55 protein-coding genes and 1 pseudogene (2 of these 56 running past the window's edge) are annotated in these 57671 nt (G+C 55.3%); 18 read left to right on the top strand and 38 right to left on the bottom strand.

Going from position 1 to position 57671, the window contains the following annotated elements; all coding sequences use genetic code 11:
- The 3 genes in view from glpA to glpC are tightly spaced (each overlapping or abutting the next) and all read left to right on the top strand, a layout consistent with a single transcriptional unit that may run on beyond the window.
- Window positions 1-1564, top strand: the 3' portion of a protein-coding gene (gene glpA, locus O1723_RS06850; RefSeq protein WP_014884614.1) for an anaerobic glycerol-3-phosphate dehydrogenase subunit A. The gene continues 65 nt to the left of window position 1, outside the view; 1564 of the gene's 1629 nt are visible here — the last part of the coding sequence; its start codon lies beyond the left edge, outside the window; the stop codon is at window positions 1562-1564.
- Window positions 1554-2771, top strand: coding sequence for a glycerol-3-phosphate dehydrogenase subunit GlpB (gene glpB, locus O1723_RS06845; RefSeq protein ID WP_014884615.1), 1218 nt, complete (start codon window positions 1554-1556; stop codon window positions 2769-2771). Before glpA ends, glpB begins: the two co-directional genes overlap by 11 nt.
- Window positions 2768-3958 carry an anaerobic glycerol-3-phosphate dehydrogenase subunit GlpC gene (gene glpC / locus O1723_RS06840; protein WP_023337559.1) on the top strand — a complete coding sequence of 397 codons (1191 nt, stop codon included), beginning with the start codon at window positions 2768-2770 and terminating at the stop codon, window positions 3956-3958. Before glpB ends, glpC begins: the two co-directional genes overlap by 4 nt.
- A 32-nt stretch (window positions 3959-3990) precedes the next feature.
- Here glpC and O1723_RS06835 read toward each other — a convergent pair whose 3' ends face one another.
- The 4 genes from O1723_RS06835 to tctD all read right to left on the bottom strand — a co-directional run bounded on the left by O1723_RS06835 (window position 3991) and on the right by tctD (window position 8023).
- Window positions 3991-5190: a nicotinamide mononucleotide deamidase-related protein YfaY gene (locus O1723_RS06835; RefSeq protein ID WP_023337560.1), complete on the bottom strand. Its 1200-nt coding sequence runs from the start codon at window positions 5188-5190 to the stop codon at window positions 3991-3993.
- A 93-nt stretch (window positions 5191-5283) separates the two neighbouring features.
- Window positions 5284-5823 carry a YfaZ family outer membrane protein gene (locus O1723_RS06830; RefSeq protein WP_023330955.1) on the bottom strand — a complete coding sequence of 180 codons (540 nt, stop codon included), beginning with the start codon at window positions 5821-5823 and terminating at the stop codon, window positions 5284-5286.
- 129 nt (window positions 5824-5952) lie between these two features.
- Window positions 5953-7362 carry a sensor histidine kinase gene (locus tag O1723_RS06825; RefSeq protein ID WP_014884619.1) on the bottom strand — a complete coding sequence of 470 codons (1410 nt, stop codon included), beginning with the start codon at window positions 7360-7362 and terminating at the stop codon, window positions 5953-5955.
- Window positions 7349-8023 (bottom strand): transcriptional regulator TctD, encoded by a 675-nt coding sequence (gene tctD, locus O1723_RS06820; RefSeq protein WP_014884620.1) that lies wholly within the window; start codon window positions 8021-8023, stop codon window positions 7349-7351. The genes O1723_RS06825 and tctD overlap by 14 nt, the downstream gene beginning before the upstream one ends.
- Before the next feature lie 142 nt (window positions 8024-8165).
- On the opposite strand from tctD, the gene O1723_RS06815 reads away from it, so the two are divergent.
- Genes O1723_RS06815 through O1723_RS06805 form a run of 3 tightly spaced genes read left to right on the top strand, consistent with a single transcriptional unit; the run spans window position 8166 to window position 11115 of the window.
- On the top strand, window positions 8166-9146 hold the full coding sequence (locus tag O1723_RS06815) for a Bug family tripartite tricarboxylate transporter substrate binding protein (RefSeq protein ID WP_014884621.1): 981 nt from the start codon (window positions 8166-8168) through the stop codon (window positions 9144-9146).
- Window positions 9147-9157: 11 nt separating this feature from the next.
- Window positions 9158-9589 carry a tripartite tricarboxylate transporter TctB family protein gene (locus tag O1723_RS06810; protein WP_014884622.1) on the top strand — a complete coding sequence of 144 codons (432 nt, stop codon included), beginning with the start codon at window positions 9158-9160 and terminating at the stop codon, window positions 9587-9589.
- A gap of 11 nt (window positions 9590-9600) precedes the next feature.
- A complete protein-coding gene (locus O1723_RS06805; RefSeq protein ID WP_014884623.1) occupies window positions 9601-11115 on the top strand; it encodes a tripartite tricarboxylate transporter permease in 1515 nt (504 codons plus the stop codon).
- Here the strand turns inward: O1723_RS06805 and menE are convergent, their stop codons facing one another.
- The 8 genes from menE to O1723_RS06765 all read right to left on the bottom strand — a co-directional run bounded on the left by menE (window position 11116) and on the right by O1723_RS06765 (window position 19027).
- On the bottom strand, window positions 11116-12477 hold the full coding sequence (menE, locus tag O1723_RS06800) for an o-succinylbenzoate--CoA ligase (protein WP_014884624.1): 1362 nt from the start codon (window positions 12475-12477) through the stop codon (window positions 11116-11118). It abuts the gene before it with no gap.
- Complete coding sequence (menC, locus tag O1723_RS06795; RefSeq protein WP_014884625.1) at window positions 12474-13439, bottom strand: o-succinylbenzoate synthase; 966 nt, start codon at window positions 13437-13439, stop codon at window positions 12474-12476. Before menC ends, menE begins: the two co-directional genes overlap by 4 nt.
- Window positions 13439-14296: a 1,4-dihydroxy-2-naphthoyl-CoA synthase gene (gene menB, locus O1723_RS06790; RefSeq protein ID WP_013098093.1), complete on the bottom strand. Its 858-nt coding sequence runs from the start codon at window positions 14294-14296 to the stop codon at window positions 13439-13441. The genes menC and menB overlap by 1 nt, the downstream gene beginning before the upstream one ends.
- Window positions 14293-15069: a 2-succinyl-6-hydroxy-2,4-cyclohexadiene-1-carboxylate synthase gene (menH, locus tag O1723_RS06785; protein ID WP_248190594.1), complete on the bottom strand. Its 777-nt coding sequence runs from the start codon at window positions 15067-15069 to the stop codon at window positions 14293-14295. Before menH ends, menB begins: the two co-directional genes overlap by 4 nt.
- Window positions 15066-16736 carry a 2-succinyl-5-enolpyruvyl-6-hydroxy-3-cyclohexene-1-carboxylic-acid synthase gene (menD, locus tag O1723_RS06780; protein ID WP_014884627.1) on the bottom strand — a complete coding sequence of 557 codons (1671 nt, stop codon included), beginning with the start codon at window positions 16734-16736 and terminating at the stop codon, window positions 15066-15068. The genes menH and menD overlap by 4 nt, the downstream gene beginning before the upstream one ends.
- Window positions 16737-16824: 88 nt before the next feature.
- Window positions 16825-18120 carry an isochorismate synthase MenF gene (menF, locus tag O1723_RS06775; RefSeq protein WP_014884628.1) on the bottom strand — a complete coding sequence of 432 codons (1296 nt, stop codon included), beginning with the start codon at window positions 18118-18120 and terminating at the stop codon, window positions 16825-16827.
- An 86-nt stretch (window positions 18121-18206) separates the two neighbouring features.
- On the bottom strand, window positions 18207-18512 hold the full coding sequence (elaB, locus tag O1723_RS06770; protein WP_008500219.1) for a stress response protein ElaB: 306 nt from the start codon (window positions 18510-18512) through the stop codon (window positions 18207-18209).
- A 53-nt stretch (window positions 18513-18565) separates the two neighbouring features.
- Entirely contained in the window at window positions 18566-19027 is a 462-nt protein-coding gene (locus tag O1723_RS06765; RefSeq protein WP_014884629.1) for a GNAT family N-acetyltransferase, read from the bottom strand.
- Between the two features lie 71 nt (window positions 19028-19098).
- Here O1723_RS06765 and rbn point away from each other — a divergent pair, with 71 nt between their 5' ends.
- A complete protein-coding gene (gene rbn, locus O1723_RS06760; protein ID WP_014884630.1) occupies window positions 19099-20016 on the top strand; it encodes a ribonuclease BN in 918 nt (305 codons plus the stop codon).
- Window positions 20017-20080: 64 nt separating this feature from the next.
- Window positions 20081-21085: a chemotaxis protein gene (locus O1723_RS06755; protein ID WP_014884631.1), complete on the top strand. Its 1005-nt coding sequence runs from the start codon at window positions 20081-20083 to the stop codon at window positions 21083-21085.
- A 93-nt stretch (window positions 21086-21178) separates the two neighbouring features.
- Here O1723_RS06755 and nuoN read toward each other — a convergent pair.
- From nuoN to lrhA, 12 genes and pseudogenes are all read right to left on the bottom strand, one after another.
- Window positions 21179-22465: pseudogene (nuoN, locus tag O1723_RS06750) on the bottom strand (NADH-quinone oxidoreductase subunit NuoN); the annotation flags it as partial.
- A 203-nt stretch (window positions 22466-22668) separates the two neighbouring features.
- Window positions 22669-22971, bottom strand: a complete 303-nt coding sequence (gene nuoK / locus O1723_RS06745) for an NADH-quinone oxidoreductase subunit NuoK (RefSeq protein ID WP_003861496.1) — start codon at window positions 22969-22971, stop codon at window positions 22669-22671.
- Window positions 22968-23522, bottom strand: coding sequence for an NADH-quinone oxidoreductase subunit J (gene nuoJ, locus O1723_RS06740; protein WP_008500212.1), 555 nt, complete (start codon window positions 23520-23522; stop codon window positions 22968-22970). The genes nuoK and nuoJ overlap by 4 nt, the downstream gene beginning before the upstream one ends.
- Window positions 23523-23532: 10 nt before the next feature.
- Entirely contained in the window at window positions 23533-24075 is a 543-nt protein-coding gene (gene nuoI, locus O1723_RS06735; RefSeq protein ID WP_003861491.1) for an NADH-quinone oxidoreductase subunit NuoI, read from the bottom strand.
- Between the two features lie 13 nt (window positions 24076-24088).
- Complete coding sequence (nuoH, locus tag O1723_RS06730) at window positions 24089-25066, bottom strand: NADH-quinone oxidoreductase subunit NuoH (RefSeq protein ID WP_248190596.1); 978 nt, start codon at window positions 25064-25066, stop codon at window positions 24089-24091.
- A complete protein-coding gene (gene nuoG, locus O1723_RS06725) occupies window positions 25063-27786 on the bottom strand; it encodes an NADH-quinone oxidoreductase subunit NuoG (RefSeq protein ID WP_248190599.1) in 2724 nt (907 codons plus the stop codon). Before nuoG ends, nuoH begins: the two co-directional genes overlap by 4 nt.
- 54 nt (window positions 27787-27840) lie before the next feature.
- The gene (gene nuoF / locus O1723_RS06720) at window positions 27841-29178 is read right to left on the bottom strand and encodes an NADH-quinone oxidoreductase subunit NuoF (RefSeq protein ID WP_003861487.1); all 1338 of its coding nucleotides are present in this window, start codon (window positions 29176-29178) and stop codon (window positions 27841-27843) included.
- Window positions 29175-29675, bottom strand: coding sequence for an NADH-quinone oxidoreductase subunit NuoE (gene nuoE / locus O1723_RS06715; protein WP_014884636.1), 501 nt, complete (start codon window positions 29673-29675; stop codon window positions 29175-29177). The genes nuoF and nuoE overlap by 4 nt, the downstream gene beginning before the upstream one ends.
- Before the next feature lie 2 nt (window positions 29676-29677).
- Window positions 29678-31480, bottom strand: a complete 1803-nt coding sequence (gene nuoC, locus O1723_RS06710; protein WP_014884637.1) for an NADH-quinone oxidoreductase subunit C/D — start codon at window positions 31478-31480, stop codon at window positions 29678-29680.
- A gap of 89 nt (window positions 31481-31569) precedes the next feature.
- Entirely contained in the window at window positions 31570-32244 is a 675-nt protein-coding gene (nuoB, locus tag O1723_RS06705) for an NADH-quinone oxidoreductase subunit NuoB (RefSeq protein WP_003861482.1), read from the bottom strand.
- 15 nt (window positions 32245-32259) lie between these two features.
- On the bottom strand, window positions 32260-32700 hold the full coding sequence (gene nuoA, locus O1723_RS06700; RefSeq protein ID WP_014071109.1) for an NADH-quinone oxidoreductase subunit NuoA: 441 nt from the start codon (window positions 32698-32700) through the stop codon (window positions 32260-32262).
- A 630-nt stretch (window positions 32701-33330) separates the two neighbouring features.
- Window positions 33331-34269 carry a transcriptional regulator LrhA gene (gene lrhA, locus O1723_RS06695; protein WP_014884638.1) on the bottom strand — a complete coding sequence of 313 codons (939 nt, stop codon included), beginning with the start codon at window positions 34267-34269 and terminating at the stop codon, window positions 33331-33333.
- A gap of 940 nt (window positions 34270-35209) precedes the next feature.
- Between lrhA and alaA the strand changes: the two genes are divergently transcribed.
- Both alaA and yfbR read left to right on the top strand, forming a co-directional pair.
- Window positions 35210-36424: an alanine transaminase AlaA gene (gene alaA / locus O1723_RS06690; protein WP_003861471.1), complete on the top strand. Its 1215-nt coding sequence runs from the start codon at window positions 35210-35212 to the stop codon at window positions 36422-36424.
- A 118-nt stretch (window positions 36425-36542) separates the two neighbouring features.
- Window positions 36543-37142, top strand: a complete 600-nt coding sequence (gene yfbR / locus O1723_RS06685; RefSeq protein WP_014884639.1) for a 5'-deoxynucleotidase — start codon at window positions 36543-36545, stop codon at window positions 37140-37142.
- Window positions 37143-37194: 52 nt separating this feature from the next.
- On the opposite strand, the gene O1723_RS06680 is transcribed toward yfbR, so the two are convergent.
- From O1723_RS06680 to yfbV, 4 genes are all read right to left on the bottom strand, one after another.
- Window positions 37195-39027 carry an SLC13 family permease gene (locus O1723_RS06680; RefSeq protein ID WP_023337563.1) on the bottom strand — a complete coding sequence of 611 codons (1833 nt, stop codon included), beginning with the start codon at window positions 39025-39027 and terminating at the stop codon, window positions 37195-37197.
- A 75-nt stretch (window positions 39028-39102) separates the two neighbouring features.
- On the bottom strand, window positions 39103-39762 hold the full coding sequence (locus tag O1723_RS06675; RefSeq protein ID WP_014884641.1) for a sugar phosphatase: 660 nt from the start codon (window positions 39760-39762) through the stop codon (window positions 39103-39105).
- A gap of 11 nt (window positions 39763-39773) precedes the next feature.
- Window positions 39774-40268, bottom strand: a complete 495-nt coding sequence (locus O1723_RS06670) for a YfbU family protein (protein WP_008502874.1) — start codon at window positions 40266-40268, stop codon at window positions 39774-39776.
- 92 nt (window positions 40269-40360) lie between these two features.
- Window positions 40361-40816 (bottom strand): terminus macrodomain insulation protein YfbV, encoded by a 456-nt coding sequence (gene yfbV / locus O1723_RS06665; RefSeq protein ID WP_014884642.1) that lies wholly within the window; start codon window positions 40814-40816, stop codon window positions 40361-40363.
- A 337-nt stretch (window positions 40817-41153) separates the two neighbouring features.
- Between yfbV and ackA the strand changes: the two genes are divergently transcribed.
- Window positions 41154-42356 carry an acetate kinase gene (ackA, locus tag O1723_RS06660; RefSeq protein WP_014884643.1) on the top strand — a complete coding sequence of 401 codons (1203 nt, stop codon included), beginning with the start codon at window positions 41154-41156 and terminating at the stop codon, window positions 42354-42356.
- 76 nt (window positions 42357-42432) lie between these two features.
- Window positions 42433-44574: a phosphate acetyltransferase gene (gene pta / locus O1723_RS06655; RefSeq protein ID WP_023330971.1), complete on the top strand. Its 2142-nt coding sequence runs from the start codon at window positions 42433-42435 to the stop codon at window positions 44572-44574.
- 114 nt (window positions 44575-44688) lie between these two features.
- Here pta and O1723_RS06650 read toward each other — a convergent pair whose 3' ends face one another.
- The 5 genes from O1723_RS06650 to O1723_RS06630 form a co-directional block, all read right to left on the bottom strand.
- The gene (locus tag O1723_RS06650) at window positions 44689-45642 is read right to left on the bottom strand and encodes a transketolase family protein (RefSeq protein ID WP_248190601.1); all 954 of its coding nucleotides are present in this window, start codon (window positions 45640-45642) and stop codon (window positions 44689-44691) included.
- Window positions 45635-46465, bottom strand: a complete 831-nt coding sequence (locus O1723_RS06645; RefSeq protein ID WP_014884646.1) for a transketolase — start codon at window positions 46463-46465, stop codon at window positions 45635-45637. Before O1723_RS06645 ends, O1723_RS06650 begins: the two co-directional genes overlap by 8 nt.
- On the bottom strand, window positions 46462-47853 hold the full coding sequence (locus tag O1723_RS06640) for a PTS ascorbate transporter subunit IIC (RefSeq protein ID WP_248190604.1): 1392 nt from the start codon (window positions 47851-47853) through the stop codon (window positions 46462-46464). Before O1723_RS06640 ends, O1723_RS06645 begins: the two co-directional genes overlap by 4 nt.
- Window positions 47854-47874: 21 nt before the next feature.
- Window positions 47875-48147: a PTS sugar transporter subunit IIB gene (locus tag O1723_RS06635; RefSeq protein WP_014884648.1), complete on the bottom strand. Its 273-nt coding sequence runs from the start codon at window positions 48145-48147 to the stop codon at window positions 47875-47877.
- Window positions 48148-48226: 79 nt separating this feature from the next.
- On the bottom strand, window positions 48227-48670 hold the full coding sequence (locus tag O1723_RS06630; protein WP_014884649.1) for a PTS sugar transporter subunit IIA: 444 nt from the start codon (window positions 48668-48670) through the stop codon (window positions 48227-48229).
- Between the two features lie 232 nt (window positions 48671-48902).
- On the opposite strand from O1723_RS06630, the gene O1723_RS06625 reads away from it, so the two are divergent.
- Window positions 48903-49922, top strand: a complete 1020-nt coding sequence (locus O1723_RS06625) for a LacI family DNA-binding transcriptional regulator (RefSeq protein ID WP_014884650.1) — start codon at window positions 48903-48905, stop codon at window positions 49920-49922.
- Between the two features lie 3 nt (window positions 49923-49925).
- On the opposite strand, the gene yfcD is transcribed toward O1723_RS06625, so the two are convergent.
- The 3 genes from yfcD to yfcF are packed head-to-tail and all read right to left on the bottom strand — an operon-like array spanning window position 49926 to window position 51800.
- Complete coding sequence (gene yfcD, locus O1723_RS06620) at window positions 49926-50492, bottom strand: NUDIX hydrolase YfcD (protein WP_006811396.1); 567 nt, start codon at window positions 50490-50492, stop codon at window positions 49926-49928.
- 55 nt (window positions 50493-50547) lie between these two features.
- Window positions 50548-51099, bottom strand: coding sequence for a phosphodiesterase (gene yfcE / locus O1723_RS06615; protein ID WP_014884651.1), 552 nt, complete (start codon window positions 51097-51099; stop codon window positions 50548-50550).
- Window positions 51100-51155: 56 nt separating this feature from the next.
- A complete protein-coding gene (yfcF, locus tag O1723_RS06610; protein WP_014884652.1) occupies window positions 51156-51800 on the bottom strand; it encodes a glutathione transferase in 645 nt (214 codons plus the stop codon).
- A 141-nt stretch (window positions 51801-51941) separates the two neighbouring features.
- Here yfcF and yfcG point away from each other — a divergent pair, with 141 nt between their 5' ends.
- From yfcG to O1723_RS06595, 3 genes are all read left to right on the top strand, one after another.
- Entirely contained in the window at window positions 51942-52571 is a 630-nt protein-coding gene (gene yfcG, locus O1723_RS06605) for a GSH-dependent disulfide bond oxidoreductase (protein WP_014884653.1), read from the top strand.
- Between the two features lie 75 nt (window positions 52572-52646).
- A complete protein-coding gene (folX, locus tag O1723_RS06600) occupies window positions 52647-53015 on the top strand; it encodes a dihydroneopterin triphosphate 2'-epimerase (protein ID WP_014884654.1) in 369 nt (122 codons plus the stop codon).
- A gap of 13 nt (window positions 53016-53028) precedes the next feature.
- A complete protein-coding gene (locus O1723_RS06595) occupies window positions 53029-53919 on the top strand; it encodes a TIGR01777 family oxidoreductase (protein WP_014884655.1) in 891 nt (296 codons plus the stop codon).
- A 76-nt stretch (window positions 53920-53995) separates the two neighbouring features.
- Here O1723_RS06595 and O1723_RS06590 read toward each other — a convergent pair whose 3' ends face one another.
- A complete protein-coding gene (locus O1723_RS06590) occupies window positions 53996-56776 on the bottom strand; it encodes an HD domain-containing protein (protein WP_325825038.1) in 2781 nt (926 codons plus the stop codon).
- 22 nt (window positions 56777-56798) lie between these two features.
- Complete coding sequence (locus tag O1723_RS06585; protein WP_014884657.1) at window positions 56799-57044, bottom strand: helix-turn-helix transcriptional regulator; 246 nt, start codon at window positions 57042-57044, stop codon at window positions 56799-56801.
- Between the two features lie 122 nt (window positions 57045-57166).
- Between O1723_RS06585 and O1723_RS06580 the strand changes: the two genes are divergently transcribed.
- Window positions 57167-57427: a helix-turn-helix domain-containing protein gene (locus O1723_RS06580; RefSeq protein WP_014884658.1), complete on the top strand. Its 261-nt coding sequence runs from the start codon at window positions 57167-57169 to the stop codon at window positions 57425-57427.
- Window positions 57428-57510: 83 nt separating this feature from the next.
- Window positions 57511-57671: the 5' portion of a GNAT family N-acetyltransferase gene (locus tag O1723_RS06575; protein ID WP_014884659.1), read on the top strand. It continues 349 nt past the right edge of the window; 161 of the gene's 510 nt are visible here — the first part of the coding sequence; its start codon is at window positions 57511-57513; its stop codon lies beyond the right edge, outside the window.

Here is a 57671-nt window from a genome sequence, read left to right as displayed (position 1 = left end):
TATCGCTCGCGATTGCGCCCTTCGCGGATTAAGCGTCACGCTTCTGGAACGCCACGATATTGCCACGGGCGCGACCGGGCGTAACCACGGCCTGCTTCACAGCGGCGCACGATACGCCGTCACTGACGGTGAGTCGGCACGGGAATGTATTGCGGAAAACCAGATCCTCAAGCGTATCGCCCGCCACTGCATTGAACCGACCGATGGCCTCTTTATCACCCTTCCCGAAGATGACCTCGCCTTTCAGGAAACCTTTATCACCGCCTGTAACGCAGCAGGTATTCAGGCGGAGGCCATGGATCCGGCGCGGGCACGGCAGCTGGAACCGTCGGTCAACCCGGCGCTTATTGGCGCAGTGAAAGTCCCGGATGGCACCGTCGATCCGTTCCGCCTGACCGCCGCCAATATGCTGGATGCCCGGGAACATGGGGCGCGCATTCTGACCGGACATGAAGTGACCGGACTTATCCGCGAAGGCCATCGCGTCTGCGGCGTGCGGGTGTTTGATACGCAATACCACGAACACAGCGAGCTGTTTGCCTCCGTCGTCATTAATGCCGCGGGGATCTGGGGGCAGCGCATTGCAGAATACGCTGACCTGTCGGTGCGCATGTTCCCGGCGAAAGGCTCGCTGCTGATCCTCGACCATCGCATCAATAACCATGTGATCAACCGCTGCCGCAAACCGTCTGATGCCGATATCCTCGTGCCGGGCGATACCATTTCGCTGATTGGTACGACCTCAACCCACGTCGACTACAGCGACATTGACTACAACCGCGTGACCGCCGAAGAGGTGGATATCCTGCTGCGTGAAGGCGAGAAACTGGCCCCGGTGATGGCCCAGACGCGTATTCTGCGTGCCTACGCGGGCGTGCGTCCTCTTGTCGCCAGCGATAACGATCCGAGCGGACGTAACGTTAGCCGGGGCATCGTGCTGCTCGACCACGCCGAACGCGACGGCATGGACGGATTTATCACCATTACAGGCGGCAAATTAATGACCTACCGCCTGATGGCCGAATGGGCCACCGATGCAGTCTGCCGCAAGCTGGGGAATACCAAGCCGTGCGTGACGGCAGAACAACCGCTGCCAGGATCGCGTCAGTCCACCGAAAAAACGTTGCAAAAAATCATCTCCCTGCCCGCCCCGCTGCGCGGTTCCGCGATTTACCGCCACGGGGACAGAACGCCGGTCTGGCTCGGCGAAGGTCGGCTGAGCCGCAGCCTGGTGTGCGAGTGCGAAGCCGTCACCGCGGGCGAGGTGCAATACGCGGTGGAGAACCTGACGGTCAAGAGCCTGCTCGATCTCCGCCGTCGCACCCGCGTCGGCATGGGAACCTGCCAGGGTGAACTGTGCGCCTGCCGTGTGGCGGGTCTGCTGCAGCGTTTTCATACCACGACTGCCACCCAGTCGCTCGATCAGCTCAGCGCCTTTTTAAACGAGCGCTGGAAAGGCATTCAGCCTGTCGCCTGGGGCGATGCCCTGCGTGAGAGCGAGTTTACCCGCTGGGTCTACCAGGGGCTTTGCGGTCTTGAGAAGGAGCAACACGATGAAATTTGATACCGTGATTGTCGGCGGCGGGCTGGCGGGCTTGCTCTGTGGCATCAAGCTCACGAAGCAGGGGCTGCGCTGCGCCATTATCACCCGGGGGCAGAGTGCCCTGCACTTCTCGTCGGGATCGCTGGATCTGGTGGACGACACGTACCGCGACAAACTGCCGCCGGAGCACCCGTATCATCGGGTTGGCGCGCAGCATATTGACCGCTTTGCGCTGGAAACCGAAGCGCTGCTGGCTGACTGCGGTGCGCGTCTGAAGGGGAGCGCCAGGCAAAATCATCAACGCATCACGCCGCTTGGCACCCTGCGTTCCGCATGGCTCAGCCCGGAGGAGGTCCCCGTTGCCCCTGTGAGCACAGGACGGGTACGGGTCGTGGGTATTAGCGGCTTTCTGGATTTTCAGCCCCATCTTGCGGCGGCGTCACTGTGTCGCCAGGGCGTGAACGCCGAGACGGCAGAGATAGAACTGCCTGAACTGGATGTCCTGCGCGAAAACCCGAGCGAGTTTCGCGCGGTGAATATCGCCCGCTTTCTGGATAACGAAGACAGATGGCCGCTGCTGTATGAGGCGCTCAGACCGCTCGGTGAAACCTGCGATACGCTGTTGATGCCTGCCTGCTTTGGACTCAGCGATAACCGCCTGTGGCGCTGGCTGTCGGACCGTCTGCCCTGCTCGCTCGGCCTGCTGCCAACGCTTCCCCCTTCCGTGCCCGGCATTCGCCTGCATACCCAGATCCAGCGCCAGTTTGTGGCGCAGGGCGGCGTGTGGATGGCGGGTGACGAGGTGAAAAAAATCACCCTGACGGACGGCGCGGTGAGTGAAATCTGGACCCGCAACCACGGTGATATTCCGCTTCGCGCCCGCTATACGGTGCTGGCAAGCGGCAGTTTCTTCAGCAACGGGCTGCTGAGCAGCCGGGAGGGCATCCGGGAAGCCATTATGGGGCTTGATGTCCGGCAAGGCGCGTCCCGCGCGGACTGGTATCAGAGTGATTTCTTCTCGCCGCAGCCCTGGCAACAGTTCGGCGTGATGGTTGATAACCAACTGCACCCGCAACTGTCCGGTAAGCCCGTCAGGAATCTCTTTGCCATTGGCTCGCTGTTGGGCGGGTACGATCCCATAACTCAGGGGTGCGGTGGCGGGGTCTGCGCCGTCACGGCGCTGTATGTGGCAGAGCAGATTAGCCAGCGCGCGGAGGCGGAACAATGAACGATACCCGTTTTGAAAGCTGCATTAAATGCACGGTCTGCACAACCGTCTGCCCGGTCAGCGGCGTGAACCCGCGCTATCCCGGACCGAAACAGGCCGGGCCTGACGGCGAGCGTCTGCGCCTGAAGGACGGTAAGCTGTACGACGAGGCGCTGAAATACTGTATCAACTGCAAACGCTGCGAAGTTGCCTGCCCGTCGGATGTGAAAATCGGCGATATCATCCAGCGCGCCAGGGCGCGCTACAGCACGCAAAAGCCGTCCCTGCGCGATGCCATGCTCAGCCATACCGACCTGATGGGCAGCGTCTCAACGCCGTTTGCCCCGCTGGTCAATGCCGCGACCGCCCTCAAACCGGTGCGCCAGCTGCTGGATGCCACGCTGAAGATAGACCATCACCGCAGCCTGCCGAAATATTCTCACGGCACCTTCCGCCGCTGGTACAAATCCGTCGCGGCGGAGCAGGCGCAGTACGCCGACCAGGTGGCCTTTTTCCACGGCTGCTATGTGAATTACAACCACCCGCAGCTGGGCAAAGATCTGCTGAAGGTGCTAAACGCCATGGGAACGGGCGTTCAGCTACTGAACAAAGAGAAGTGCTGCGGCGTACCGCTGATCGCCAACGGGTTTACCGATAAAGCGCGCAGGCAGGCTCAGAGCAATGTCACGTCACTGCGCGAAGCGATTGTCGATAAAGGTATTCCGGTGCTGGCGACCTCGTCCACCTGTACCTTCACCCTGCGCGATGAGTACCCGCATCTGCTGGACGTGGATAATACCGGCCTGCGCGAGCACATCGAGCTGGCGACACGCTTCCTGTGGCGCAAGCTCGATAGCGGGCAGACGTTGCCGCTGGGGAAATTGCCCCTGAAAGTGGTGTATCACACCCCGTGTCATATGGAGAAAATGGGCTGGTCGCTCTATACGCTTGAGCTGCTGCGGTTAATTCCCGGACTTGAGCTGACGGTGCTGGATTCGCGCTGCTGCGGGATTGCGGGAACCTACGGCTTTAAGCGCGAAAACTACGCAACCTCCCAGGCGATTGGCGCCCCGCTGTTCCGACAGATCGAAGAGAGCGGCGCGGATATCGTGGTGACCGACTGCGAAACCTGTAAATGGCAGATCGAGATGTCCACCAGCAAGCGCTGTGAGCATCCGATTACCCTGTTGGCGAACGCGCTGGGCTGAACATGGCCGGGGCGAACGCCCCGGCACAAACATTACTCGACGAACAGCGACTCAACAACGTTAATCCAGCCGTGCTCGCTGGCGACCTCTTTGCCATTGAGCCAGCGGCGCAGCATATTCAGCGCCATCATGGCGCAGACTTCCTGACGCACCGCCAGACTGTGGCGAGTGATGCTCATTTTGACCCTCAGAGCCCAGGTCCCCTCCGGCGTCGCCAGCGCGACGTTAAGGTGTTCCTCATCCAGCCCACCCACGAACAGCGCCAGACCGGCAAAATGTTTAACCCGTCGCTCCGAGGCCCAGCGGGCGGTTTGCGCCAGGGTCTCCTGCTGGAACGGCACCACTTCGCTGGCCAGCAGCGGCGCGCTGACGCGCGACAATTGCAGCGCCAGCAGGCCACCGGTGAACTGCTCGCTTAAGGTCACGCTCAGCTGACGATCCTGCAGGTGCTTCGCAATCTGCGCAGGCAACCCCTCCGTCCCTTCAAAGATCAGGCTTTCGCCCGCCACGCGCTGCACTTCGGGCCACAGGGCCAGCATCGCCGCTTTCTGCGTCGCCGGTCCTGTCAGCTTGAGCTCAATGATCGGCATAGAGGAGCGATAGCCCATGGACACGCCCGGCGGCAATTGCAGGTGGTCAAGACTCTGGGCCAGATCGCTTTCAGAACGGCCAAACGTGGTCAGTCGCAGGCACAGCGGAGGTTCAGGCAGGGTAAAACGGTCGCGAAGGCGCGGCAGGATCTTCTGCTCAACCATCACTTTAAATTCGGAAGGTACGCCGGGCGTGAAGAACATCAGGCAACGGTTCAGCTGCAGGGCAAACCCGCACGCGGTGCCGACCGGGTTATCAACCAGCTCAGCACTGGCGGGGATTTCAGCTTGCTTGCGGTTGCTGGGGGCCATAACGCGGCCACGTTCGGAGAAAAAGCGTTCCATCTGTGAAAGCCATGCCTCATGCAGCACCAGCCCTTCACCTTTTGCGGTTGCGGCGGCCAGCGCGCTGAGATCGTCACTGGTAGGACCGAGTCCGCCATTCACGATCAGCACATCGCAGTGTTCGCTCCGCTCACACAGAATGCTGACCAGCGACTCAAGATTGTCGCCTACCGTATTGCGACGCGTTAACGGTAATCCTTGCTCAAAGAAAAGATCGGCAAGCCAGGCAGCATTGGTATCAATAATTTGTCCATGCAGCACTTCGTCGCCGGTGGATAACATCTCCACGTTAATCATTGTGTTCTCCCGCTTATTTGGTGAAAACACTATAGCGCAAACGCGGGAGGGAGAAGAGAGAAACTGGCGCGACGGAACGCCGCGCCGACAGGATTAGAAGCCTGCGCTTACGCCCACATAGGGACCGTCGGCCAGCGCGTTGTCGCGGTTGCCGTCTTTGCCCGCCAGGTTCAGGTAGCGATAGCCCGCCTCGATGGTAATCGGACGCATGATGGTCCAGCGCGCGCCGGCGTTGGCTTCTTCATAGCTGTCGATACCGCTGGAGAGCGAGTCCGGAGAGTAGTAATACTCGCCAAACAGACCGAAGCTGTCGCCAATTTTCCACTGCAGGCCGCCACCCACCGCTGCCGCATACCCTTCGTCACCGTCGTTCGGGTTGGTATAGATACCTTTACCGCCGACGGTCGCCAGGAATGGACCAAGAGGAATGTTCAGACCCAGACCGAGGCTTGCCGCATCGCCGTCGTCATCGTTATGCGTCCAGCCACCGGTCATCGCCAGACCGGAAGTCTCTGTTCCCAGGCCAAAGCCCAGGTGGGTATAGTCCTGACCCGCCGAGCCGTTGAAGCTGATGGCGTTAGCCGCCGCAGATACAACCATCAGGCCGAAGCCCAGTAATGCCACTTTTTTCATTGTCATGATCCCGCGCAATTTTATAGAGAAGTCCCAAAACCGCGAGATTTTAACCTGAGTCTCCCGGGGATCAAGCACTCTGCGTGCGGCGGGGGGGAAGATTGTAACGATTTGAAACTTGCGGCTTTTTTATGCAAGCAACAGAAAGCGCATTTTGACACACAGGCCACCCAGGGATTCACTGCGGTTGAGTTGCAAATGGCTGCGGTGCAGCCGGGCAATGTCACCCGCCAGTGCCAGCCCGATCCCGGAACCGGCAGCGTCCCCAACGTTGTTCAGGCGGTGGAAAGGGAGCATTGCCTGGTGAATTTGATCCTCTTCAATACCGGGGCCGCTGTCTTCAACGCGCAGCTCAACGGCACCGGCCTCTGCGCGCAGGAAAACGGTCACGGTCCCGCCTGCTGGGGTATATTTAATCGCGTTCTCCAGCAGGTTAGCGCACAGTTCGCCCAGCAGGACGTCATCGCCTTCGATCATGACCGGCTGCTCCACACCGTCATAACCCAGATCGATCCCTTTGCTCCGCGCCTGCGCCAGTCGGGAGAAGCAGCAGTTCTGCACCACCTGAACCAGATCCACAGGCGAGAACTGACGATCGCCCTGCTCTCTCCCCTTCACCGCCGAAAGCTGCAACAGCCGCTCGGTGAGTACGATAGTCTCATCCAGCGTGGCGTTCATTGCCCGCAGACTCTCCTGCCACAAAGCGGGATCCTGGCGAGTAAGCGCGACAGACACCTGTGTTTTAAGTACCGCCAGCGGCGTTTTGAGCTGGTGCGATGCATCCGCGTTGAAACGTTCCTGACGCGAAAGCACGCCGCGCAGACGGTCGATATAGCGGTTAAAAGCCACAATCAGCAGCCGGGTCTCGGACCAGGGCAACAGCTCCGGCAGCGGTGCCAGCAGGCCCGGCTCGCGCCGCACCATCAGCGAGGAGAGCTGGCGCATCGGACGCAACACGCGGCGCAGCATCCAGGCGGTTAGCACCAGCGTCAGCAGCACCAGCAGCCCCTGCGAAACCCAGGATGAAAAGAGCAACTGGCTGGCGAGATAGCGGCGTGACTGGAGCGTCTCCGCAACGTATATTTCCGCCATGCCAAAAATAGAATCTTGATTCACGGGCTGCAGCAGACGCGCCACCCGAATCGCCTGCCCGCGATATTCGGTATGGTAAAACCACGCCAGCGCGGGGTAGAGCGTGGTACGCGATGTTGCAGGCGGCATCTTCGGCAGATCGTCATAGCCGGAGATCACCCGCCCGTCGGGGTCGACCACCTTGTAATAGAGCCGGTCGTTCATGTTGAGCTCAAAGCTATCAAGCACCACCCAGGGCACGTCCACCGCCAGCTTGCCGTCGCGTACCTCCAGCCGTTCCGAAATGGTGCGGGCAGAGGATAACAGCGTGCGGTCGTAAGCCTGCGTGGCCGCCTGCAACGCGCTGACGTAGCTGTTAAAGGCTGACAATCCCCACAGCAACAGTAGCGGCAGGCCAAGGAAAAGCAGCAGTTGCAGATAGAGCGACTGCGGCTTAAACCCTCTCATCGCCGCACTCCAGCACGTATCCCAGCCCCCGTAACGTGGTGATCCGCACGCCGCTGCCGGTGAGCTTCTTTCGCAGGCGGTGAATATAAAGATCGATACTTTCAGGGCTGACGTCGTCGTTCAGGCTGAACACCTGGTCAAAAAGCTGCTGCCGCGAAACCGGACGGGTGCGGCGGTGCATCAGCACTTTCAGCAGAGAGAGCTCGCGCGGCGTCAGGGAAAGCGGTTCATCGCGGAGCAGGAAAAAGCCCTCGTCGTCATACTCCAGTTCCCCAAGACGCTGGCGTTCCTGCGTGCGCCCCTCGCTTCTGCGCAACAGGGCACGCAGCCGGGCGTCAAGCTCCTCCAGCTCAAACGGTTTTGGCAGATAATCATCCGCCCCTGCGTTCAGGCCCTTTACCCGGTCCGCCACGTTGCTGCGCGCAGTCAGGAACAGGACGGGCAGCGTCTGCCCCCGTTTTCTGAGGCGATGGACCACTTCCAGGCCGTCAAAACCGGGCATGCCGATGTCCAGAATAGCAACCGCGTAATGTTCTCCCTGCAGCAGATGGTCGGCGGCACGCCCGTCAGACACGCAATCCACGGCGAAGCCCTCCTGCACCAGTGCTTTCTCCAGCCAGTGAGCCAGCTCACGATTATCTTCTGCCAGTAAGAGACGCATGTCACATCCTGTAAAGTTGGTTCCCCATTGAAAGGGAAATGAAAGGTTATTGTTTTAACAATCACGCAACGGAACCGCTACAAGGCGGTTCACATAATCAGAAAAAAGACCCATACCCGTACCCCCGGCGTGAGGATAAACGATGAAAAAACACTTACTTTCTACCCTTGCTGCAAGCGCATTCCTGTTGAGTACCTCTGTCGTTCAGGCGCAGGACGCCCCGTCCCGTACCGAATGTATCGCCCCGGCCAAACCGGGTGGCGGTTTCGATCTCACCTGCAAATTGATTCAGGTCAGCATGCTGGAGACGAAGGCCATCGAGAAACCGATGCGCGTGACCTACATGCCCGGCGGCGTGGGCGCGGTGGCCTATAACGCCATCGTCGCACAACGACCTGCGGAAGCGGGGACGGTGGTGGCCTTCTCCGGTGGTTCACTGCTGAACCTGTCTCAGGGCAAGTTTGGCCGTTATGGCGTGGATGACGTGCGCTGGCTGGCGACCGTCGGTACCGACTACGGGATGATTGCCGTGCGTGCCGACTCACCGTGGAAGTCCCTGAAAGACCTGCTCACCGCCATGGAAAAAGATCCGAACAGCGTGGTGATTGGCGCAGGCGCGTCGATCGGTAGCCAGGACTGGATGAAAGCCGCCCTTCTCGCGCAACAGGCGAAGGTTGACCCACACAAAATGCGCTACGTGGCCTTTGAAGGCGGCGGCGAGCCGGTTACGGCACTGATGGGCAACCATGTTCAGGCCGTTTCCGGCGATCTCAGCGAGATGGTGCCTTACCTGAACGGGGACAAAATCCGCGTGCTGGCGGTCTTCTCGGAAAACCGTCTGCCGGGACAGCTGGCTAACGTGCCGACCGCCAAAGAGCAGGGTTACAACCTGGTCTGGCCGATCATCCGCGGGTTCTTCGTCGGGCCAAAAGTGACCGATGCCGAGTACCAGTGGTGGGTCGACGCGTTCAACAAACTCCAGCAGACCGAAGCGTTTAAGAAACAGCGCGATTTGCGCGGGCTGTTTGAATTTAACCTGACCGGTAAGCCACTGGATGAGTACGTCAAAAAACAGGTGAATGACTACCGCGAGCAGGCGAAAGCCTTTGGCCTGGCGAAATAACCGGAGGCGCTATGAGCGATCGTATTTTTGCCGGGATATGGCTGCTGCTCTGCGTTGGCGGGATGTTTGTCGCCTGGCAGATCCACAGCGAATACAGCTATGAACCCGTAGGGCCACGCCCCTTCCCGATGGGCATTGTCGGCCTGATGCTGCTCTGCTCGGTGGCGCTGCTGTTGCGCCACCCGGACACCGTCGAGTGGCCACCGCGTCGCATTCTGCAGCGTCTGCTGGTGATGGTCATTGTCCTGCTGATGTACGCCTGGGGCTTTGAATGGCTCGGCTTCCCGGTGGCGACCGCCATCCTGACGATGGTGATCGGCATGCTGTTTAACGCCACCCTTCCCGCGGCAGGGATCTCAGGCGTGGTGATGGGGATTTTACTGTGGTACGCCTTTGACCGCCTGCTGGACGTGACGTTACCGCTCGGCGCCTGGCTTAATTAACGGAGCACGCTATGGATACCTGGATTTACCTCTCACAGGGGTTCGCCGTGGCGATGACCCCGGAAAACCTGGTGATCGCCCTGATCGGCTGTTTCGTGGGCACGATTGTCGGCCTGCTGCCGGGTCTTGGGCCGATCAACGGGGTAGCAATTTTACTTCCGCTGGCCTTTGCCCTGCATCTGCCTGCGGAATCGGCGCTGATCCTGCTGGCAACGGTCTATATCGGCTGTGAATATGGCGGGCGCATCTCGTCGATCCTGCTTAACGTGCCGGGAGATGCGGCGGCGATCATGACCGCGCTGGATGGCTATCCGATGGCGCGACAGGGTCGCGGGGGCGTGGCGCTCTCCATTTCAGCGGTCAGTTCGTTCTTTGGCTCGCTGGTTGCCATTGGCGGCATCATTCTGTTTGCGCCTGCGCTGGCCCAGTGGTCGCTGGCTTTTGGTCCGGCAGAATATTTTGCCCTGATGGTGTTTGCCATTGCCTGCCTCGGCAGCATGATGGCGCAAAATCCGCTCAAGTCGTTTTTGTCCGCGCTGATTGGCTTAGGGTTAGCCACCGTCGGCGTGGATGCCAACACCGGGGTCTATCGCTTTACCTTCGACAGCGTTCACCTGTCCGACGGCGTGCAGTTTATCGTGGTCGTGATTGGTCTGTTCTCTGTCTCTGAAATCTTACTGATGCTGGAACATACCAGCAGCGGGCAGACGCTGGTGCGCAAAACCGGCCGGATGCTCTTTAGCGCTAAAGAAGGCGCGCAGTGCATCGGCACCACGCTGCGCTCATCGGTAATTGGCTTCTTTGTCGGCATCCTGCCGGGCGCCGGGGCCACCATCGCCAGTGCCATTACCTACATGACCGAGAAAAAGCTCAGCGGCAACAGCGACAGCTTTGGTAAAGGCGATATTCGCGGCGTGGCGGCGCCTGAGGCGGCCAATAACGCCTCGGCCTGTGGCTCGTTTATCCCGATGCTGACCCTTGGCGTACCGGGCTCCGGCACCACGGCGGTGATGATGGGCGCCCTGACGCTCTACAACATCACGCCGGGACCGGCAATGTTTACCGAGCAGCCGGATATTGTCTGGGGGCTGATTGCCGCCCTGCTGATCGCTAACGTGATGCTGCTGGTGATGAATATCCCGCTGATTGGGCTGTTCACCCGCATGTTGACCATTCCCCTGTGGTTCCTGGTCCCGGCGATTGCCGCCGTCTCTGCTGTAGGGGTGTACGCGGTGCACAGCACCACGTTTGACCTGGTGCTGATGGTGGTCCTGGGCGTGCTGGGATACATACTCCGTAAGATGCACTTCCCGATGTCACCGCTGATTCTGGGGTTCGTGCTTGGCGAGATGCTGGAGCAGAACCTGCGCCGCGCGCTGTCCATCAGTAACGGCAATATGTCGATCCTGTGGGACAGCAGCGTCGCGAAGGTCCTGTTAGCGCTGGCAATCATGGTGATTGTGGTGCCGCCGGTATTACGCCTGCTGCGCCGTCGCCAGCGCAAACCGGAGCCGGATATCGGATAATTACGCCGACAGCTGGGCATTCACCCACTGTTTTAACGCCTGGCGGGAGATCTTAATCCCGCCATTTTTTAGCTCCGCCGGCAGTACCAGCCAGTGGACCGGCTGCTCAAAGCGCGCCAGTCTGCCCTGGATCCAGTCAGGAAATTGCGCGATATCCGTTCCCGGCTCGCACTCCACCACCGCCACCGGACGTTGTCCAAACTCGGCATCGTCCAGCGGGACGATAAACACCTGGTTAATCTGCGGGTGTGCGGCGATAACACGTTCCAGCGATTCCGGCTGGATCCCCTCTCCTCCGCTGAAAAAGAGATTGTCTATGCGGCCTAAAATCGTCAGTCGCCCGTTATGCCATTCCCCACGGTCGCGGGTGGCGAACCATCCCTGCGCATTGGTCAACGGCATCAGCGCACCGTCCCGCCAGTAGCCGGAAGCCATACTTTCCGCCCTAATCCAGACTTCACCTTCAACGACCTGCACCTCTCTGCCCGGCAGCGCATACCCTACGTCCGGCTCGCCGTCTGCCTCTTTCGCACAGACGGTAGAGGCAAACTCGGTGAGGCCGTAACCGCAGAAGGAGTGAATACCCTGTTCGCGCGCCTGCTGTGTTAAATCAACGGGGATTGCAGCCCCGCCCAACAGCACCGCTTTCAGTACAACAGGCTTGTGACGATTAAGCAGACGCCAGAGCTGGGTCGGCACCAGCGAGGCGTGGGTGCAGCCGCGTAACGCCTGTTCCAGAGGTTGTTTCTCGCGCACCGTTAAGCGTGCCCCGGCCACCAGCCAGCGCCATAAAATTCCCTGACCGGAAACGTGAAACAGCGGCAGCGAAAGGAGCCAGTCGTCGTTGTCCCCATAGGGCATCAGCGACAACACGCCGCGTGCGCTGGCAAGATGGGCGGCACAGGTATGCACCGCCGCCTTCGGTAGCCCGGTCGAGCCGGAGGTGAGCGTCATCGAGGCCAGCCGCGCCGGTTGCCATGCAACGCGGTATGCATCGGCTGGCTCACGCATGCTCAGGGCAGGAAGAGCGTCGTAGCTGCCGTCCAGCACCAGCGCAAAGCGCAGAGTCATCTGGGGGAGCAGCACGTCCAGCAGCGGAGGCGGCAGCTGTGGATTCACTGGAAGAATACGCGCGCCGCACTGGAGCAGCGCCAGCCATGCCATCAGCGTTTGCGGGTGGTTATAGGCCAGCAGCAGAACACCGTCACCCTCCTCCACCCCCTGCTGATGAAAGCCCGCGGCAAGGCGATCGATACGCGTGCACAGCTGTTGCCAGCTCAGCGCGTCGTCGTTCAGCCTGAGAGCAGGTTTGTCGGCAAACTGCGCACACCAGTGCCGCCATGGCCAGTCGGTAAAACTCATAGCAGCGGCTCCAGCGCCTCAACGCTGAGGCACGGCAGCGCGCTGTCCGGCCACTGGCGGAGAAGCTGAGCCTGCATCAGGTTCAGCGTATCGAGGCCGGGGACAGCGTCAGGCGTTAACCAGGCGGCAATACGTGCCAGCTGGGTCAGCCCAAGGCTGGACTCAATCGACGAACTGATCACCGCCGTCAGACCCAGCGCATGCGCCGCGGCAACCTGCTCGCGGACCTTCGCCAGGCTGCCGGTTAACGTCGGTTTAATCACCACTGCGCTGACGCCCGGCTCGGCAATAAATTCAAAATCGTCTTCGCGCAGGCTTTCATCCCAGGCGATAGCAATCCCCGTTTCACGAGCAAACGCGCGCGAATCGTCGCGGGTTTTGCACGGCTCTTCCAGGAAGGCGATGCGGCTGCGGTACGCCGGGTTGACGTATTTCGCAAACTGCTGCGCCTTAAGCGGCGTCCAGGCGCGGTTTGCGTCAAGACGCAGGTGCAAATCGGGAATCGCTTCCAGCAGCAGGTTGGCGACCATTCCGTCGCGCACCGCTTCGTAGAGACCGACCTTAATTTTCGCCACTTTCTCGCCCGGCATGGTGGAGAGCAACGTAAAGAGCTCGTCCGGGTCGCCCGTGCACAGCGGTGCCGCGCGGTAATTGCCCTCTTCCGGCAGGCTGCCCTCCAGTTCTGCCAGCGCACAGCTGATACCAAAGGCCGCAGAAGGCACGTCCGGGAACGCCGGGTTCGCGCCCTCGCGCCACGCACCTGCCCACGCCAGCAGCGCAGCCTGTGCATCATCGAGCGATTCCAGGCTAAAGCCCGGCAGCGGCGAAATCTCGCCCCAGCCTTCTCGCTCACCCTGCTGGAGATGCACAAAGAAGCCATCACGGGTTTTTAACCGCCGTTCACGCAGCACCACGCCCGCGTCCATCGGTATCTGCCAGCGGTAAACCTGCGCGCGACGCATTACGGGTTCCGTTTGTATTTGCTGAAATCAGGCTGGCGTTTTTCGTTAAACGCGTTGCGTCCTTCCTGACCCTCTTCGGTCATGTAGAACAGCATGGTGGCGTTGCCCGCCAGCTCCTGCAGGCCCGCCTGACCGTCACAGTCAGCGTTGAGTGCCGCCTTCAGGCAGCGCAGCGCCATTGGGCTGTTTTGCAGCATTTCACGGCACCAGCGGACGGTCTCTTTTTCGAGATCGGCAATCGGTACCACGGTATTCACCAGGCCCATATCCAGCGCTTCCTGGGCGTTGTACTGACGGCACAGGAACCAGATTTCACGCGCTTTTTTCTGCCCGACGATGCGCGCCATGTAGGAAGCGCCCCAGCCGCCGTCGAAAGAGCCCACTTTCGGACCGGTCTGGCCGAAGATGGCGTTCTCGGCGGCAATGGTCAGGTCACACATCATGTGCAGCACATGACCGCCGCCGATGGAGTAACCCGCCACCATCGCCACCACCGGTTTCGGGCAGGTGCGGATCTGGCGCTGGAAATCAAGCACGTTCAGGTGATGCGTACCCGCATCGTCCTGGTATCCGCCGTAGTCACCGCGCACTTTCTGATCGCCACCGGAGCAGAAGGCTTTCTCACCTTCGCCGGTCAGGACAATCACGCCGATGTTATCGTCATAGCGAGCATCCGCCAGGGCCTGGATCATCTCCTTGACGGTCAGCGGACGGAAGGCGTTACGCACCTGCGGACGGTTGATGGTGATTTTGGCGATGCCGTCAGCGGATTTGTGGTAACGAATGTCGGTGTAGCCTTCGGAGCAGTCTTGCCATTCGACCGGCGCGTAAAGCATGTTTTCATCAGGATAGATCATAGAGTGTCCTTTGTTCGAAGACGCAGTATCTGAGCCAGACTCGCGGCGACCGCAGCGGGGTTTTCCCGGTGGGCGTTGTGTCCGGCGTTTGGAATTGCATGGCTAACAGCGTGCAGTTCGGCGGCAAGGTCCGCGAACTTTTTATCACGTTCGCCATAGAGGTAATCAAAAGAGAAATGGCGGGTTCTGAGCGCGGGACGTAAATCCGGCTGCCCGGCCAGCGAGGTCGCTTCAAGCATTTTCGCCAGCGTTATGCCGTTGTTTTGGCTGCGCAGGGTAATAAGCGCCTTCCGCTCAGCGTCCGGGAGAGAGGCAAACACCGGCTGCTGGTACCAGTCAGCAAAGACCTTATCCAGCGGTTCGGTGCGAAAACGTGTCGCCCAGCGGTGGTCGGATACCCGCCGCGCATGGCGATCGTCGGCGTTCTGCAGGCCCGGATGTCCGCCCTCAACCATCACGCCCAACAGCCCCTTCGGCTGCTGGCAGGCGTGAAACATCGCAATGCGGCCGCCGAGGGAGTACCCCACCATCCAGTAGTTAAGTATGTTGTAACTAATCAGAGTTCGGGTAAGTAACGTACTCATCTCCTCGAACCCCGTCACGGTAATATTCCGGGATTCACCGTGCCCCGGCAGATCAAGATAGAGCCGGGGATACTCGCTCAGCGTCTCCCCGACAACCTGCCACTCGCGGCAGTCTCCGGAAAAACCGTGCAAAAAGACCAGCCAGGGATAGCCTGGTTCTCCGGTCTGCTGCACGCCTGCGAGGATCACAGCTGGCTCACCTGTGCCAGCAGGCTTTGCAGGCTCTGTGCACCGTCGGCATCGTTCACGACCAGCTCAATCAGCGTCGCGCCCGGTTGCTTCCAGGCGCTGCTTAGCGCTGTTTCCAGCTGTTCCCAGCTCTCCGGGCGGTGATATTTCAGGCTGAACATTGCCGCAGCATGTTCAAACTGCACGTTCTGCGGCATCAGATAGAAACGCTCACGCTCGCTCTGGGGCGTTGGCAACAGAGAGAAAATCTGCCCGCCGTTGTTGTTCACGACGATCAGCACAAACGGTGCGGAAGCCTGACGCAGCAGCGCCAGCGCGTTGAGATCGTAAAGCGCGGAGAGATCGCCCACGATCGCCAGCGTCGATTTCGCGCTGGCGCGCTGCACGCCCGCCGCCGTCGAGATCAGCCCATCGATGCCGCTGGCACCGCGGTTGCTGTAAACCGGGTAGCCCGCAGGCAGCTTCGAAAAGGCGTCAATCAGACGCACCACCAGGCTGTTACCGACAAACAGCTGGCCCTGTTCAGGCAGATACTGACGAATACGGTGCGCCAGACCGGCTTCGCTGAATGTCTCACAGTGCGCTTTGGTGATTTCCCACGCCTGACGAGACAATTCGGGGATTGCCACCGCCCAGGGTTGACGTTTTTCCGCCGGATGCAGTTCCAGCCAGCTCTCAATGTTGCTCACCAGACGGCGGCCGCGATGGTGAGCCGGGTCAAGCCGCCCTTCCAGCGGGTCGACCAGCCAGTACTCTTCCGGCGTGCAGGTCGCCTGCCACTGCAGCAGGCGTTTCCCGGTCAGGCTGGCGCCGATCTGGACCACAATCTGCGCCTGTGAAAGCTCAGTGACCGCCTTTGCATTCCCGAGCCAGAGATCGGCGCACGGCAGCGGCTGACCGGTCTGGGAAAGCACGTCGCCAATCAGCGGCCAGCCGAGGGTTTGCGCCCATTCGGCGACCCGCCTGCCTTCGGCGGCGCTCATGCGCCCGGCAATAACCACGCCGCGTTTTTGGCGCCAGAAGAACCAGTCGCGCTGTTTCGCGCTCTCAAGATGCGTTTGCCCGCGCAGCCACGGTTTTTCACTCTGCCACCAGTTACCGAGGGAGCGCTGCCAGTCAATGCCGGTATCGTCCAGTTCGCCATACAGCGGCTCGGCAAATGGACAGTTAATGTGCAACGCCCCGCTGCGCAATGTCTCCATGGCGTGATCGACGGTGGAGACCAGCCAGCTTGCCGGAATATCCTGGGTAGGACGCGGCAGCGAAACCGTCTGCGAAGGATGCGAAGAAAAGAGTCCCGGCTGACGAATGGCCTGATTCGCTCCGCAGTCGATAAGCTCAGGAGGACGGTCGGCCGTCAGCAGGATCAGTTTTTCACCGGTTAGCCCGGCTTCAATCAGGGCCGGGTAGAGGTTCGCCACGGCGGTACCGGAGGTGACAATCACCGCCACAGGTTCTTTGCTGACCTTTGCCAGCCCAAGCGCCAGATGCCCAAGGCCACGCTCATCAAAATGGGTGTGATGAATCAACGCCCGATTTTCGGCGGCCGCCAGCGTCAGCGGCGTTGAGCGAGAACCCGGTGCAATACACACGTGCCTGACGCCATGGCGCGTCAGGGCTTCAAGGATCACCGCCGCCCAGCGTCGGTTAAAAGAACTTACTGACATGAGATTGTCCGGTATCAAGAATGCGACACAGTATAAATAATAGAAAAAATTGGAATTTTGATATGAATCGGGATTGCGCGAATCAGTATTAATCCCTAAGGAGCAGAGAGCGCAAGCCAGCGGCTTTATTTTCGATCTCCTGCCACTCCTGCTCCGGGTCAGATCCGCTGACGATGCCCGCCCCGGCGTACAGCCGCAGGGCGTCATCCTGGACGCGCGCCGAGCGCAACGCCACACAGAACTCGCTTTGATCGGGCGATAAATACCCGGCCGAACCGGCGTACCATTCGCGGTTGAAAGGCTCAACGTTGTGGATAAACGCACGCGCGGGCTGTCGCGGAAGCCCGGCAACGGCGGCTGTCGGCTGGAGCACATGCAGACACAATTCGTCATCGGCCTGTTTTAGCTCCGTCCAGATACAGCGTCGTAAATGCTGGACTTTACGCAGCCGGACGACCTGAGCAGGCAATACCTCAAGCGTCTGCGTATGGTGCTGAAGACGCTGGCAGATATCTTCCACGACCAGCATATTTTCACGCTGGTTTTTATCATCATTCAGCAACCACTCGCCCAGGCGCTGCGCCTGTTTATCATCCGTATGGCTGGCGACGGTGCCCGCCAGCGCTTCGGTGCGCAGCAGCTTGCCACGTCGCCGCCAGAGGCGCTCGGGCGTGGAGCCGAGGAACGCGTTGCGGGCGTCGAATACCATGCAGAAATGATAGCAGTTGAGATTCAGGGCGCGGCTGGCGGCCATCAGTGCGACAGGATTAACCCGCTGTTTACACTGCAGATCGGTGGCCCGGGCAAGCACGACCTTTTCGAAATCGCCGCGCGCGATAGTCTCCGTCGCCTTGCCGATCAGGGTCAACCATTCCGGTTTTTGCGGCAGATGCGTTTCGCGCTCAACCTGGACAGACAGCGGACGAATGGCTCTGGCTGGACGGAGTTGCTGGAGTAATTCCAGGGCAGTGCGCGCGTCGTCCTGAAGCGAGCTATCGCTCCACAGCTGCAGGCGGAGAGTGGCGTTGCCAGCGGTACGTCGCCAGAGCAGGCGCGGCAGAAAAAGACTGCCCTGCTCCGGGCTGAATGCGTTGAGGCCGCAGATGCGAGTCTCTTTTGGCGCATGTTCTGCACGCAAAAACTGTGAGGCCAGCGCCAGAGAGGAAAATTGGGTGACCGCCCCCAGCGCAGCCAGCTCTTCATCACCGTTACGCTGCTGCCAGTAAAATTGCGGATAGCACTGCTGCTCGCCAAGCCAGGCGAGAGGATCGAAGGCGTCGTTTAACGGGAAAGAGACGTCGAAATGACACAGGCCGGGTGTGGCGGGTAACGCTTGCGAAAGCTGGGTATGCAGTTGCTCCAGCGCAAGGAAAATCGAATTCACGCGAACCTCTCCCTGTTAAAACCGCATATTATACGGGGTACTGAACATAAATAGCAGTACCCACGTATAGGGAGTGGTTAAGCGGCTTAACGACGGGCCAGCAGCAGACCCAGCACCAGCCCTACGGCAGCACCCACCCCAATGCCCTGCCACGGTTTTTCATGGACATAGTCATCGGCACGATAAACCGCTTTTTTGGCACGGTAGTAGTAAGTATCAGACGCATGGCTGACGCGGTTTTTCACTTCATGCAGCGCCTGTTCAGCACGGGCTTTTAACTCAATATATTTCTGATCGGCAGGGTCGCCCGAGGAACGTAACACCTCTTCCAGCGTTTCGCTCAGCAAAGCCAGGTCGTCGTCGATACGGGTATCCCAGGATTGAAATGACATATTTTTCTCCATGTTAGTACACCAGTCCGCTAACTATAGACAACGACGTGCCATTACGCCTGTTTCACTTCCCGTGCCATGCCGATGTGCGGGATGCCATCTTCGTCATAAACGTCGGTAACCGGCGTAAAACCAAAATGGCCGTAGAAGGGTTGCAGGTGCGCCTGCGCGCCCAGGTGTAACGCCTTGTCCGGCCACTGTTTCCGGCACGCATCCAGCGTTTTTTCCATCAGCTGATAGCCGAGTTTTTCGCCCCGTGCTTTGTTGCTGACAATGACGCGACCTATCACAACGGGCTCAAAATCGTCCTCGCTTTTCAGAATCCTCGCATACGCCACCAGCTCGTTATCCTTCCAGCCGAGGATATGGCGGTTTTCCCCTGTGAGATCATCACCGTCGATATCCTGATACGGACAGGTTTGTTCAACCACAAACACTTCGCAGCGCAGTTTGAGCAACGCGTAGAGCGACTGAACGGTGAGCTCACTATGGTGTAAATCTTGCCACTGGATCATCTCTTTCTCCTTCCTGGGGTTCATCACGTTATACTAAACCCCTCCCCGTTCGGCAAAGGGCTGATTGCATTATGGAACTGATTTTTCTGGGGACGTCTGCTGGCGTGCCAACCCGATCACGAAATGTGACCGCGATACTGCTGGATCTTAAACATCCCACCCGTGGCGGACTATGGCTGTTTGACTGTGGTGAAGGGACACAACATCAGCTTTTACATACCGCTTATCACCCCGGCAAGCTGGATAAAATTTTCATCACTCACCTGCATGGCGACCATCTTTTTGGCCTTCCCGGTTTGCTTTGCAGCCGCTCAATGGCCGGTAATGCCAACCCGCTGACGATTTATGGGCCTGTGGGGATCCGGGAATTTGTTGAAACCGCGCTACGCCTCAGCGGCTCCTGGACCGACTATCCGCTTGAGGTCGTTGAGATTACCGAAGGCCTGGTTTTCGACGATGGGAATTATCAGGTCACCGCCCGACCGCTTAATCATCCGGTGGAGTGCTATGGCTACCGCATTGAGGAACACGACAAACCCGGCGCACTGGATGCCGCCGCGCTCATCGCCGATGGCGTAAAGCCTGGACCGCTGTTCCAGCGCCTGAAGCACGGACAGCACGTTACGCTGGAGGACGGGCGCATCATCAACGGCCAGGATTATCTCGCCGCACCGCAGCCGGGCAAAAAACTGGCCATTTTTGGCGACACGGCACCGTGCCCTGCCGCCGTTCAGCTTGCTCAGGGCGTGGACGTGATGGTGCATGAAGCCACGCTGGAGACGGCGATGGAAGAGAAAGCCAACAGTCGGGGCCATAGCTCAACGCGTCAGGCGGCGCTGCTTGCCCGTGACGCAGCTGTCGGCAGGCTCATTATCACCCATGTCAGCTCGCGTTACGACGCTCGGGGGTGCGAAAGCCTGCTGGCAGAGTGTCGGGCGCTGTTCCCGGAATGTGAGCTGGCCGAAGATTTCGCTAAGGTCAGCGTTTAGCCCTTCATTTTTCCCTCAGGATGCCGATAACGATTAAAAGGCCAGCATTTCTCTCGAGGGTAGAATGGATAATTTCCAGAAAGATATTGATGACAGGGCGAATCTGACCCTGTCGAACCGTTTTGAACTGTTGCTGTTCCGTCTTGGCACCTCTCTGAACGACAACAAATCCGAGCTGTTTGGTATTAACGTTTTCAAGCTGCGCGAAATTGTACCGATGCCGGAGTTCACGAAACCTGCCGGCATGAAGTCTCCGCTGATGGGGATGGTGAATATTCGCGATCAGGTGATCCCGGTGATCGATCTGGCCGCCGTGGCGGGCTGTAAACCCACCACCGGGCTGAACATCCTGCTGATTACCGAATATGCCCGCAGCGTGCAGGCGTTTGCCGTGGAGTCGGTTGAGAACATCATGCGTCTGGACTGGAAGCAGGTGCACGCGGCGGAAACTGCCGTCAGCGGGCGCTACATCACCAGTATTGCCTGCCTGGACGAGAAGGCCGATACCAACGAACTGGCGATGGTGCTGGACGTTGAGCAGATCCTGTATGACATCACCCCGGCGAACCACGACCTGCACGCCACGAATCTGAAGACCACTAAATTCAACATCAAGCCGGGTTCTGTGGCGATTGTGGCGGAAGATTCCAAAGTGGCGCGCTCGATGCTTGAGAAAGGTTTGCAGGCGATGGAGATCCCGGCGCAGCTGCATATCACCGGTAAAGATGCGTGGGAAAAAATTAGCCTGCTGGCCGCTCAGGCGCAGGCCGAAGGTGTGCCGATCACCGATAAGATTGCCCTGGTGCTGACCGACCTCGAAATGCCGGAGATGGACGGTTTTACGCTGACGCGCAAAATCAAAACCGACCCGGTACTGAAGGATATTCCGGTGGTGATCCACTCTTCCCTTTCCGGCAACGCCAACGAAGACCATATTCGCAAGGTGAAGGCGGACGGGTACGTGGCGAAGTTTGAGCTGAACGAGCTGTCGTCGGTGATTGAAGAGGTGCTGGATCGCTCGATGAAGAAGATTGATGGGCCGTTGATTAGCCGCAAGCAGCTGGCTTAGGTCTGGTGCGGGCTGGTGCCCTCACCCCGTCCCTCTCCCACAGGGAGAGGGAGAAAACCATAAAAAAAACCCGCCGAGGCGGGTTTTTTGTTTTTACATCAACGGCATCGCTCGCTGCACGATATCAATCAGCGGCTGCGGATAGATACCGAAGATCAGCACCAGCAGGGCTGAGATAAGCACTACGATACCACCGGCGCTGTACTGCCAGTTAGATGGCGCATCGCGGTTGAGCTGCTGAGGCGCGCTCAGGTAGAGGCTCACGGCAACGCGCAGGTAGTAGTAGAGACCAATCGCGGAACCGATAACCACACCGGCAGTCAGCCACCACAGGTGTGCCTGCACACCGACGGCCAGCACGTAGAATTTACCGATAAAGCCCAGCGTCATCGGGATACCCGCCAGAGAGAGCATCATCACGGTCATGACCGCGGACAGGATCGGACGGTGCCAGAACAGACCACGGTAAGAGAACAGTGAGTCGGCATCCGGGCCACGGTATGGGCTGGACATCAGGCTCACCACGCCGAAGGCGCCGAGGCTGCTGAACAGGTAACCGGCCAGATACACGCCCACGGCTTCCATCGACATTTCACCGCTCTGCAGCGCAATCAGCGCCACCATCAGGTAGCCCAGATGAGAGATGGACGAGTAGCCCAGCAGACGCTTGATGTTGGTCTGGCTCAGCGCCATCAGGTTACCGAAGATGATGGAGACGAACGCGATGATGCCCAGCACCACGCGAACCGCTTCACTGTCACCCACCGGCGCGTACAGGAACAGACGCATGACCACACCGAAGATAGCGATTTTGCTCGCTGTCGCCAGGAAGGTCGACACCGGCGCAGGCGCGCCCTGGTATACGTCTGGTGTCCACAGGTGGAACGGAACCAGTGAGAGTTTAAAGCCAAGGCCTACAATCATCATGCCCAGACCCGCCAGCAGCATGTTGTTGCCTGCAGCGAAGTGCGCTGGCGCCAGTTCCACCATTTCGCGGAAGTTCAGCGTGCCCAGTTCGTTGTAAAGAATGAACAGCGCGAAAGCGAGGAAGACGTCACCCACGCGGGTCACGACGAACGCTTTCATGGCCGCTGCGCCATTCTTCGGCTCGGTGTAGTAGAAGCCAATCAGCAGGTAAGAACACAGACCCACGCCTTCCCAGCCCAGATACATCAGCAGCAGGTTATCGGCCAGCACCAGAACCACCATGCTGGCGATAAACAGGTTGGTGTAGGCGAAGAAGCGGGAGTAACCCTCTTCACCGCGCATATACCAGGAGGCGAACATGTGGATCAGGAAGCCAACGCCGGTGACCACGGAGAGCATGGTCAGAGACAGACCATCCAGCACCAGGTTGAAGCCGATGTTGAAATCACCGACCGACATCCAGGTCCACAGCGGCACGCTGAAAGGCTGACGTCCGTTGTTAAAGAAGTCGATCCCCGCATACGCTGTGACCAGCGCAGCCAGACCGATTGAGCCAATGCCCACGGTCGCAGACAGATTCTCAGACCAGCGGCCGCGAGAAAACGCCAGCAGCACGAAGCCAATCAGCGGAAAAATAATGGTTAAGGCAAGCATGTTCATCCACGCAACTCACTTACTGAATCGATGTTCAGATTCTGGCGGCGACGATGGAGCTGCAGCAACAGCGCCAGGCCAATACTCGCTTCGGCAGCCGCGAGGCTGATGGCGAGAATGTACATCACCTGACCATCGGTCTGGCCCCAGTAGCTTCCGGCGACCACGAAGGCCAGCGCGGAAGCGTTAATCATGATTTCCAGACCGATCAGCATAAACAGCAGATTGCGGCGGATAACCAGACCGGTCAGACCCAGAACGAATAAAATCGCAGCGAGGATCAGTCCATGTGTTAAGGGGATCATGCGCGCTCCTCCGTTTTTCTTTTCGCGCGGTCGTCAGTGCGGTTGCTCAGCACCTCGCCAGCACGCTCTTCGCGACCAACGTGGAAAGCAACCACCAGGCCTGCCAGCAGCAGCATAGAGGCCAGTTCCACCGCCAGAACGTATGGGCCAAAGAGCGTGATACCCACCTCTTTAGCGCCGATCGGCGTGCCGTCGATGCCCTGATCGTTCACGCCCAGAATGGCGTAAACAATCACCACCAGCATGATGGCCGACAAAATTGCCGGGCCAATCCACACCTGCGGTTTTAACCACTGACGTTCCTGCTCAATTTCAGAGCCGCCCAGGTTCAGCATCATCACCACGAACACGAACAGCACCATAATGGCCCCGGCGTAGACGATGATTTCCAGCGCACCGGCGAAGTGCGCGCCCAGTGCGAAGAACACCCCGGAGATAGCCAGCAGCGAGATGATTAAGTACAGCAGCGCATGCACCGGATTGGTGTGCGTAATCACTCGCAGCGTAGCCAGGATGGCGATAAGGCCACAGATATAAAAAGCGAATTCCATTGCCCTCTCCTTACGGTAACAGGCTCTTGACGTCGATAGGCTTAGCTTCGTTCTCTGCTTCGCCCTTATCTTTGCCGTCGATTGCCATACCCGCCATCCGATAGAAGTTATATTCCGGGTATTTGCCCGGACCGGAAATCAGCAGATCCTCTTTCTCGTACACCAGGTCCTGACGCTTGTACTCACCCAGCTCGAAGTCTGGAGTCAGCTGAATCGCCGTGGTTGGGCACGCTTCTTCACACAGACCGCAGAAAATGCAGCGTGAGAAGTTGATGCGGAAGAACTCAGGGTACCAGCGGCCATCTACCGTCTCTGCTTTCTGCAGAGAGATACAGCCGACCGGACACGCTACCGCACACAGGTTACAGGCAACGCAGCGCTCGGAACCGTCCGGGTCGCGCGTCAGCACGATACGGCCACGGTAGCGCGGCGGCAGATATACCGGCTCTTCCGGGTACATCCGGGTTTCGCGTTTGGCAAACGCGTGCAGGCCGATCATCCAGATACTGCGTACCTGGGTACCGAAGCCTACCAGTAATTCTTTTAAGGTCATGGTCTATAGCCCCTTATGGCTGCTGCCAGAGAATGGCAGCTGCCGTTACCAACAAGTTGACGAGCGTCAGCGGCAGGCACACTTTCCAGCCGAAGGACATTACCTGGTCATAACGTGGACGCGGTAACGCTGCGCGAATCAAAATGAACATCATCATGAAGAACGCGGTTTTCAGCGCGAACCAGATGAACGGCGGTAAGAACGGGCCATGCCAGCCACCAAAGAACAGCGTTACCATCAACGCGGAAATGGTGACGATACCGATGTACTCGCCCACGAAGAACAGACCGAACTTCATACCGGAATATTCGATGTGGTAACCGTCGGCCAGTTCCTGTTCGGCTTCTGGCTGGTCAAACGGGTGACGGTGACACACTGCCACGCCCGCGATAGCAAAGGTAATAAAACCAAAGAACTGCGGGATAACGTTCCAGATGTCAGCCTGGTTGTTGACGATGTCGGTCATGTTGAATGAACCGGCCTGCGCCACCACGCCCATCAGGGAGAGTCCCAGGAACACTTCGTAGCTCAGCGTCTGCGCGGAAGCACGCATCGCACCCAGCAGCGAGTATTTGTTGTTACTGGACCAGCCTGCGAACAGGACCGCGTAAACCGCGAGGCCTGCCATCATCAGGAAGAACAGAATGCCGATGTTCAGGTCAGCGACCACCCAGGTCGGGCTAACGGGAACGATAGCAAATGCCAGCAGCAGCGAGGTGAAGGCGATCATCGGAGCCAGCGTAAAGATCACGCGGTCCGAGAAGCGCGGGATCCAGTCCTCTTTAAAGAACATCTTGATCATGTCCGCGACCAGCTGGAGTGAACCACCCCAGCCCACGCGGTTCGGTCCGTAACGGTTCTGGAACAGACCGAGCAGACGACGTTCACCGAAGCTCATGAACGCGCCGCAGGTGACCACCACCAGCAGGATAACAATCGCTTTCAGAATGCTCAGCAGGATGTCGATAAGATCCGGCGTTAACCAACTCATGCTTTTGCCTCCTGCAGATTATCAAGACGCGCACCCGCCAGAACCGGCGCGATGCCTGGCATACCCATCGGCAGACCCACCTGCCCTGCTGTCAGACTTTCAGAGATAATCAGCGGCAGGCTGATGGTCTGGCCGTCATAGCTAAAGGCAATGTTCGCACCCGCGTTAACGCCAAGCTTTGCGGCATCCGCCGGGTTGAGCTTGATGTACGGCTGCGGCATACGGGTCTGGAAGACAGGTGAACGCTGGGACAGCTCGTCGCTACCGAAGAGATGGTAGTACGGCGCAATACGCCAGCTACCGTCCTGGGCCTGGAAGCTTGCTGGCACGGTCGTGAAGAAATCCAGACCGGTTTCAGACGCTTCAATCAGACGCACGCCCGGATCGCCGTGGCGCAGGGAACCGCCCACTTCAGCCTGGAACTTGTTCCACGCCTGCGGGGAGTTCCAGCCCGGAGCCCATGCGAACGGGATTTGCGAACGCGGCGCAGACGGCTGGTTGTTCCCTTCCATTGAGAAGGCGAACATGGTGTCTTTATCCTGCGGCTGACGCGGTTCGTGTACGCTGATGTTGGCACGCATTGCGGTACGGCCACTGTAGCGGTGCGGTTCACGTGCCAGTTTCTGGCCGCGAATACGGAAGCTTGCTTCAGGGGCTGCATCTTTAATGCCCGCCAGCTGAGGCAGTTTTTCCACCACCGCGTCGATAACGTGGTCAAGCTGCGTCCAGTCCACTTCACGGCTCTGTACGGTGCTGTGCAGGGAGTGCAGCCAGCGCCAGCTTTCCAGCATCACGGTGTTGCTGTCGTAGTACGCCGGATCATAGACCTGGAAGAAACGCTGTGCGCGACCTTCGTTGTTGACAACGGTACCGTCACTTTCTGCGAAGCTTGCCGCAGAGAGCACCAGGTGTGCTTTGTCCATAATCGCGGTGCGCTGATGGTCGATGACCATGACCAGCGGCGCTTTGGAGAGCGCGGCGTCAACGCGAGCGGCAGAAGCATGGCGATGCAGGTCATTTTCCAGCACCACAACGGCATCCGCAGAACCAGACTCCAGTTCGCTTAACGCCGCTTCCAGCGAGCCGCCGCCAATAATACCCAGACCGATGCTGTTCACCGCACGGGCAATCATGGTCACACCAACATCTGCACCACGGCCTTTCAGCGCTTTAGCCACGTTAGCTGCCGCCTGAATGATCTCCGCGCTACCGGCGTTGGTACCGGAAATAATCAGCGGTTTCTTCGCACCTGCCAAAGCCTGAACAATCACGTCAACCTTGTTTTGCAGATCGCGATCCAGTTCAACGGCGGGAGAGTTGTTGTCCAGCGCGTGGGCGATGGCAAAGCCAAGGCGTGCCTGATCTTCAACCGGCGCGCAGTAGGTCCACGCAGCGATATCGTCCAGACGGGTGTTGTCGACGTTGGTCACAAACAGAGGATGCTTCGCACGCTGACCGATGTTCAGGATCGCCGCAATCTGCCAGTCAGCCACTTTCTGCGCCGCAGCCATTTCACGTGCTTTTCCTTTCACCGCCTGACGAACCGCCAGAGCCGCGCGTGCGCCGGTCTGAGTCAAGTCTTCACCCAGCACCAGAACCGCATCGTAGGATTCAATTTCGCGCAGCGCAGGGGTATGAATACCGCCTTCACGCAGCACTTTCAGAACCAGCTGCAGACGTTCCTGCTCGCCCTCGGCGATGCCGGTATAGAAGTTCTCAGCCCCAACCAGCTCACGCAGCGCGAAGTTGCTTTCGATGCTGGCGCGCGGGGAACCGATACCGATCACTTTCTTAGACTGACGCAGAATATCTGCCGCGCCCTGCATCGCCTGCTCAGCGTTCAGGGTAATGACATCATCGCCACGGCGCTGAACCGGCTGACGCGGACGGTCTTTCAGGTTCACATAGCCATAGCCGAAACGACCGCGGTCGCACAGGAAGTAGTGGTTAACGGTACCGTTGTAACGGTTTTCGATACGACGCAGTTCGCCGTAACGCTCACCCGGGCTGGTGTTACAGCCGAGGGAACACTGCTGGCAGATGCTAGGCGCAAACTGCATGTCCCATTTACGGTTGTAACGCTCGGAGTGGGTTTTATCCGTGAATACGCCGGTCGGGCAGATTTCTACCAGGTTACCGGAGAACTCGCTTTCCAGCGTTCCGTCTTCCGGGCGACCGAAGTAGACGTTGTCATGCGCGCCATACACGCCCAGATCCTGACCGTCTGCGTAGTCTTTGTAGTAACGCACGCAGCGGTAGCAGGCGATGCAGCGGTTCATTTCGTGAGAGATGAACGGCCCCAGATCCTGGTTACGGTGGGTACGTTTAGTAAAGCGATAGCGACGGAAGCTGTGACCGGTCATTACGGTCATATCCTGAAGGTGGCAGTTACCGCCCTCTTCACAGACCGGACAGTCGTGCGGGTGGTTGGTCATCAACCACTCCACCACGCTTTCGCGGAACTGTTTGGCTTCTTCGTCATCAATCGAAATAAAGGTGCCTTCGGTGGCTGGCGTCATACAGGACATCACCAGGCGACCACGCGTGTCTTCCGCGTTTTGATATTGCTTCACCGCACACTGGCGGCAAGCACCGACGCTGCCCAGCGCCGGATGCCAGCAAAAGTACGGAATATCGAGGCCAAGAGACAGACAAGCTTCCAGAAGGTTGTCCGCCCCGTTGACTTCGTATTCTTTGCCGTCTACATGAATCGTAGCCATTAGCATGCTTCCAGTTGGCTCGGTCGTAACCGAGCGTTAATCAAAATTCTGTCTTTACCAGCGTGCTTTCAGCAGGTTCGGCTGAATCCCATTGATAGAATGGGTATTGCTGAACGGCTGCTTGATGCCTGCTTCGAATTCGTCGCGGAAATATTTAATCGCGCTCTGCAGCGGCTCGACGGCACCCGGTGCGTGGGCACAGAAGGTTTTACCAGGGCCAAGGAATCGACACAGTTGCTCAAGTGTCTCGATATCGCCCGGCTGACCTTCGCCGCGTTCGATAGCACGCAGGATCTTCACGCTCCACGGCAGTCCGTCACGGCAAGGTGTACACCAGCCGCAGGACTCGCGGGCAAAGAACTCTTCCAGGTTACGCACCAGCGAAACCATGCCGATCTCGTGGTCGACGGCCATCGCCAGCGCCGTACCCAGACGGCTGCCTGCTTTACCAATGCTTTCGAATTCCATTGGCAGGTCAAGATGGGCTTCGGTCAGGAAGTCTGTCCCTGCCCCACCTGGCTGCCAGGCTTTGAATTTCAGGCCATCACGCATGCCGCCCGCGTAGTCTTCAAGAATTTCGCGTGCGGTGGTACCGAACGGCAGTTCCCAGACACCCGGGTTTTTCACGCGACCGGAGAAGCCCATCAGCTTGGTACCGGCATCCTTACTTGAAGAGATGCCCTGATACCACTCCACGCCGTTGGCGAGGATAGCCGGAACGTTACACAGGGTTTCAACGTTATTGACGCAGGTCGGTTTACCCCATACGCCGGAGCTTGCCGGGAACGGTGGCTTGGAACGCGGGTTCGCGCGGCGGCCTTCCAGGGAGTTAATCAGCGCGGTTTCTTCACCGCAGATATAACGCCCTGCACCGGTGTGCACGAACAGTTCAAAATCAAAGCCAGTGCCCAGGATGTTTTTACCCAGCAGGCCGGCTTCGGTGGCTTCGGCAATCGCGCGACGCAGGTTTTCCGCCGCTTCGATGTACTCACCGCGCAGGAAGATGTAGCCACGGTAGGCTTTCAGCGCAAACGCGGAGATCAGCATGCCTTCCACCAGCAGGTGCGGCAGCTGTTCCATCAGCAGGCGGTCTTTATAGGTGCCCGGCTCCATTTCATCAGCGTTACACAGCAGGTAACGGATGTTCATGGATTCGTCTTTCGGCATCAGGCTCCACTTCAGACCGGTGGAGAAACCTGCGCCGCCGCGGCCTTTCAGACCCGACTCTTTCACCGCGTTAACGATGTCGTCCGGCGCCATGCCGCCAAGGGCTTTACGCGCACCGGCATAGCCGTTTTTGCTCTGGTATTCGTCAAGCCATACCGGCTGTTTGTCATCACGCAGACGCCAGGTCAGCGGATGCGTCTCAGCAGTACGAATTACAGTTTTCATTTGTACTGCTCCAGCAGGTCAGGAATCGCTTCCGGCGTCAGATGGCTGTGAGTATCCTCATCAATCATCATGGTCGGCCCCTTGTCGCAGTTACCCAGGCAGCAGGTTGGCAGCAGAGTAAAGCGACCATCGAACGTGGTCTGGCCCGGCTTGATATTGAGTTTCTTCTCAATGGCAGCCTGAATGCCCTGATAACCGGTAATGTGGCAGACCACGCTGTCACAGTAGCGGATCACATGGCGGCCCACCGGCTGACGGAAGATCTGACTGTAGAACGTGGCTACACCTTCTACGTCACTGGCCGGAATACCCAGCACTTTTGCGATCGCGTAGATCGCCCCATCCGGCACCCAACCACGCTGTTTCTGTACGATTTTCAGCGCTTCAATGGACGCCGCACGCGGGTCTTCGTAGTGGTGCATCTCGTGCTCAATGGCGGCACGCTCTGCGTCACTCAGCTCAAAAGCCTCGGTTTGTGGTTGTTGATTCTCGTGCATAATTAGCGGTCCACATCTGACATAACAAAATCGATACTACCCAGATACACAATCAGGTCGGAGACCAGACTGCCGCGAATAGCGGACGGGATCTGCTGCAGGTGCGCAAAGCTCGGCGTACGCACGCGGGTACGGTAGCTCATGGTGCTGCCGTCACTGGTCAGGTAGTAACTGTTAATACCCTTGGTCGCTTCAATCATCTGGAAGGATTCTTGCGCCGGCATGACCGGGCCCCAGGAAACCTGCAGGAAGTGAGTGATCAGGGTTTCGATATGTTGCAGCGTGCGCTCTTTCGGTGGCGGCGTGGTCAGCGGGTGATCCGCTTTGAACGGGCCTTCCGGCATATTGTTGAGGCACTGCTCAAGGATGCGCAGACTCTGGCGCAGTTCTTCCACTTTCAGCATCACGCGGGTGTAGCAGTCGGAAACACCGCCGCCCACCGGGACTTCAAAGTCGAAGTTCTCATAGCCAGAGTAAGGACGGGCTTTACGCACGTCGAAATCAATACCGGTCGCACGCAGACCTGCACCTGTCGTCCCCCACTCCAGCGCTTCTTTTGCGCCGTAGGCAGCAACGCCCTGGGAACGGCCTTTCAGGATGGTGTTGCGCAGTGCGGCTTTCTCGTAAGAGGCCAGACGTTTTGGCATCCAGTCAAGGAATTCACGCAGCAGACGATCCCAGCCGCGCGGCAGATCGTGTGCCACACCGCCGATACGGAACCAGGCCGGGTGCATACGGAAACCGGTAATCGCTTCCACCAGATCGTAGATTTTCTGACGATCGGTAAAGGCGAAGAAGACCGGGGTCATCGCGCCGACGTCCTGAATGAACGTGGAGATGTACAGCAGGTGGCTGTTAATACGGAACAGTTCTGACAGCATTACGCGAATCACGTTAACGCGATCCGGCGTAACGATACCCGCCAGTTTCTCAACGGCCAGCACGTAAGGCATTTCGTTGACGCAACCGCCGAGGTACTCGATACGGTCGGTATACGGAATGTAGCTGTGCCAGGACTGACGCTCGCCCATCTTCTCAGCACCACGGTGGTGGTAACCGATGTCAGGAACGCAGTCGACAATCTCTTCGCCATCAAGCTGAAGAATAATACGGAATGCACCGTGCGCAGACGGGTGGTTCGGACCGAGGTTGAGGAACATGAAGTCCTCGTTTTCGGTACCACGCTTCATGCCCCAGTCTTCCGGCTTGAAGGTCAGTGCTTCCATCTCCAGATCCTGCTTGGCTTTGGTCAGCTCAAACGGGTCGAATTCGGTTGCACGTGCCGGGTAGTCTTTACGCAGCGGGTGGCCGGTCCAGGTCTGCGGCATCATGATGCGCGTCAGATGTGGGTGGCCGTCGAAGGTCATGCCGAACATTTCCCAGGTTTCACGCTCATACCAGTTCGCGTTCGGGAAAAGTTTGGTGATCGTCGGCAGATGCATGTCGTTTTCAGACAATGCCACCTTGAGCATGATATCCGTGTTGCGGTCTATTGAGATCAGGTGGTAGAAAACGGAAAAATCCGCAGCAGGGAGACCCTGGCGGTGAGTACGCAGACGCTCATCCATGCCGTGTAAGTCAAACAGCATGACGTAAGGTTTTGGCAATTTCTTGAGGAAATCGACCACTTCCAGTAATTGTTCACGCTTCACCCAAACAACGGGTACCCCGGTGCGGGTCGCCTGAACGGTAAAGGCATCCGGCCCAAAACGGTTGCGCAGTTCGCCAATGACGGGGTCATCCAGATGATCCCGTGTCTGCCATGCGGCTTCTTGCGCGGTTAAGTCGGTCATATTGTTCACCATTGCAAATGGTCCGTGGTGACTGTTAAGCCTGGCTTCGCGCTATTTGAGTAGTGATATGCGAAGGTGTTCTCCAGGCCCACAGGCGCAAATTAAATTTCGTCAGGCGTACGCAGGTTGGTGACGGCAATACGTTCACCACGTTTACGCTCGCGCTCAGATTGCATGTTCGCGCGGTAGACACCCTGATCGCCAACAACCCATGAAAGCGGACGACGCTCTTTACCGATAGACTCCTGCAGCAGCATCAGCGCCTGCATATAGGCTTCTGGACGCGGCGGGCAGCCCGGGATGTAAACATCCACCGGAATGAACTTATCAACGCCCTGCACAACGGAATAAATGTCGTACATGCCGCCAGAGTTTGCACATGCGCCCATGGAAATAACCCATTTTGGCTCCAGCATCTGGTCATAAAGACGCTGAATAACAGGTGCCATCTTGGTAAAGCAGGTACCGGCTACCACCATCAGGTCAGCCTGACGCGGGGATGCACGCAGTACCTCGGCGCCAAAACGCGCAACGTCATGCACCGCAGTGAATGACGTCACCATTTCAACGTAGCAGCAAGAAAGGCCAAAGTTGTAGGGCCAGATAGAGTTCTTACGACCCCAGTTGACCATATCGTGCATGGCATGTTCGAGTTTGCCCATGTACACGCTTTTGTTGACTTCTTGCTCCAGGGGGTCGGTTACGATCTCCTGTTTTTGCAGGGGGTAACGGTCATTCTCACCGTTAGGATCTATGCGGGTGAGCGTATAATCCATCTTATTGCCTCGCTGTTACTGCTGACGATTAGAGATACTGTTTTCCGGGTTGATGTGTTCACGACGTGAACGCACAGGCGTCCAGTCAAGCGCGCCAATACGCACCAGATAAACCAGACCGGCCAGTAACACTAAAATGAAAATTGCGGCCTCGACAAAGCCCACCCAACCACTTTCGCGGATGGAGGTCGACCATGCGAACAGGTAGAGCGCTTCCACGTCGAAGATGACGAAGAACATCGCTACCAGATAGAACTTGGCAGACAGGCGTAAGCGAGCGGAACCTACTGAATCAATACCTGATTCGAAAGGTGTGTTTTTGTGCCTTGCACGGGCGCGACCGCCCAGGAACCAGCCGCCGACTAACATCAGGCAGCACAGGCCAATGGCTACAATAAGAAAGATTGCGAATGCCCAGTGATGAGCGATGACTTCTGTGGATGTTGACATACTCATTGCTTACTCATCAAAAGTGATACCGACGACACTGCTCTTGCTGGCAGATAGGCATCACATCGATTCATGGGGAGGAACAAATAACCTTACACAAACTGTCTGAAATGAGACGTAGACAGCAAAATGATGGGGTTTTTTACTCCTTTCTATAACCTTTTGTCAACTTTAACAAAGGTTTCTTCACATTAAATTACATCGAGCGATTCTCATTAACATTTGGTGCCCTTTAACCCTGGTGGGTACATGACTTTCCGTCAAATGCAGGTTGTTGAATCGTGTCCGTTTTGGAAGTAAAAAAAATAACCCTCCTATTTTGACAGGATTTGCCAACGATTCCTCCCCCCAAATAGGAGTATTTTCTTGATCTGAGACACGCTTTTGTTAATTCAACCAAAAAACCAGCAACATATTTGCTGTTTTTTTAACATCGTTAGGTTATGGATGAAGTTAGAACTGAAAACGAACAGAATTTAAGCAAAAGCATTTATGGCATTGATAAATAGACTCTATTTATGAAGCCCCTTCGTCAAACAGGGATAATATTGACAAAAAAAAGCCACTGCGTGCGAAAACGACACGAGTGGCTTTTTTTTACACTTACATTTTGTTACCAGAATTTTGAGCGTTTGATCACTCAAAGTCACCTTCAACGATCAGGGAATCATCCCCTCCTTCGGAGGTAACATGCTCGTACTGCCACGGGTTATGGTAGTTTTCCATCGCCTCGAACACCACTTTCGCCAGCTCGTTATGACTGGACGCATTATGGCAAAGCAGATACTCAGTATCTGGCAGCGCAGGAAGACCATCAGATTTACCGAGAACGCGCAGGTCAGGGCTCATCATCTCCACCGGACGGGCCGTTACGCCAAGTCCTGCTTTGACGGCGGCACGCACCGCAGGCAGCGTGGACGCTACATACGCCAGACGCCATGGAATATTGGCTTCATTTAATGCTGTCAGCACCATATCGCGGAAAGGGCTCGGATCGTCCAGTAAAACCAGTGGAACGGGCTCCCCTTTTTGCAACACATATTCAGCCGCGCAATACCAGTGCGTCGGCGATCTGCGCAACGTCAGGCAATCAAACTGCCCGGGACGATGCGTGGTGACCACCAGATCGACCTTATTCTCATTTAACATCTCAACCATAAAAGCATTGCGCTTGACGCTCACATCCAGCGCAAGTTTCGGATAAACCGAACTAATTCGGTTGAGAAGAAACGGTAATATTGTATCCGCTGACTCATCAGATGCCCCTAAGGTTAACACCCCCTGAAGGTTGCTAAACATAAGTGACATACATGCTTCATCATTAAAGCGAAGAATTTTCCTGGCATAACCCAGTAGCTGAATACCGTGTTCCGTTAAGAGCTTATTGCGTCCGTGACGGGCAAAAAGCTCTTTACCGACCAGTTGCTCCAGCCGCTGCATTTGCTGGCTAACGGCGGACTGAGTTCGGCAGACGGCGGCAGCAGCTGCTGCAAAAGTGTTGAGATCGGCGACCGCAACAAACGTTCTCAGCAGATCGAGGTCGAGATTCATTATCGGACGATTTGCATTTATCATATCTATTCACTTTCAGGTTGCTCGTGCGGAGCTGCCCGGGTTGAAGCTGTGTGTGTAACAGTTAAGCAATTCCCTCTGAAGATTTTCCCTCGCATCCCGGCCCGGCAGACTGCCTGACAGATAGTTATTGTGCTGCTTTATATCAACAGTCAGAAAGCACGTTTCATGACGATATTTTTATTCTCTTAAACGTTCAGGATATTTAGATGTTCGCAGGTTTATGTAAATTACATTAAAGGCGTGACACCTTTTCTGCCATCTTTATCGCAGCGCTGTCAACGTAGCAGGAGATGTTTTACACATTCCAGCCAGAGATAACTCTAACAATAACAATCAATTAAATCGGAAAACCAGTTTCAGATATACAACATTTGGGTATCTTTCATCTGCTTTACCTAAAGACATCTTAACCCAAATCCACTTTATTTATAAGTCTTATTGCAATATTAAGGAGTAAAGCGCTTTGTTAAGCTTCTCAACTAATTTTATTAAAATTAACTAAAGTTGCATTTTGTTGGTTAATAATAAATAAATTTTAATTTCGATTAAGGTCATTCATTAATAACACTTAACATTATTTTCACATGAGTAACTTTTAGCCGCTGCAGGCTATTACTGCAAGATTTTTTCAACACTCAGGTTTTACGAAAAGTCACGCAGCGTGACTTCTGTCTCTCCTCTACGGGTCATTTATTTTCCACCGGGATAATATCCATTTTTTACAATTATTTTCAGCACAATCCCCCTTAACCAGCGCATTTGACCTTACGTTACGACAGTAAAAGCGTCAACAAACAGCAAAAAAGATTCACCAGAATTTCACAACATGCACAAAATCTTCTACTGCACACCCTTCAAAACGAAGCGTGGGGGGAGTACATTATTCCGTGCTGACTTCCACGGCAGGGAGTGGCAATAATAGCGAAAAGGTTAAAGGTTCATGTCCCCTATCGAAAAATCCAGCAAGCTAGATAACGTCTGTTATGACATCCGTGGCCCGGTTCTGAAAGAGGCAAAACGCCTTGAGGAAGAAGGCAATAAGGTTCTGAAGCTCAACATTGGTAACCCTGCGCCATTTGGTTTTGAAGCGCCGGATGAGATTCTGGTTGATGTGATCCGCAACCTGCCCACAGCGCAAGGCTATTGCGACTCAAAAGGACTTTATTCCGCACGTAAAGCCATTATGCAGCACTACCAGGCTCGCGGCATGCGTGACGTTACCGTAGAAGATATCTACATTGGCAACGGTGTCTCTGAACTGATCGTCCAGGCCATGCAGGCGCTGCTGAACAGCGGTGACGAAATGCTGGTTCCCGCGCCAGACTATCCGCTGTGGACGGCTGCCGTATCACTGTCCAGCGGTAAAGCTGTCCATTATCTTTGCGACGAATCCTCTGACTGGTTCCCGGATCTGGATGATATTCGCGCGAAGATTACCCCTCGCACGCGCGGCATCGTAATTATCAACCCGAACAACCCGACGGGCGCGGTCTACTCAAAAGAGCTGTTGATGGAGATCGTTGAGATCGCCCGCCAGCACAACCTGATCATTTTTGCCGACGAAATTTACGACAAGATCCTCTATGACGCGGCGCAACACCACTCCATTGCCGCGCTGGCCCCGGACCTGTTGACCGTTACCTTTAACGGCCTGTCTAAAACCTACCGTGTGGCCGGTTTCCGCCAGGGCTGGATGGTACTCAACGGCCCGAAAAAGCACGCCAAAGGCTATATTGAAGGGCTGGAAATGCTGGCGTCTATGCGTCTTTGCGCCAACGTGCCGGCACAACATGCAATCCAGACCGCGCTCGGTGGCTATCAGAGCATCAGCGAGTTTATCGTCCCTGGAGGCCGCCTGTACGAACAGCGTAACCGCGCGTGGGAGCTGATCAACGATATCCCGGGCGTCTCCTGCGTGAAGCCAAATGGGGCTCTCTATATGTTCCCGAAAATCGACGCGAAGCGCTTCAATATTCACGACGATCAGAAGATGGTGCTCGATTTCCTGTTGCAGGAAAAAGTGCTGCTGGTTCAGGGGACGGCATTTAACTGGCCGTGGCCGGACCATGTGCGTATCGTGACGCTGCCGCGCGAGGACGATCTCGAAATGGCTATCAGCCGCTTCGGGCGATTCCTCTCAGGTTATCATCAGTAACGTAGCCATTCTGCCGGGTAGCGCTGCGCTTACCCGGCCTACAAAATCCGCAAATTTGCATCTTGCCTCCCCTCCCCGCACAATGAAGTCCTGTCGCAGTGAAGACAAAAGGTAACCTATGAGTCAGAGTCATTTCTTTGCCCACCTCTCCCGCCTGAAACTCATCAACCGCTGGCCGCTGATGCGCAACGTGCGCACAGAGAACGTATCAGAGCACAGTCTTCAGGTTGCCATGGTCGCGCACGCGCTGGCCGCCATTAAAAACCGCAAATTTAACGGGCAGGTGAATGCCGAGCGCATCGCATTGCTGGCGATGTACCACGACGCGTCAGAAGTGTTAACCGGTGATCTGCCGACGCCGGTGAAATATTTCAACTCACAGATTGCGCAGGAATATAAGGCCATTGAGAAAATCGCCCAGCAGAAGTTGATCGACATGGTGCCGGAGGAGCTGCGCGATATCTTTGAACCGCTCATCGACGAGCATCAGTATACGGAAGATGAAAAGTCGCTGGTCAAACAGGCCGACGCGCTGTGCGCCTATCTGAAGTGTCTTGAAGAGTTGTCTGCGGGCAATAACGAGTTTTTACTGGCGAAAACGCGTCTGGAAAAAACCCTGGCATCCCGCCGCAGCGACGAGATGGATTATTTTATGCAGGTATTTGTGCCGAGCTTCCATTTATCGCTGGATGAGATTAGCCAGGATTCACCGTTGTAATTTTAGCCGGGTGGCGGCTTCGCCTTACCCGGCCTACGTTTCTGCGCTCACGCTAAAACGGGAATAAAACCGGAATTAACACCACGCACACCACCATCACCAGCACGGTGAATGGCACGCCAATCTTCACAAAATCGCTGAATTTATAATTTCCTGGCCCCAGCACCAGCGTATTGACCGGGGATGAAACCGGCGTCATAAATGCCGCTGAAGCCGCCATCGCCACCATCATCGCAAACGGGTAGGGTGACACGCCCATGGATTTCGCCATCGCCAGCGCAATGGGCGCCATCAGCACCGCCGTGGCGGTATTGGAGATAAACAACCCGATCGTGGCGCACATAATGAACAGGCACACCATCATCAAATACGGTCCGTACCCGCCGCCCATGTCCATGAGCCCTTTAACGATTAAATCTACCCCGCCGGTTTTTTGCAGCGCGAGGGCAAAAGGCATCATCCCCACGATAAGAATGATGCTCGGCCAGTGAATGGCTTTATAAGCGCTCTCGGCGTCGATACAGCGGAATTTCCCCATCAGCAGACAGGCAATGATGGCGGCTATGGGGTTTGGAATTTCATCGGTCAGCATCAGCGCGACCATCAGCACCAGACAAAAAATCGCGTGCGGCGCCTGGCTGTGCGCCGGAGACGCATCGCTCTCCTCAACCGGCATGTTGAGCACCACAAAATCACGCCCTTTTTGCCCGAGTTGGCTAATCAACTTCCAGTTTCCCACCACAAGGAAGATATCCCCCAGCAGGATCGGTTCATCCACGACGGCCCCTTCCATCGCCACGCCGTCGCGCTTCAGCCCCACGACGTTCAGGCCATACCGGGTGCGGAACCCCATTTCGCGCACGGTTTTGCCCAACAGTTCGGACTCGGGGATCAGCGAGACTTCAGCCATACCGACATCCAGCGCCTGATCGGAGAAATACTCCCCGCGCAGCACCATTGGCTCCAGCAGTTGTTCGCTGCAGAACTCGCGCAAATCCACATCCGCAGTGGACATATCGATCAGCAGGACGTCACGCGCCCGAAATTCCGATACGCCATTGACGTTGACGATCACCCGGCGAAAACGGCGCCAGCGTTCCACGCCGATCACGTTCGCCCCATAGCGCTCGCGCAGTTTCAGGTCGTCAAGACGCTGGCCGACCATCGGCGAGCCGGGGCGAATGGCCAGACGCCGTGCCCGCCCGGTGAGGCGGTACTCTTTGATGAGATCGCGGAAAGTGCGCCGCTTCCACCCGTCTTTGTTTCTGTCCTGGTTCTCGCCTTTCAGGGCAAAACGGGTCAGCAGCATATAGACCACGCCCATCGCCAGAATCACCAGACCCAACGGGGTGACGCTGAAAAAGCTGAAGCCCTGAAAACCTTCCCGCAGCAGCTCACTGTTTACGACCAGGTTCGGCGGCGTCGCCACCAGCGTCATCATACCGCTTATCAAACCGGCAAAACTCAGAGGCATCATCAGTCGCGACGGCGAGCTTTGCATCCGTATGGAGACGCTCAGTACCACCGGGATAAAAATAGCGACCACGCCCGTTGAGCTCATAAACGCCCCCAGCCCGGCAACCGTCAGCATCAGATAGATCAGCATTTTGGTTTCACTGCTGCCGGCCACTTTAACCAGCCACGCGCCCATGATGGTCGCCACACCGGTGCGCACCAGGCCGTCGCCAATAATAAACAGGGCGGCAATCAGGATAACGTTAGGATCGCTGAACCCGGAGAAAGCTTCCGGTAGCGTAAGCGTGCCGCTCAGCACAAACGCGACGATGACAAACAGGGCAACGGCATCCATGCGCACCTTACCTGTGGCGAAGAGAATAATGGCGATTAAAAGCAGGCTCAGGACCCAAATCAGTTCACCGTTCACAACCTATCCTTGTCAGTGGAAGATGAGGAATTTTGCCATAAAAAAGCCCCAGCAACGTGGGGCTAAATCATGGGATTACATTTTTAGCGAGACGGTTACAACGCCATCGGGCGCCTTAGACACTGCCAGTGCCGTCAGGGAATCCAGCACAAAGTCCGCCTCACTCAGCCGGGGAGACCCCGCCGGAACGTTAACGGCAATGACGTGACTCCCGGCGTTCAGCCCGGCCAGCACGCCTGCCGCCGCGTCTTCCACGACCACGCACTCAGCGGGAGCGAGGCCCAGCAGTTCAGCGCCAAGCAAAAACGCGTCCGGCTCTGGCTTGCCGCGCTTAACGCGTTCAGCGGTAATGAACACCTCGGGCTTCGGTAAACCGGCCGCTTTGTGACGGGCATGCGCGACCGGAACAGAGCCGGACGTGACGATAGCCCACGGGATCTGCGCTTCGTTAAGATGTTCAAGCAGTTCGCGTGCGCCAGGCAGTGCAGTGATACCCTCCGTATCGGTGGCCTCAATCTGCTCCAGGTATTTGAACTCCGCCTGAATCTCCTCCTCAGAACGCCCCGCTAAGAAGTGCCGCAATGAGGTTATGGCCTGCTTGCCATGGATGAAATTCAGTACGTCCTGATGGTCGATACCCTGTCTGTCAGCCCAATGGCACCATGAACGCTCCACAACCGGCAGCGAATCCACCAGCGTACCGTCCAGATCAAACAGAAAACCTCTACACTGCACACGCACCTCCGTCAGGCATTAATGATTTGTTGAATTTCGTTGCTGCTTAAATGGTACTGACGCGGGCAGGCGTGCCACGCGCTCAGCATGCGCTGGTATTTATCCCACATTGGGGTCTGCGCGTTAAAGCCGTGGGTACCCGCATCGAAGTGGGTATAACGCCCTTCGGTATTCACCATAAAGCGGACATAGCTCAGATAACGCGCTTCCGTCGCTGCATCAAAGCCTAAGAAGGTGACACGGCGCTCGTCAATGGACTGCTGATCTTTGAGATTAGTCCAGGAAACATGCAGGGCGTGGTACATCTCCATAATGTCGATCACGATGCGGCAGGTTTCTTCTTTCAGCTCACCAAACTCGCGGTCCAGTTCGCGCATTTGCAAACCAAACCCCCGTTCGACGATAGTCTGCAGGCGGCTGTAGCGCGCAGCGTTATCGGGATCAAGCATTGTCATCATTTTGTACTGGTTAGACAAAATCAGACGTTGAGCATGGGTCATTTCCATCTTTCGACTCCTGTAGCGCATTGCACTGTAAAAAAAAGACACGGTAACGGTTTGTTACTGTGCCTTTTTTTGTTGGTCGTTTCGATGATCAATCACAAGTCATCGAGGAATGTTTTATCCAACTGCTTAAAAGCGCGCTTTAACGTGTCCGCCAGCGCCTGGTAATCTGGCTTGCCTTCAACCGGAGCAAGCGCCTGCCCGGCCTCCTCCAGTTTTCCACGGACTTCATAAAACCAGTGTAAAATAGAAGGTGGCAGTGGCGTGATGGACCGTTTTCCTAGCCACCACAGCCCCTGCATCGGCAGGCTTAACGCAAAGAGTGCTGTCGCCACGGCCGGGCCAAGCTGTCCGCCTAACGCTATTTGCCAGCACAGGGTAAAAATGGCGACAGGGGGCATAAAGCGAATCGCGTAGCGCGTGGCGCGGATGGTGCGATTCTCAATAAACATTGGCGCAAGGCGCTTTTCCATCGGCCACGTCTTTGCGTAATGCTGTCCCCGACGAAACAGACTGAAGAAATTCACGGTAGGGGTTTCGGGTGTCGACATGGCTGTACCTCAACTTCACGTATAAAAATTAAAATTTTTGTGCAAAACCACAACAGGCTATGACAACGTTCAAAATATTTTGTCATCGCTACCCCGTATCGGGTATCCTGTGCCAGCCTGATTGGGCCATAGACGAGAATCATTCACTCGTCAAATTATCGCACATTATGCCATTGGCTGAAAATTGTGCAAAATGGCATAAAATCATAGTTATTTCTTCCATCATGCCACAATGTTCGTTTGGCATGATGTTAATCATAAATGTCCGAGTCATCATGCGTTACGCTGTTAGACTCACTGACGTTTTTTTAGCCACGTATCAATAATAGGTACTTCCATGTCGAGTAAGTTAGTACTGGTTCTGAACTGCGGTAGCTCCTCACTGAAATTCGCCATCATCGATGCGCTCAACGGTGACGAGTACCTCTCTGGTTTGGCCGAATGTTTCCATCTGCCTGAAGCACGTATCAAGTGGAAGATGGACGGCAGCAAACAAGAAGCGGCTTTAGGTGCAGGCGCCGCTCACAGTGAAGCGCTGAACTTTATCGTTAACACTATTCTGGCACAAAAACCAGAACTGTCTGCTCAGCTGACTGCGATTGGTCACCGTATCGTCCACGGCGGCGAAAAATACACCAGCTCCGTCGTGATCGACGAATCTGTTATCCAGGGCATCAAAGATTCTGCCTCTTTTGCTCCGCTGCACAACCCGGCGCACCTGATCGGTATCGCTGAAGCGCTGAAATCCTTCCCGAATCTGAAAGACAAAAACGTGGCCGTGTTCGACACCGCGTTCCATCAGACCATGCCGGAAGAGTCTTACCTCTATGCCCTGCCATACAGCCTGTACAAAGAGCACGGCGTACGTCGTTACGGCGCGCACGGCACCAGCCACTTCTTTGTGACTCAGGAAGCCGCAAAAATCCTGAACAAACCTGTTGAAGAAGTGAACATCATCACCTGCCATCTGGGCAACGGTGGTTCTGTTTCTGCTATCCGCAACGGTAAATGTGTTGATACCTCCATGGGTCTGACCCCGCTGGAAGGTCTGGTGATGGGTACCCGTTCCGGTGACATCGACCCGGCGATCATCTTCCACCTGCACGACACTCTGGGCATGAGCGTTGACGACATCAACAAAATGCTGACTAAAGAGTCTGGCCTGCTGGGTCTGACCGAAGTCACCAGCGACTGCCGCTATGTTGAAGACAACTACGCAGAGAAAGCAGACGCTAAACGTGCAATGGACGTTTACTGCCACCGTCTGGCGAAATACATCGGTTCTTACACCGCGCTGATGGACGGTCGTCTGGACGCGGTTATCTTCACCGGTGGTATCGGTGAGAACGCGGCTATGGTTCGTGAACTGTCCCTGGGCAAACTGGGCGTTCTGGGCTTCGACGTTGATCACGAGCGTAACCTGGCTGCGCGTTTCGGCAAGTCTGGCTTCATCAACAAAGAAGGCACCCGTCCGGCTATCGTTATCCCAACTAACGAAGAGCTGGTCATCGCGCAAGACGCACACCGCCTGACTGCCTGATTCCACACCGCCAGCAATGCTGGCGGTGCTGTTTTGTAACCCGCCCCGTGTCGGCGGTAACGAAAGAGGATAAACCGTGTCCCGTACTATTATGCTGATCCCTACCGGAACCAGCGTCGGCCTGACCAGCGTCAGCCTTGGCGTAATCCGTGCTATGGAACGCAAAGGCGTTCGTCTGAGCGTCTTTAAGCCAATCGCCCAGCCTCGTGCCGGTGGCGATGCGCCTGACCAGACCACCACCATCGTTCGCAAAAACTCCAATCTGCCTGCGGCTGAACCGCTGAAGATGAGTCACGTTGAGTCGCTGCTCTCCAGCAATCAAAAAGACGTTTTGATGGAAGAGATCATCGCCAACTACCATGCAAATGCGCAGGACGCAGAAGTGGTGCTGGTTGAAGGTCTGGTCCCGACGCGCAAACACCAGTTTGCTCAGTCTCTGAACTTTGAAATCGCGAAAACCCTGAACGCAGAGATCGTTTTCGTCATGTCCCAGGGCACTGATACCCCGGAACAGCTGAACGAGCGTATCGAACTGACACGCAGCAGCTTCGGCGGCACGAAAAACACCAACATCACCGGCGTGATCGTGAACAAACTGAACGCCCCGGTTGACGATCAGGGCCGTACTCGCCCAGACCTGTCTGAGATCTTCGACGACTCTTCCAAAGCGAAGGTCGTCAAAGTTGATCCGGCGAAACTGCAGGATTCCAGCCCGCTGCCTGTTCTCGGCGCGGTACCCTGGAGCTTCGATCTGATTGCCACCCGTGCAATCGATATGGCGCGTCACCTGAACGCGACCATCGTTAACGAAGGCGATATCAATACCCGCCGCGTGAAGTCCGTGACCTTCTGTGCGCGTAGCATTCCGCACATGCTGGAACACTTCCGCGCAGGTTCCCTGCTGGTAACGTCTGCCGATCGTCCTGACGTGCTGGTTGCAGCGTGTCTGGCGGCGATGAACGGCGTAGAGATCGGTGCCATCCTGCTGACCGGCGCTTACGAGATGGACCCACGCGTGAGCAAGCTGTGCGAACGCGCGTTTGCCACTGGCCTGCCGGTCTTCATGGTGAATACCAACACCTGGCAGACCTCCCTGAGCCTGCAGAGCTTCAACCTGGAAGTGCCGGTTGATGACCACGAGCGTATCGAGAAAGTTCAGGAATACGTTGCAGGTTACATCAACGCAGACTGGATCGAATCCCTGACCGCGACCTCCGAGCGCAGCCGCCGTCTGTCTCCTCCAGCATTCCGTTACCAGCTGACCGAGCTGGCGCGTAAAGCGGGCAAACGCGTTGTTCTGCCAGAAGGTGACGAACCACGTACCGTTAAAGCGGCGGCTATCTGTGCAGAGCGCGGCATCGCGACCTGTGTGCTGCTGGGTAACCCGGATGAGATCAACCGCGTTGCGGCGTCTCAGGGCGTTGAGCTGGGTGCGGGCATCGAAATCGTTGACCCTGAAGTGGTTCGTGAAAGCTACGTTGCCCGTCTGGTTGAACTGCGTAAGAGCAAGGGCATGACCGAAGCCGTTGCGCGCGAGCAGCTGGAAGACAACGTGGTGCTGGGTACGCTGATGCTGGAGCAGGACGAAGTTGACGGTCTGGTTTCCGGTGCAGTTCACACCACCGCAAACACCATCCGTCCACCGCTGCAGCTGATCAAAACCGCACCGGGCAGCTCTCTGGTCTCCTCCGTGTTCTTCATGCTGCTGCCTGAACAGGTTTATGTTTACGGCGACTGCGCGATCAACCCGGATCCAACCGCAGAGCAGCTGGCTGAGATCGCTATTCAGTCCGCAGATTCCGCGACTGCCTTCGGCATCGAGCCGCGCGTTGCGATGCTCTCCTACTCCACCGGTACTTCTGGTGCAGGTAGCGACGTAGAGAAAGTGCGTGAAGCGACCCGTATTGCTCAGGAAAAACGTCCGGATCTGATGATCGACGGTCCGCTGCAGTACGACGCCGCCGTGATGGCTGACGTGGCAAAATCCAAAGCGCCGAACTCTCCGGTTGCAGGTCGCGCTACCGTGTTCATCTTCCCGGATCTGAACACCGGTAACACCACCTATAAAGCGGTACAGCGTTCAGCAGACCTGATCTCCATCGGGCCAATGCTGCAGGGTATGCGCAAACCTGTGAACGACCTGTCCCGTGGTGCGCTGGTTGACGATATCGTCTATACCATCGCGCTGACGGCGATCCAGTCTTCGCAGCAGCAGTAATTGTAAGGTCTTGCCGGATGGCGCTTCGCTTATCCGGCCTACAGGACCGTAGGCCCGTTAAGCGCTAGCGCCACCGGGCAACAAAAAGGCGACCACAAAGGGTCGCCTTTTTTATTACAGCAGCTCTCGCGCCGCCGACACGATGTCATGTGCCGTCAGGCCGTACTCCTTCTGCAGGAAGTCCTGCGTCCCCACCTGACCGTAACGCTCTTTCACCCCCACGCGGCGCATTGGCACCGGGCAGGTTTCCACCAGCACTTCCGCCACCGCCGAGCCAAGACCGTTGTGAATGCTGTGGTTTTCACAGGTCACGATGCGCCCGGTTTTCTCAGCGTAGTTTTTCACCAGCATGCGGTCGATGGGCTTCAGGGTGAACATATCAATAACCGCTGCACTGACCCCCTCCTGCTCCAGCTGACGCACCGCCTCCAGCGCTTCCGCTACCATAATGCCATTGGCGATAAGCGTAATATCGCTTCCCTCACGCAGCACGTTGCCTTTACCGATGGTGAAGGTTGAGCCCGGCGCATACACGCTCGGGGCCTGCTTACGGATGGTGCGTACCCAGTAGAAGCCTTCCAGATCGATAAGCTGGCGCAGCACATCGTCAAACATCACCGCGTCGGTCACCTCCAGCACCACCGAGTGCGCCAGACCGCGCACGATGCCCATATCCTCGAACGACATATGCGTCCCACCGTTGTGACAGGCCGTCACGCCAGCATCCGAGGCTATCACCTTCACGTTGTTACGCTGATAGTCCAGGGACATAAACAGCTGGTCGAAGCAGCGTCGGCTGGCAAACGCGGTGAACGTATGCACGAACGGTTTGCGACCGGTGAGCGACAGCCCGGCAGCTGTACCGATCACGTTGGCCTCCATGATGCCGCAGTTAATCACGTGCTGCGGATAATCGCGCGCCACGCCGTCCATCGCCATCGAACTCATCAGGTCCGCTTCCAGGGCGATAATCTCGCTTCCGGCCTCAATCTGCTTTGCCACGAAGCCCGCGTAGACCTTACGCATCTCAACGGCGTCTTTCTGTCCTGCCGGTGCAACCTTAATCATGTGAAGCCTCCAGTTGGCGAATCGTCTCGTTGAGGGCCGCTTTGCTCTCCGCGGTCAATCGCAGGTGGTGCGAATTGCTGAGCTGTTCGAGATACGGCACCCCCTGCCCTTTGATGCTGTCGAGGATCACCACCTGCGGGCGGGCGTCTTTCGCCGGCACGCGCGACGTCACGTCCAGCAGCGCCGAAATGTCGTCTCCCTTCACGGTCACCACGTCAAAACCAAAGGCACGGAATTTCCCTTCGAGGTCAAACGCGCAAATGATTTCATCCAGTTCGCCATCCAGCTGCTGTTTGTTCCAGTCGACGAATACCGTCAGATTGTTCAGACGATGGTGGGCAATAAACTGGAAGGCTTCCCAGCACTGTCCCTCGTTCAGCTCGCCGTCACCGACAATGCAGAAAACCCGATTCGGTCGCCCCGCGAGCTTGTGCGATAGCGCCATCCCGCCAGCAATGGAAATCCCCTGCCCCAGCGAACCGGTGGTCGCATCCACGCCGCGCGTTTTCAGGCGATCCGGATGGCTCGGCAGGCGCGTACCGTTCTGGTTCAGGGTGCTCAGTTCCTCCACCGGGAAGTAGCCCTTGATCGCCAGCGTGCTGTACAGCGCCGGGCCCGCATGGCCTTTCGACAGGACAAAGTAGTCGCGCTCTGGCCAGTCCGGATCCGCCGGGTCGATTTTCATCACCGCGCCGTACAGCACGGCCAGCGTTTCGACCACCGACATGCTGCCGCCGTAGTGTCCAAATCCGAGCTGCGTCAGCGATTTCAGCGTCTCAAGGCGAATCTGGCGCGCCAGCTCGGTTATCTCATTCTCATTCATGATTTGGCTCCGGTATTTTCCTGCGCGTTACCGCCCGCAGGTTTGTTTTTCGCAAACAGGTTGTAGGCCACCAGCAGCGCGAACAGCGCCACGACCAGCCCGGTGATGGCAAGCGGTGACAGGAAGCGCGCCAGGTTACCTAGCACAATCCCCACCGCGCCGAAATCGGCGTCCGAGAAGGTGGTGTTAGCAAAGCCAATCGCGCCCAGCACCGGCAGCAGCAGAACCGGCAGGAAGGTAATCAGCAGACCATTGGCGAAGGCGCCTATCATCGCCCCGCGACGTCCGCCAGTGGCATTACCGAACACGCCCGCCGTTGCACCGGTAAAGAAGTGCGGCACGACGCCCGGGAGGATCAACCCCCAGCTGAACTGCCCGCAGATGAACAGCCCGACAATCCCCCCGAGGAAGCTGAACAGGAAGCCAATCAGCACGGCATTTGGCGCATACGGGTAGACCACCGGGCAGTCCAGCGCGGGACGTGCGTTCGGCACCAGTTTTTCAGAGAAGCCGGTAAAGGCCGGGACGATTTCCGCCAGAATCAGGCGCACGCCCTGCAGGATGATGAAAACGCCCGCCGCGAAGGTGATCGCCATGATAATGGCGTAAACCAGGTAGTTCTGACCGCCGCTGAAGGTGGCTTCGACGTACTCCCGCCCGGCGCTCACCGCCATGATCAGGTAGATAATCATCATCGTCAGGGAGATAGAGATCGAACTGTCGCGCAGGAAGCTCAGGTTCTTCGGCAGGTTCATCTCTTCGGTTGAACGAGAGCCTTTGCCGACCTTGCTGCCAATCCAGCCAGACAGCACGTAGCCCAGGGTGCCGAAGTGGCCGAAGGCGATCTCATCGTTACCGGTGATGCGCTTCATGTAACGCTGCGCAATGGCCGGGAAGAAAGCCATAATCAGGCCGAGGATCAGCGATCCGGTAAAGACCAGCCCTACCCCCTCAAAGCCCGCCACGGTGAGAATTACGCCAATCATGCACGCCATGTAAAACGTGTGGTGCCCGGTCAGGAAGATGTACTTCAGACGGGTAAAGCGCGCGACGATAATATTCGCTACCATCCCAAACGCCATAATCAGCGCGGTAGAGGCACCGTATTTTTCCAGCGCAATCGAAACAATCGCTTCATTATTGGGAATGATGCCCTGAATATTAAAGGCGTGCTCGAACATCCCCCCCAATGGATTTAATGACCCCACCAGCACCGTGGCGCCACCACCCAGCACAATAAAACCAAGAATCGTTTTAATGGTTCCCTTCACCACATCTGAAAACGCTTTTTTCTGCGCAACCAGACCGATCAAGGCAATTAATCCGACCAGCACCGAAGGGACTTTTAAAATATCAACAACGAAATTCAGCGTTTCAAGGATAAACATATCCACCTCGCCTTATCAGGATTATTGTCTTTCGAACCAGGCGCGCAGTTGCGCTTCAAGTTCGTTGATATCAATGATGTTATTGATCACCACCAGTTGGCTTTCCGGTACGCTGGCGCTGGCGGCAATATCTTTTGCCATCACGAACAGGTCAGCCGCGCCCGGCGTGGCGGAGGAGAGATCGGAGTGTTCAACCTCGGCGTCAATTTCCAGCTTTTTGAGCACCTTTTTAATGTTCATTTCGACCATAAAACTGCTGCCCAGGCCAGACCCACAAATAGCCATGATTTTCATTGTTGTCCCCTTTTATGAGTAGAGCACGCCCCATCACGCTGGCGCGTAATGTTGTGAATAATCGGATTAAAGAATTAAATCAGAAGCGGTCAATAATGGTTTTAATGTCCTCCAGGGTATTCGCCTGATGTAATTTTTCCATATCTTCGTCGCTGGAAAATAACTCTGCCAGCGATGAGATCATCTCGATATGGCTATGTTTGTCCGGTGCCGCGAGCATAATAATGACATCGACAGGGTCAAACTCCCCGGCACCAAAAGAGACACCCTGTTTTAGTTTTAGTAATGACAACCCCAGTCCTTTGGCGCCTTCTTCCGGCCGCGCATGCGGCATGGCCAGCCCTGGTGCCAGCACATAATACGGTCCTAAAGCATGGTGCTGCTGAATGATTGCCGTCACGTATTCCGGTTCAATCACCTGCAGCTCCAGTAACGGTTTCGCGCATATCTCCAGCGCCTGAGGCCAGCTTTCAACGCTCTCCTGAAGCGTGATGGTTGTATCATATATCCACTTTTTGAGCACTTTTCACTCCGTCGTCACGCCAAAGATGAGCAAACTTTATTCAACCCATCAATCCTTGACTGCGATCCCGGTCACAAAGATAGCGCTACCAACGATTAACATGCAGAAGTGTGATAGCGCTATCAAAATGCCATCATCGTGTGAAATCACAGCAAAAAAAGGGATTTAAGGCGTATACTGCCTGTCACCTGGAGTGAAGGAATAAGAACGCGTCTGGTCAGCAGGAAGGTGTATGTCTTTAACCCGAAAACGGCGCAGTACCGGAAAAGTCACGCTCGCGGATGTCGCACAGCTTGCCGGAGTTGGCACGATGACCGTCTCCCGTGCGCTCCGCACGCCGGAACAGGTTTCCGATAAACTGCGTGAAAAAATTGAAGCTGCGGTGCAGGAACTGGGTTATATGCCCAATCTCGCCGCCAGCGCACTGGCATCGGCGTCGTCATGGACGATCGCAATGGTTGTTCCTAATCTTTCCGAAGCTGGGTGTTCAGAGATGTTTGCCGGGCTACAGCAGGTGCTTCAGCCTGCCGGATACCAGATCATGCTGGCCGAGTCTCAGCATCGTCTTGAACAGGAGGAAAAGCTGCTGGAAACGCTGCTGGCGTCAAATATTGCCGCCGCGATCCTGCTCAGCGTGGAGCATACCGACACCGTTCGCCACTGGCTGAAAAATGCCTCCATCCCGGTGATGGAGATGGGTGCTATGCGCGCCGACCCGATTGATATGAATATCGGGATTGATAACGTGGCGGCCATGTATGAGCTAACAGAAATGGTTATTAAGCGCGGCTACCAGAATATCGGCCTGCTGTGCGCCAACCAGGAACAGTGGATTTTCCAGCAGCATTTGCAGGGCTGGTACAAAGCGATGCTGCGCCATCATCTGTCGCCGAACCGGGTAATTAACGCCGCCATGCCGCCGAGCTTCTCGACCGGTGCGGCGCAGCTGCCTGAGTTTCTGCTGGCGTGGCCGGAGCTGGATGCGCTGGTATGCGTTTCAGACGAACTGGCCTGCGGTGCGCTGTATGAGTGTCAGCGTCGGCGAATCAAAGTGCCGGACGATCTTGCCGTCGTAGGCTTTGGGGATAGCGACGTCAGCCGCGTCTGTCAGCCGCCGCTGACGACCATGGCGGTACCGCATCGAAAGATTGGAATTGAGGCCGGGAAAGCGTTACTGGAACGTCTGAATGATGGAGACTGGCGCGACCATAAACCTATCGCGTCCAGCCTGTGTCTGCGGGAAAGCTGTTAAGGCTTATTCAGCCTCTTCCTCTTTTTCCGCTTTATTTTCCGGCTTAGCGGATTCGTTTTTGGCGTTGCGGGTCATCCATAGCGCCAGTGCTTTTAACGAATCCGGCGTGAACTCGTCGCAACGCGCGGTAATCTCTTCCGGCGTCATCCAGCAGACTTCGCTCACTTCTTCTTCCTGCAGGGCGAAAGGCCCGTGGGAAACGCAGCTAAACAGTCCGCCCCAGACGCGGCAATGTTCGTCTTCGAAATAGAACTGCCCGTGTTCAGCAAATGGCACACCGGCAATCCCTAACTCTTCTTCCGCTTCACGACGCGCGGAATCCAGCAGCACTTCATCGGCCTGCACGACACCACCCGCTGTGGCATCCAGCATACCTGGGAGAAAATCTTTCGTGTCCGTGCGACGCTGAACCAGAATCTTGCCCATGCCGTCATGCACAACAATGTAGGTTGCACGGTGACGCAGACGCTCTGCACGCATTTGTTCGCGGCTGGCCTGCGCGATCACTTCATTTTCTTCGCTGACAATGTCAACCCATTCAGTACTTGCCAAATGATTCTGCTCCACCATCGGGAAACCTTCTCGTCTAAGCGCTCTTTCGGCGCGTTTGCAGTTGGGGTGTAACTTACGGATTAATCGCTACCTGCGCAATAACTTGCTGATCATTAAGTGCGATTACGCTCAGGGTATTTCCATCCAGCATGCCATAGCTCGCAGGATATCCGCCTTTGGGTATGCTGACCGACCCCGGGTTAACGTGATAAATTTCACCGCGTTTTTCAGCCACCGGAATATGAGTATGACCGTAAACCAGGACATCGCCAGCCGCGAGTGCCGGGAGATTATCCGGGCCGAAAAGGTGCCCGTGGGTCAGGAACAGGCGGCTGTTTTCCAGCAGTACCTGTTGCCACGGAGCGGTAAGGGGAAAGTGCAGTAGCATCTGGTCGACTTCGCTGTCGCAGTTACCGCGCACGGCAATGATGCGCGAGGCAAACGGATTAAGCTTCTCCGCGACCTGCGCAGGGGCATAGCCTTCTGGCAGCGCATTGCGCGGGCCATGGTTTAACACATCCCCCAGAATCACCAGCCATTGCGCGCCGCTTTGCGCAAACAGAGAAAGCACGCGCTCGGTCGCGGGCAGCGATCCATGGATATCCGACGCAAACATCAATTTCATTCGTCTCTCCCTCGGAAAACTCACTGCCCTTATCATACCTGAAGCGTCAGGGCTTATCAGCCCGCGCGCTTAGCGGAGAGTGCCACATAGCGCTGCACAGAGGCGCGCTGCCACTGGAACGCTGCATAATCCACCAGCAGCTGAGGGACTTCATCGCCGTTGAGGATCAGGCGGTTCAGCATCAGCGCCAGGTCGGTATCGGCAATGCACCATTCACCAAACAGGTTCGGATTGCCGTGCGCGAGAAGCGACGTGGCCGTTTCAATCAGTTTTTGGGCGCTGTGCGTACCTTCCGCGCTCAGAGCTGGCTTTTTCACCCCGGCAAACACGACATCTGTCGAGCGCTCTACACGAATCGGCACCAGGTCGCTACGTAGCCACGCCTGGATCTGCCGCGCACGGGCGCGTTTTTGCAGATCGTGAGGATAGATCCGTTCCCACTCGGGCGGCGCAAAACGATCTTCCAGGTATTCATCGATCGCTGATGATTCGCTCAGCGCAAAGCCGTCAACCTCCAGCACCGGCACGCGTCGGGTGAGATCGTAACCCTGCCACTGCGGTTTGAGATGTTCCCCGCCGTCGAGATCAACGGTCTTCAGCGTAAAAGTAAGCCCTTTTTCAGCCAGCGCAACGTACACGCTCATGACATAGGGGGAAAAGAAATTCGCATCGGACCACAACGTGATTAGGGGCTGGTTCATAACATCCTCATCGGCTGATCGGTTTTTTACTCAACATATAATCTCTTTGCCCCGCTGTCACTTGATGAAAACTCACGATTTACAACAATTACCTATACTCAGTTGTCGTGGCACTACTATTCGCATGGACAGGAGTTGAGAATGATTGACCTTTATTACGCCCCTACCCCAAACGGCCATAAGATCACCCTCTTTCTCGAAGAAGCCGAACTGGATTACAGAATCATTCGCGTGGATATCAGCAAAGGTGAACAGTTCAGTCCTCTCTTTCTGGCTATCTCGCCGAACAATAAAATTCCGGCCATTATTGACAATCAGCCGGCCGACGGAGGAAGACCGTTGAGCCTGTTTGAATCCGGCGAAATTTTGCTCTATCTGGCGGAGAAAACCGGCAAACTCCTGAGCGGGGAGCTGCGTGAACGTCACCATACCTTGCAATGGCTCTTCTGGCAGGCGAGCGGACTTGGGCCCATGCTGGGACAGAATCACCATTTTACCGCTTACGCCCCGCAGCCCATCCCTTATGCGATAGAACGCTATCAGGTGGAGACGCAACGTTTGTATGGCGTGCTAAACCAGCGGCTGGAAAAAACGCCGTGGCTTGGGGGAGATCATTACAGCATTGCCGATATCGCCTGCTGGCCGTGGGTGAATACCCATGAAAAACACCGGATTGATCTCGCGTCCTACCCGGCGGTGAACAACTGGTTTGAACGTATCCGTACCCGCCCGGCCACCGAACGTGCACTGCAAAAAATCCAGCAGATTTAACCTTATAGGAGGCTGTGTGCCTGCAAGCCTCTCATGTATTATGGGCGGCAATTACTGACACGGAGAAGACCTGCAATGTCACAGCCAGACGCTATTATTCGTATAAAAAATTTACGCTTGCGTACCTTCATCGGTATCAAAGAGGAAGAGATTGCCAACCGTCAGGATATTGTCATTAATGTGGTTATTCACTATCCCGCCGACAAAGCGCGGGCCAGCGAAGACATCAATGACGCGCTGAACTATCGCACGATAACCAAAAACATCATTCAGTACGTGGAGAACAACCGCTTCTCTCTGCTGGAGAAATTAACTCAGGATGTGCTCGATATCGCACGCGATCATCACTGGGTCACTTATGCTGAAGTAGAGATCGATAAACTTCACGCCCTGCGCTACGCCGACTCCGTCTCTATGACGTTAAGCTGGCGATGCCAGGGATAAACCTGGAGGTTGTATGAAGATTTTGCTGACCGGCGGTACGGGTCTGATTGGTCGCCATCTCATTGCGCGTCTTCAGGCGCTGCATCATGACATCACCGTGGTGACGCGCAGCCCAGAAAAAGCGCGTAAGGTGCTGGGCGCAGGCGTCGACATCTGGAAAGGGCTGGCTGAGCAGCAGAATCTGGACGGCTTTGATGCCGTCATCAACCTCGCGGGTGAACCCATTGCCGATAAGCGCTGGACCGAAGAGCAGAAACAGCGGCTCTGCAGCAGCCGCTGGAACATCACCGAGAAGCTGGTTGAGCTGATTCGCAACAGCCACACGCCGCCGTCGGTGCTGATTTCGGGCTCAGCGACGGGCTATTACGGCGATCTTGGCGAAGTGGTGGTGACCGAGGAAGAGCCGCCCCACAACGAATTTACCCATAAACTCTGTGCCCAGTGGGAACGCATCGCCTGTGCGGCGCAAAGCGATCGTACCCGCGTCTGCCTGCTGCGTACCGGTGTGGTACTGGCGCCGAACGGCGGTATTTTGGGCAAAATGCTCCCGCCTTTTAAGCTGGGACTCGGTGGACCGATTGGCAACGGCCGTCAGTATCTGGCGTGGATCCATATCGACGATATGGTCAACGGCATTCTCTGGCTGCTGGATAACGATCTGCGCGGACCGTTTAATATGGTCGCGCCATATCCGGTGCGTAATGAACAGTTTGCTCACGCTCTGGGGCACGCCCTGCATCGCCCGGCGATATTGCGCGTACCTGCCACGGTGATTCGCCTGATGATGGGTGAAGCGTCCGTGCTGGTATTAGGCGGACAACGGGCGCTCCCCAAACGGCTGGAAGCGGCGGGGTTCGCGTTCCGCTGGTATGACTTAGAAGAGGCGCTGGGGGATGTTGTATAAAAAATCAATTATTAAATATATCATTTAAGCCTCAATTGTAAGAGTAATTTAACTGAGGCTTAATTCGTTTTTAATGTTAATTAATAAGCCCCAACTCAAGCCAACACTCTTTGTATTTAGCCTTGAAGCTAGCCTCAGTACAACTTAATATATGTAATGACATATAATAATTTAAAAGTATAGATAACTGCTGTTCCAAATCAATCTCATTTGGAGGTGAAGAAGCCATTGGTGTGAATATGAATTTATCAACCCAACGATTGAATGACGAACCAACACTTATATTTAATGGTATATCCCTTTCGCAAACGGATATGTCGCTGTAATATTCGTTATAGCACGGGATTAATTTTCTCGTAGGTGATTCAGTAATATTCAATTGAATTTCTTTTTTTAATAATGATGACGGACATGTAAAAGTTTTTAATCCATCATTTTTAAATTTGAATATAAAGCCAACACCATCATCTTCATCATATCTTTCAGATTCTTCAAAAGGCAAATCGCCATAGTATTCCTCAACAGCTAGAGATAATGGTTCTCTTTTGAAAATACCAGATAGTATATGCATAACATTTAGGTCAATGTCATTGAATTTTGTGTTATATAAAAAACCATACTTGTGTGCATAAACAAAAAGATCGTTTTCCCCATTTATATATTGCTCTAATTTCACCCCATTTATTTCATATTGTTTCCATTCATAATTAATAGACTGCCCAGTCACAGAATATAAATAAAAATCAGACAACTTATCATCTTTAGTATTTTCTCTTAAGTTTGAAGAATGAGTTTTAAGTATATGATTTATAATATCTTCAATTTCTTTATGCCTGTCTGTTCGACCTTTTTTTCGATCTATCGTTAACCAATACCCAGCACTATTTTTGAAAATATCCAATTCACCAACTAAGCATTTAACATTAAAGCTTGTGTCAAACTCAACGCTTTTATATTTGAAGATTAAATTAGCGAAAATATAATCTTCCAAGTTTATTTTTATGCTAAAGTCTGCGCCAAGAGAATAGTCTGACATAAAAACATCACCGTTTTTATTTTCAACATCAACTCGCCTTTCTAATTTAGTTCCGTTGATTATTAATGAAATATGGGACTTTTTAAAATCAGAGGTTAGCATCTGCATTACATTTTGATAAAAATCGTTTTTTTGTTCTAAAAGCAATGGATCGTCATGGTTGTCAATCCGGCGACCTCTGTAATTTATAAAGTATCCATCTTTGCTTTTAAAAATTGATTTAATTTCAGTTCCTTCAAATCGTCTATCATCCAATTCTTTTATTGAGATATCAAAGAATTCATTATCGGCATTATTTATAACCTTTATTTCATAGCAAGGGTTTTCCTTTTTCCTAGTTTTAATTACAACCTCGTCACATAATTTGAAAACTGTCTGAAGGCCAATACCGAAGTATCCAGACGGTTTTGCCCAATCTGGCATTGTTCTATTTAATTTTTTTATTAATTCAACTGAATCCGATCCTACGACTAGAATCTTCCTTATATCATTAATATCCATACCAAGAGCAAAGTCTTTAATAATGAAACTATTAAATTTTACACCTTCCTCAACTTCATACTCTTCTATTAACAATTCTATTTTATATTTTTCTAATTCTTTTTTAAAAATCTCTCGATCTTTTACATCATCATGAAGTAAACTGCTATTAGAAATCAACTCATCCCAAACTTTATAATATGTTGCATCAATAGAATTTTGTAATAACTCACGAACGAAAGGATATTTTTCGCTATATATCTGAGACCCAGTAATATATTCATAAACACGTTTAGGGTTTAATGTTATTTTTGGAACTTTACCATCAATAGCTATATAGTCTTTTATTCTACACTCAAGTATACCGATGGTTGGCAAAGCCCTGAAATCACTATCAGGAACTATTTCATTCCAAACCCTTTTCTGATAATCGAATTCATTTTGTATATAATTAAACCAGCCTTGTTGTGCATGATATGCCCCATATTGTTCGCACTCAGCTTTTATTTCAATTACTTCGCTATTTATTAATAAATGTTTTATTGATGCATGCTTTTCTTGATGGTTTTTAGAGGAAACAGGTACATTCCCAATATTTGCAAGTAAAGTAGGACAAAATCTGCCATCATCAATATCGAGTAGATCTCCTATTCTTAATAAAGCTGCTATATATCGAGGATGAGCATAATCTTCTGCATCCATTCCATCGTTATACTTTGCAAGCTCCAAAATTGCATCTGGATTTCTTCCATGACATTGAACTATTTGAGCCACAAAATTAAAAAGCCTTTGTGGAATAAGTGAAGTTCTAGGTGAAGATACATTTATCTTTGATGGTTCATTGACAAAGTTTCCTGATCTATCCGCGTGCAATTTTCTGAAATAATCAGCCAAAACAAATGTCAAAGAATTCGATATAGAAAGTGCTTTTACGATATCATTTTCATTTTTACTTTGTAATATTTCTTTTGCATGTTTCGATAGTTCACTTTCTTTATGGGATAACTCTTCAAGATAAAAATGAAATAAAGGATCTCTTAAGAGCTCTTTTTTTTCTTCATTAGTAATCACCATACCGGCATCATGCCAATAACAAGACTCCAACAGCAACCAACAATCTGTCGCGGTCAATTTATAAATATTTGGGGAGATAACTTTCTCTATTTGTGTAATTATTGTGGATGAATGTGACGCATCATGCAAACTGTAATGTGGAAAATCTCTTGATACTGTATTAAGAGCCCTAGATAATAATTTTTTGTCAAATTCCCACTGTGCCCATAATAATGAGTAATTAGGATTAACTTCTGCAAGTTGCTTTAATCTCTGCTCTATTCTCATGACTCAATTCCTAATTAAATTTTTATTCATTAAAATATGTGTAAATATACTCAGCCAAATCATCCTCAATCGTATAAAAATAACAAACCGGTATACTCAGCACCTCAGCTAACTTGCAAGCCAGTGCAAAGTCAGGCGTGTGGATCCCCTTCTCATACTGGTTCATTCGTGCGCTAGCCGTTGCTTCATCAATCCCCGCAAGGATCCCAAGTTTTTGCTGTGATAGTCCGGCCTTCAGTCGCGCCGCTTTAAGTCGATGGGGAAGCATGATGACTCTTCAAAATCTGGAAGTAGAGTCATGATTCTGGTATCCCGTTATTGAAATTGTACTAAGTATTACTTAGTATTTGTGTCTGCAATTTGAACAAAATCATATATAAAGGAAAATGTATGAATAGAGATCAGGACATGCACCCGGCAGATATCATCGCCATGCTCCACAAGCGTAAGCTCTCACTGGCTGCTCTTTCTCGCCAGGCGGGTTTGAGTTCTTCTACACTTGCAAACGCGCTCTCCAGGCCGTGGCCCAAGGGGGAAAAGATCATCGCGGAGGCTCTAGAAAAAGATGCGGCGTCGATCTGGCCCAGTCGCTATTACGATCAATATGGCAACTATGTCGATCGTTCAAAGTTAATGAGGACCAAACGCTAAACCACATCATCAGAATCCATTCTGTTCGCCAGTTTCATTCCGGTGTTAAGGTAATAAGCCAAATTCATCGGAATGGCGTAACAATGGCAACCATCACCACTCCCCGGCTTCATCTCACCCCTTTCGAACCCACCGACTGGGCCTTCTTCCGCTCGCTGCGTGAAAACCGCGACATCATGCGCTATATGTCCGCCATCGCGCCGGAAAAAGAGACCCGACGCGTGTTTGCCGCGCGCCTGATGGC

The organism is Enterobacter cloacae complex sp. HYC080_NIDB, assembly GCF_056673325.1.
Note: the sequence above shows the minus strand (reverse complement) of the source record. Positions and strands in the feature narration are given on the sequence as shown.

Coding starts and splice junctions, on each gene's coding strand:
- O1723_RS06815 (WP_014884621.1), top strand. CDS start 8,166: ATGAAAAAACACTTACTTTCTACCCTTGCTGCAAGCGCATTCCTGTTG.
- menC (WP_014884625.1), bottom strand. CDS start 13,439: ATGCGTCGCGCGCAGGTTTACCGCTGGCAGATACCGATGGACGCGGGC.
- O1723_RS06830 (WP_023330955.1), bottom strand. CDS start 5,823: ATGAAAAAAGTGGCATTACTGGGCTTCGGCCTGATGGTTGTATCTGCG.
- menE (WP_014884624.1), bottom strand. CDS start 12,477: ATGAGTTTTACCGACTGGCCATGGCGGCACTGGTGTGCGCAGTTTGCC.
- menB (WP_013098093.1), bottom strand. CDS start 14,296: ATGATCTATCCTGATGAAAACATGCTTTACGCGCCGGTCGAATGGCAA.
- O1723_RS06650 (WP_248190601.1), bottom strand. CDS start 45,642: ATGATTAAGGTTGCACCGGCAGGACAGAAAGACGCCGTTGAGATGCGT.
- yfbR (WP_014884639.1), top strand. CDS start 36,543: ATGAGTCAGAGTCATTTCTTTGCCCACCTCTCCCGCCTGAAACTCATC.
- glpC (WP_023337559.1), top strand. CDS start 2,768: ATGAACGATACCCGTTTTGAAAGCTGCATTAAATGCACGGTCTGCACA.
- O1723_RS06810 (WP_014884622.1), top strand. CDS start 9,158: ATGAGCGATCGTATTTTTGCCGGGATATGGCTGCTGCTCTGCGTTGGC.
- O1723_RS06670 (WP_008502874.1), bottom strand. CDS start 40,268: ATGGAAATGACCCATGCTCAACGTCTGATTTTGTCTAACCAGTACAAA.
- alaA (WP_003861471.1), top strand. CDS start 35,210: ATGTCCCCTATCGAAAAATCCAGCAAGCTAGATAACGTCTGTTATGAC.
- O1723_RS06625 (WP_014884650.1), top strand. CDS start 48,903: ATGTCTTTAACCCGAAAACGGCGCAGTACCGGAAAAGTCACGCTCGCG.
- menD (WP_014884627.1), bottom strand. CDS start 16,736: ATGTCAGTAAGTTCTTTTAACCGACGCTGGGCGGCGGTGATCCTTGAA.
- O1723_RS06635 (WP_014884648.1), bottom strand. CDS start 48,147: ATGAAAATCATGGCTATTTGTGGGTCTGGCCTGGGCAGCAGTTTTATG.
- nuoG (WP_248190599.1), bottom strand. CDS start 27,786: ATGGCTACGATTCATGTAGACGGCAAAGAATACGAAGTCAACGGGGCG.
- nuoC (WP_014884637.1), bottom strand. CDS start 31,480: ATGGTGAACAATATGACCGACTTAACCGCGCAAGAAGCCGCATGGCAG.
- nuoB (WP_003861482.1), bottom strand. CDS start 32,244: ATGGATTATACGCTCACCCGCATAGATCCTAACGGTGAGAATGACCGT.
- nuoK (WP_003861496.1), bottom strand. CDS start 22,971: ATGATCCCCTTAACACATGGACTGATCCTCGCTGCGATTTTATTCGTT.
- yfcE (WP_014884651.1), bottom strand. CDS start 51,099: ATGAAATTGATGTTTGCGTCGGATATCCATGGATCGCTGCCCGCGACC.
- O1723_RS06580 (WP_014884658.1), top strand. CDS start 57,167: ATGAATAGAGATCAGGACATGCACCCGGCAGATATCATCGCCATGCTC.
- folX (WP_014884654.1), top strand. CDS start 52,647: ATGTCACAGCCAGACGCTATTATTCGTATAAAAAATTTACGCTTGCGT.
- O1723_RS06825 (WP_014884619.1), bottom strand. CDS start 7,362: ATGAGAGGGTTTAAGCCGCAGTCGCTCTATCTGCAACTGCTGCTTTTC.
- O1723_RS06765 (WP_014884629.1), bottom strand. CDS start 19,027: ATGATCCAGTGGCAAGATTTACACCATAGTGAGCTCACCGTTCAGTCG.
- nuoI (WP_003861491.1), bottom strand. CDS start 24,075: ATGACCTTAAAAGAATTACTGGTAGGCTTCGGTACCCAGGTACGCAGT.
- yfbV (WP_014884642.1), bottom strand. CDS start 40,816: ATGTCGACACCCGAAACCCCTACCGTGAATTTCTTCAGTCTGTTTCGT.
- O1723_RS06595 (WP_014884655.1), top strand. CDS start 53,029: ATGAAGATTTTGCTGACCGGCGGTACGGGTCTGATTGGTCGCCATCTC.
- nuoE (WP_014884636.1), bottom strand. CDS start 29,675: ATGCACGAGAATCAACAACCACAAACCGAGGCTTTTGAGCTGAGTGAC.
- elaB (WP_008500219.1), bottom strand. CDS start 18,512: ATGTCATTTCAATCCTGGGATACCCGTATCGACGACGACCTGGCTTTG.
- ackA (WP_014884643.1), top strand. CDS start 41,154: ATGTCGAGTAAGTTAGTACTGGTTCTGAACTGCGGTAGCTCCTCACTG.
- yfcG (WP_014884653.1), top strand. CDS start 51,942: ATGATTGACCTTTATTACGCCCCTACCCCAAACGGCCATAAGATCACC.
- lrhA (WP_014884638.1), bottom strand. CDS start 34,269: ATGATAAATGCAAATCGTCCGATAATGAATCTCGACCTCGATCTGCTG.
- O1723_RS06805 (WP_014884623.1), top strand. CDS start 9,601: ATGGATACCTGGATTTACCTCTCACAGGGGTTCGCCGTGGCGATGACC.
- yfcD (WP_006811396.1), bottom strand. CDS start 50,492: ATGGTGGAGCAGAATCATTTGGCAAGTACTGAATGGGTTGACATTGTC.
- rbn (WP_014884630.1), top strand. CDS start 19,099: ATGGAACTGATTTTTCTGGGGACGTCTGCTGGCGTGCCAACCCGATCA.
- nuoJ (WP_008500212.1), bottom strand. CDS start 23,522: ATGGAATTCGCTTTTTATATCTGTGGCCTTATCGCCATCCTGGCTACG.
- O1723_RS06590 (WP_325825038.1), bottom strand. CDS start 56,776: ATGAGAATAGAGCAGAGATTAAAGCAACTTGCAGAAGTTAATCCTAAT.
- yfcF (WP_014884652.1), bottom strand. CDS start 51,800: ATGAACCAGCCCCTAATCACGTTGTGGTCCGATGCGAATTTCTTTTCC.
- tctD (WP_014884620.1), bottom strand. CDS start 8,023: ATGCGTCTCTTACTGGCAGAAGATAATCGTGAGCTGGCTCACTGGCTG.
- O1723_RS06640 (WP_248190604.1), bottom strand. CDS start 47,853: ATGTTTATCCTTGAAACGCTGAATTTCGTTGTTGATATTTTAAAAGTC.
- O1723_RS06835 (WP_023337560.1), bottom strand. CDS start 5,190: ATGATTAACGTGGAGATGTTATCCACCGGCGACGAAGTGCTGCATGGA.
- glpB (WP_014884615.1), top strand. CDS start 1,554: ATGAAATTTGATACCGTGATTGTCGGCGGCGGGCTGGCGGGCTTGCTC.
- O1723_RS06645 (WP_014884646.1), bottom strand. CDS start 46,465: ATGAATGAGAATGAGATAACCGAGCTGGCGCGCCAGATTCGCCTTGAG.
- O1723_RS06585 (WP_014884657.1), bottom strand. CDS start 57,044: ATGCTTCCCCATCGACTTAAAGCGGCGCGACTGAAGGCCGGACTATCA.
- nuoH (WP_248190596.1), bottom strand. CDS start 25,066: ATGAGTTGGTTAACGCCGGATCTTATCGACATCCTGCTGAGCATTCTG.
- O1723_RS06755 (WP_014884631.1), top strand. CDS start 20,081: ATGGATAATTTCCAGAAAGATATTGATGACAGGGCGAATCTGACCCTG.
- nuoA (WP_014071109.1), bottom strand. CDS start 32,700: ATGAGTATGTCAACATCCACAGAAGTCATCGCTCATCACTGGGCATTC.
- nuoF (WP_003861487.1), bottom strand. CDS start 29,178: ATGAAAACTGTAATTCGTACTGCTGAGACGCATCCGCTGACCTGGCGT.